The organism is Microcoleus sp. MON1_C5, assembly GCF_036701875.1.
Lineage (GTDB): Bacteria > Cyanobacteriota > Cyanobacteriia > Cyanobacteriales > Microcoleaceae > Microcoleus.
Genome location: NZ_JAUBRN010000026.1, coordinates 1 through 57671, shown reverse-complemented (window position 1 = coordinate 57671; position 57671 = coordinate 1). Strand labels below are relative to the sequence as shown.

46 protein-coding genes (1 of these 46 running past the window's edge) are annotated in these 57671 nt (G+C 46.6%); 26 read left to right on the top strand and 20 right to left on the bottom strand.

What is annotated here, in order from left to right; translation table 11 throughout:
* Both QUA71_RS14735 and QUA71_RS14730 read right to left on the bottom strand, forming a co-directional pair.
* Window positions 1-178, bottom strand: partial view of a RodZ domain-containing protein gene (locus QUA71_RS14735; RefSeq protein ID WP_333285988.1) — the 5' portion only. The gene continues 707 nt to the left of window position 1, outside the view; only the first 178 of its 885 coding nucleotides appear in the window; it begins with the start codon at window positions 176-178; its stop codon lies beyond the left edge, outside the window.
* Complete coding sequence (locus QUA71_RS14730; RefSeq protein ID WP_333286035.1) at window positions 175-969, bottom strand: pseudouridine synthase; 795 nt, start codon at window positions 967-969, stop codon at window positions 175-177. Before QUA71_RS14730 ends, QUA71_RS14735 begins: the two co-directional genes overlap by 4 nt.
* Before the next feature lie 618 nt (window positions 970-1587).
* Between QUA71_RS14730 and QUA71_RS14725 the strand changes: the two genes are divergently transcribed.
* Window positions 1588-2379, top strand: a complete 792-nt coding sequence (locus QUA71_RS14725) for a DUF2993 domain-containing protein (RefSeq protein ID WP_333285986.1) — start codon at window positions 1588-1590, stop codon at window positions 2377-2379.
* A 131-nt stretch (window positions 2380-2510) separates the two neighbouring features.
* Here the strand turns inward: QUA71_RS14725 and QUA71_RS14720 are convergent, their stop codons facing one another.
* The 3 genes from QUA71_RS14720 to QUA71_RS14710 all read right to left on the bottom strand — a co-directional run bounded on the left by QUA71_RS14720 (window position 2511) and on the right by QUA71_RS14710 (window position 6085).
* Window positions 2511-3428: a phosphatidate cytidylyltransferase gene (locus QUA71_RS14720; protein WP_333285984.1), complete on the bottom strand. Its 918-nt coding sequence runs from the start codon at window positions 3426-3428 to the stop codon at window positions 2511-2513.
* A gap of 473 nt (window positions 3429-3901) precedes the next feature.
* Window positions 3902-4495, bottom strand: coding sequence for a precorrin-6Y C5,15-methyltransferase subunit CbiT (cbiT, locus tag QUA71_RS14715; protein ID WP_190659397.1), 594 nt, complete (start codon window positions 4493-4495; stop codon window positions 3902-3904).
* Between the two features lie 102 nt (window positions 4496-4597).
* Complete coding sequence (locus QUA71_RS14710) at window positions 4598-6085, bottom strand: aminotransferase class I/II-fold pyridoxal phosphate-dependent enzyme (protein WP_333285982.1); 1488 nt, start codon at window positions 6083-6085, stop codon at window positions 4598-4600.
* A 358-nt stretch (window positions 6086-6443) separates the two neighbouring features.
* Between QUA71_RS14710 and QUA71_RS14705 the strand changes: the two genes are divergently transcribed.
* Window positions 6444-6692: a hypothetical protein gene (locus QUA71_RS14705; RefSeq protein ID WP_006633102.1), complete on the top strand. Its 249-nt coding sequence runs from the start codon at window positions 6444-6446 to the stop codon at window positions 6690-6692.
* A gap of 132 nt (window positions 6693-6824) precedes the next feature.
* Here QUA71_RS14705 and QUA71_RS14700 read toward each other — a convergent pair whose 3' ends face one another.
* Window positions 6825-7181, bottom strand: coding sequence for a hypothetical protein (locus QUA71_RS14700; RefSeq protein ID WP_333285980.1), 357 nt, complete (start codon window positions 7179-7181; stop codon window positions 6825-6827).
* A 121-nt stretch (window positions 7182-7302) separates the two neighbouring features.
* Between QUA71_RS14700 and ychF the strand changes: the two genes are divergently transcribed.
* Entirely contained in the window at window positions 7303-8394 is a 1092-nt protein-coding gene (gene ychF, locus QUA71_RS14695; RefSeq protein WP_006633106.1) for a redox-regulated ATPase YchF, read from the top strand.
* Window positions 8395-8415: 21 nt separating this feature from the next.
* A complete protein-coding gene (locus tag QUA71_RS14690) occupies window positions 8416-8781 on the top strand; it encodes a phage holin family protein (RefSeq protein WP_006633107.1) in 366 nt (121 codons plus the stop codon).
* Window positions 8782-8932: 151 nt separating this feature from the next.
* On the opposite strand, the gene QUA71_RS14685 is transcribed toward QUA71_RS14690, so the two are convergent.
* The 3 genes from QUA71_RS14685 to QUA71_RS14675 form a co-directional block, all read right to left on the bottom strand.
* Window positions 8933-9364, bottom strand: a complete 432-nt coding sequence (locus QUA71_RS14685) for an NUDIX hydrolase (protein ID WP_333285977.1) — start codon at window positions 9362-9364, stop codon at window positions 8933-8935.
* Window positions 9365-9581: 217 nt separating this feature from the next.
* Entirely contained in the window at window positions 9582-10037 is a 456-nt protein-coding gene (locus QUA71_RS14680) for a DUF3531 family protein (RefSeq protein ID WP_333285975.1), read from the bottom strand.
* A 128-nt stretch (window positions 10038-10165) separates the two neighbouring features.
* The gene (locus QUA71_RS14675; protein WP_333285973.1) at window positions 10166-11182 is read right to left on the bottom strand and encodes a Sll0314/Alr1548 family TPR repeat-containing protein; all 1017 of its coding nucleotides are present in this window, start codon (window positions 11180-11182) and stop codon (window positions 10166-10168) included.
* 376 nt (window positions 11183-11558) lie between these two features.
* Between QUA71_RS14675 and QUA71_RS14670 the strand changes: the two genes are divergently transcribed.
* The 3 genes from QUA71_RS14670 to QUA71_RS14660 all read left to right on the top strand — a co-directional run bounded on the left by QUA71_RS14670 (window position 11559) and on the right by QUA71_RS14660 (window position 13884).
* Complete coding sequence (locus QUA71_RS14670; protein WP_333285971.1) at window positions 11559-12224, top strand: energy-coupling factor ABC transporter ATP-binding protein; 666 nt, start codon at window positions 11559-11561, stop codon at window positions 12222-12224.
* 102 nt (window positions 12225-12326) lie between these two features.
* A complete protein-coding gene (gene rsmG, locus QUA71_RS14665) occupies window positions 12327-13073 on the top strand; it encodes a 16S rRNA (guanine(527)-N(7))-methyltransferase RsmG (RefSeq protein WP_333285969.1) in 747 nt (248 codons plus the stop codon).
* 25 nt (window positions 13074-13098) lie between these two features.
* A complete protein-coding gene (locus QUA71_RS14660; protein WP_333285967.1) occupies window positions 13099-13884 on the top strand; it encodes an SDR family oxidoreductase in 786 nt (261 codons plus the stop codon).
* 178 nt (window positions 13885-14062) lie between these two features.
* Here QUA71_RS14660 and QUA71_RS14655 read toward each other — a convergent pair whose 3' ends face one another.
* Both QUA71_RS14655 and QUA71_RS14650 read right to left on the bottom strand, forming a co-directional pair.
* Window positions 14063-14818, bottom strand: a complete 756-nt coding sequence (locus tag QUA71_RS14655) for a Fe-Mn family superoxide dismutase (protein WP_333285965.1) — start codon at window positions 14816-14818, stop codon at window positions 14063-14065.
* A gap of 214 nt (window positions 14819-15032) precedes the next feature.
* Window positions 15033-16217, bottom strand: a complete 1185-nt coding sequence (locus QUA71_RS14650; RefSeq protein ID WP_445243783.1) for an aldo/keto reductase — start codon at window positions 16215-16217, stop codon at window positions 15033-15035.
* Here QUA71_RS14650 and QUA71_RS14645 point away from each other — a divergent pair.
* A complete protein-coding gene (locus QUA71_RS14645) occupies window positions 16177-16410 on the top strand; it encodes a hypothetical protein (RefSeq protein ID WP_333285963.1) in 234 nt (77 codons plus the stop codon). The two genes, QUA71_RS14650 and QUA71_RS14645, sit on opposite strands and share 41 nt — an antisense overlap.
* 190 nt (window positions 16411-16600) lie before the next feature.
* Here the strand turns inward: QUA71_RS14645 and rpiA are convergent, their stop codons facing one another.
* Entirely contained in the window at window positions 16601-17317 is a 717-nt protein-coding gene (rpiA, locus tag QUA71_RS14640) for a ribose-5-phosphate isomerase RpiA (RefSeq protein WP_333285961.1), read from the bottom strand.
* Window positions 17318-17356: 39 nt separating this feature from the next.
* Between rpiA and QUA71_RS14635 the strand changes: the two genes are divergently transcribed.
* Window positions 17357-21808, top strand: a complete 4452-nt coding sequence (locus QUA71_RS14635) for a tetratricopeptide repeat protein (protein ID WP_333285959.1) — start codon at window positions 17357-17359, stop codon at window positions 21806-21808.
* 429 nt (window positions 21809-22237) lie between these two features.
* Here QUA71_RS14635 and QUA71_RS14630 read toward each other — a convergent pair whose 3' ends face one another.
* Window positions 22238-26191 carry a PAS domain S-box protein gene (locus QUA71_RS14630; RefSeq protein WP_333285957.1) on the bottom strand — a complete coding sequence of 1318 codons (3954 nt, stop codon included), beginning with the start codon at window positions 26189-26191 and terminating at the stop codon, window positions 22238-22240.
* A 296-nt stretch (window positions 26192-26487) separates the two neighbouring features.
* On the opposite strand from QUA71_RS14630, the gene QUA71_RS14625 reads away from it, so the two are divergent.
* The 3 genes from QUA71_RS14625 (at window position 26488) to QUA71_RS14615 (ending at window position 28788) form a co-directional block, all read left to right on the top strand.
* Window positions 26488-26682: a hypothetical protein gene (locus QUA71_RS14625; RefSeq protein WP_333285955.1), complete on the top strand. Its 195-nt coding sequence runs from the start codon at window positions 26488-26490 to the stop codon at window positions 26680-26682.
* A 147-nt stretch (window positions 26683-26829) separates the two neighbouring features.
* Window positions 26830-27417 carry a cytochrome b gene (locus tag QUA71_RS14620; RefSeq protein ID WP_333285953.1) on the top strand — a complete coding sequence of 196 codons (588 nt, stop codon included), beginning with the start codon at window positions 26830-26832 and terminating at the stop codon, window positions 27415-27417.
* Between the two features lie 180 nt (window positions 27418-27597).
* On the top strand, window positions 27598-28788 hold the full coding sequence (locus QUA71_RS14615) for an anion transporter (RefSeq protein ID WP_333285951.1): 1191 nt from the start codon (window positions 27598-27600) through the stop codon (window positions 28786-28788).
* A 189-nt stretch (window positions 28789-28977) separates the two neighbouring features.
* Here the strand turns inward: QUA71_RS14615 and QUA71_RS14610 are convergent, their stop codons facing one another.
* Window positions 28978-32553, bottom strand: a complete 3576-nt coding sequence (locus QUA71_RS14610; RefSeq protein ID WP_333285949.1) for an alpha-mannosidase — start codon at window positions 32551-32553, stop codon at window positions 28978-28980.
* 182 nt (window positions 32554-32735) lie between these two features.
* Between QUA71_RS14610 and QUA71_RS14605 the strand changes: the two genes are divergently transcribed.
* The 4 genes from QUA71_RS14605 to QUA71_RS14590 all read left to right on the top strand — a co-directional run bounded on the left by QUA71_RS14605 (window position 32736) and on the right by QUA71_RS14590 (window position 38594).
* Window positions 32736-34706 carry a hypothetical protein gene (locus QUA71_RS14605; protein ID WP_333285947.1) on the top strand — a complete coding sequence of 657 codons (1971 nt, stop codon included), beginning with the start codon at window positions 32736-32738 and terminating at the stop codon, window positions 34704-34706.
* A gap of 78 nt (window positions 34707-34784) precedes the next feature.
* Window positions 34785-34901 carry a photosystem II reaction center protein I gene (locus QUA71_RS14600; protein ID WP_039887172.1) on the top strand — a complete coding sequence of 39 codons (117 nt, stop codon included), beginning with the start codon at window positions 34785-34787 and terminating at the stop codon, window positions 34899-34901.
* A gap of 294 nt (window positions 34902-35195) precedes the next feature.
* Window positions 35196-37727, top strand: coding sequence for a DUF3769 domain-containing protein (locus tag QUA71_RS14595; RefSeq protein WP_333285946.1), 2532 nt, complete (start codon window positions 35196-35198; stop codon window positions 37725-37727).
* A gap of 195 nt (window positions 37728-37922) precedes the next feature.
* Window positions 37923-38594 carry a hypothetical protein gene (locus tag QUA71_RS14590; RefSeq protein ID WP_333285943.1) on the top strand — a complete coding sequence of 224 codons (672 nt, stop codon included), beginning with the start codon at window positions 37923-37925 and terminating at the stop codon, window positions 38592-38594.
* A 25-nt stretch (window positions 38595-38619) separates the two neighbouring features.
* Here the strand turns inward: QUA71_RS14590 and QUA71_RS14585 are convergent, their stop codons facing one another.
* The gene (locus tag QUA71_RS14585; protein WP_333285941.1) at window positions 38620-39135 is read right to left on the bottom strand and encodes a phycobiliprotein lyase; all 516 of its coding nucleotides are present in this window, start codon (window positions 39133-39135) and stop codon (window positions 38620-38622) included.
* 693 nt (window positions 39136-39828) lie between these two features.
* Here QUA71_RS14585 and QUA71_RS14580 point away from each other — a divergent pair.
* Complete coding sequence (locus QUA71_RS14580; RefSeq protein WP_333286031.1) at window positions 39829-42072, top strand: hypothetical protein; 2244 nt, start codon at window positions 39829-39831, stop codon at window positions 42070-42072.
* A 189-nt stretch (window positions 42073-42261) separates the two neighbouring features.
* Here QUA71_RS14580 and QUA71_RS14575 read toward each other — a convergent pair whose 3' ends face one another.
* Both QUA71_RS14575 and QUA71_RS14570 read right to left on the bottom strand, forming a co-directional pair.
* The gene (locus tag QUA71_RS14575; RefSeq protein ID WP_333285939.1) at window positions 42262-42978 is read right to left on the bottom strand and encodes a Uma2 family endonuclease; all 717 of its coding nucleotides are present in this window, start codon (window positions 42976-42978) and stop codon (window positions 42262-42264) included.
* 216 nt (window positions 42979-43194) lie between these two features.
* Complete coding sequence (locus QUA71_RS14570) at window positions 43195-44604, bottom strand: heterodisulfide reductase-related iron-sulfur binding cluster (RefSeq protein ID WP_333285937.1); 1410 nt, start codon at window positions 44602-44604, stop codon at window positions 43195-43197.
* A gap of 2 nt (window positions 44605-44606) precedes the next feature.
* On the opposite strand from QUA71_RS14570, the gene QUA71_RS14565 reads away from it, so the two are divergent.
* On the top strand, window positions 44607-44768 hold the full coding sequence (locus QUA71_RS14565) for a hypothetical protein (RefSeq protein ID WP_333285935.1): 162 nt from the start codon (window positions 44607-44609) through the stop codon (window positions 44766-44768).
* A 180-nt stretch (window positions 44769-44948) separates the two neighbouring features.
* On the opposite strand, the gene QUA71_RS14560 is transcribed toward QUA71_RS14565, so the two are convergent.
* Window positions 44949-46364 (bottom strand): FAD-binding oxidoreductase, encoded by a 1416-nt coding sequence (locus QUA71_RS14560; protein WP_333285934.1) that lies wholly within the window; start codon window positions 46362-46364, stop codon window positions 44949-44951.
* 97 nt (window positions 46365-46461) lie between these two features.
* Here QUA71_RS14560 and QUA71_RS14555 point away from each other — a divergent pair, with 97 nt between their 5' ends.
* The 3 genes from QUA71_RS14555 (at window position 46462) to QUA71_RS14545 (ending at window position 49857) form a co-directional block, all read left to right on the top strand.
* The gene (locus tag QUA71_RS14555) at window positions 46462-47925 is read left to right on the top strand and encodes an ATPase domain-containing protein (RefSeq protein ID WP_333285932.1); all 1464 of its coding nucleotides are present in this window, start codon (window positions 46462-46464) and stop codon (window positions 47923-47925) included.
* A 403-nt stretch (window positions 47926-48328) separates the two neighbouring features.
* Window positions 48329-48700, top strand: a complete 372-nt coding sequence (locus QUA71_RS14550; RefSeq protein ID WP_333285930.1) for a response regulator — start codon at window positions 48329-48331, stop codon at window positions 48698-48700.
* Window positions 48697-49857, top strand: a complete 1161-nt coding sequence (locus QUA71_RS14545; protein ID WP_333285928.1) for an ATP-binding protein — start codon at window positions 48697-48699, stop codon at window positions 49855-49857. The genes QUA71_RS14550 and QUA71_RS14545 overlap by 4 nt, the downstream gene beginning before the upstream one ends.
* A 77-nt stretch (window positions 49858-49934) precedes the next feature.
* Here QUA71_RS14545 and QUA71_RS14540 read toward each other — a convergent pair whose 3' ends face one another.
* Window positions 49935-51458, bottom strand: coding sequence for an MFS transporter (locus QUA71_RS14540; RefSeq protein WP_333285927.1), 1524 nt, complete (start codon window positions 51456-51458; stop codon window positions 49935-49937).
* 362 nt (window positions 51459-51820) lie between these two features.
* Entirely contained in the window at window positions 51821-52801 is a 981-nt protein-coding gene (locus QUA71_RS14535) for a DALR anticodon-binding domain-containing protein (protein WP_333285925.1), read from the bottom strand.
* 355 nt (window positions 52802-53156) lie between these two features.
* Here QUA71_RS14535 and QUA71_RS14530 point away from each other — a divergent pair, with 355 nt between their 5' ends.
* From QUA71_RS14530 to QUA71_RS14510, 5 genes are all read left to right on the top strand, one after another.
* Entirely contained in the window at window positions 53157-53990 is an 834-nt protein-coding gene (locus tag QUA71_RS14530; RefSeq protein WP_445243782.1) for a Crp/Fnr family transcriptional regulator, read from the top strand.
* The gene (locus QUA71_RS14525) at window positions 53944-54783 is read left to right on the top strand and encodes an HAD-IB family phosphatase (protein WP_333285923.1); all 840 of its coding nucleotides are present in this window, start codon (window positions 53944-53946) and stop codon (window positions 54781-54783) included. Before QUA71_RS14530 ends, QUA71_RS14525 begins: the two co-directional genes overlap by 47 nt.
* Window positions 54784-54973: 190 nt before the next feature.
* Window positions 54974-55594, top strand: coding sequence for a methylthioribulose 1-phosphate dehydratase (gene mtnB, locus QUA71_RS14520; RefSeq protein ID WP_333285921.1), 621 nt, complete (start codon window positions 54974-54976; stop codon window positions 55592-55594).
* Between the two features lie 156 nt (window positions 55595-55750).
* Window positions 55751-56785, top strand: a complete 1035-nt coding sequence (locus tag QUA71_RS14515) for a patatin-like phospholipase family protein (RefSeq protein ID WP_333285919.1) — start codon at window positions 55751-55753, stop codon at window positions 56783-56785.
* Window positions 56786-57009: 224 nt separating this feature from the next.
* Window positions 57010-57333, top strand: a complete 324-nt coding sequence (locus QUA71_RS14510; protein WP_333285917.1) for a hypothetical protein — start codon at window positions 57010-57012, stop codon at window positions 57331-57333.
* Window positions 57334-57671 lie beyond the last annotated feature (338 nt).

Genomic DNA, 57671 nt, shown 5'->3' with positions numbered 1-57671 from the left:
TCCGCCGAATCATTGTTACCACGGCTACTTTGTCCAAACAAATCGACTGCTGTTCGCGGTACTGACGGAGTTGAGTTCCAATTTCCGCTAGCTTCTTCTTCTGAGCTGTTTCTGGCTCTTGGGAGTGCAGTTTCTGCTTAGTTGTTTTGAAGAATAAAAACAATAAATTCTTTGTCATATGCTGTGCTCCTGGGAATTTACTGGCACGCTTATTGATGTTAGGTTGACTAGATTCCATAAATAAATAATTTCCGCATCTTCTAGGGGTCGGCAGCAGCCTGGTGGCAATATTGGCGAACCGGGCCGCTGCAATTGAATCGGGCCAATGGCTGTGCGGTGCAGGCGCACCACGGGATATCCCAACAGCTCGGCTGTGCGCCGAATCTGGCGGTTTCTGCCTTCTGATAGAATGACTTCTAACAGAGTTTCGTCAAGCGCGCGATCGATAACTTTAACTTTCGCGGGCAAAGTTTTTCTGCCGGACAAGATGATGCCCTGACGCCACGTTTGTAGTATGCGTTCCGGGGGATCGCCCCGTACCCACACCTGATAAGTTTTGGCGATCGAGTGACGCGGATGGGTCAAACAAAATGTCAGCTTACCATCATTGGTAAGCAAGAGGGCGCCGGTGGAATCTGCATCTAAGCGTCCTACGGGGTGGATGCCTTGACCGGAGCGCAGTTGGGGTGGCAGCAAGTCGAGAACTTTCGATCGGGCCCTGGGATCGCTGCAAGTAGAAACTACGCCTGCCGGTTTGTTGAGCAACAGATAGACCTTTGCGGGTCGATCCGTTGGTTTCACCGGGACTCCATCGACTTGGATGAGATCGCGATCGGGATTCGCTTTTTCTCCTAAGCGAACAATATTGCCATTAACTCGGACTCGTCCAGCTACAATCATCTGTTCTGCAAGACGGCGAGAGGCAATGCCCCACTGGGCGAGGATTTTTTGCAGCCTTTCATCAGACATGACGGGAGTGTGGAAATCCCCAACGAGCCAACGGTGGGGAGGAAACACGACACGGTTAATTGATTAACCGTACTAGCAATGCTCAATTCCTGCTTGGGAATAAATTATAATGCTGACCAATTATTACAGGACGCCCGCCAAGAGTGCAGATTGTCCTTGTGCCCGGTGCAGATTGTCCTGATGGCATTACCCTGAATGCTGTGCAAAAACTACGAGGAAAAGACTCGCGGCAGGCACAGGTTTGCACCGTTGGTTTGCGGCCGGTTTGAAAGGTTTGGGTCTGACCCGACCATAAACCAACACTACCATAAATCCCGTACTCCTGGTTAAATTTATACGCTCGATCGCGAATTTTTCATGGGGATCGCACAACTCGTGAATTACCCCAATATCCCAAGGGGGAAAAGGTGAGAATTTTTCTGCTTCTGGCGTTGCCGATCCCAGATTTCTGCTTGGTTTTGGAGTTAATCGGACTTGTGTTCATCAACCCGGTTTCTAAGGAAAATCAGAGGTTGACAGCGGTATATCTGTGCAGAAACGGCGTTTTTGAGGCCGGATGTGCCAGTTATAGTTAAATTTCTGTGCTTGAATATTAAGGTTTATATTCTGAAATTGTTTATGACTGTCGATCGAAACTCTCTTCAATTTGACAATAAAGATGGCGCTGCTGGCTCTGGTGGGACTGTTAATCTCGGCGAGGAGCCGGGGAAACCTTCGCCGAGTCAAGGCAGCCGGATCGCGAGCGCGGTTCTGTCTCCGGCGGTGCAGTTGTGGCTGCGATCGCAAGTTCAGCAGGTGGATGAGTTGAAGGTGAAAATTGAGGGGAGCGATCGACAAATCTTCCGCGGTGCGATCCCCAAAGTAACGGCTGCTGCTAGCGGTGCTGTGTATAAAGGACTACACCTAACTGAAGTTGCCATAGAGGGCTGTGGCATTCGCATCAACCTCGGTCAAGCTCTCAAAGGCCAACCCCTGCGCCTCCTGGAATCCGTTCCCGTGACAGGCGTTTTGAGGCTCTGTCAGGCGGATTTGAATGCGTCACTGAAAGCGCCTTTGCTTGCTGATGCTTTGAGCGAATTTTTGCTGCCTATGCTGCCGCTGACAGATAGCGAAAAGTTGCTGAAGTTGAAAAATTCGCAAATTGTAATTGAGGCGGGTGTGTTGACGCTTTCGGCGACAATTTTGCGCGCTGGCGGTAGGCAAATTCCTTTTGTATTGCGGACTGGTTTGCGGATAGCCAGCGGTCGCGAATTGATGTTTGAAGAACCAGAAATCGAAATGGATGGAGAATTAAAGAGCACTGATTTCAATGGTTTTAAAATTGATTTTGGGCCGGAAGTTGAGATTGAAGAGTTGATTTTGAGTCCGGGGGAGATTGTTTGTCGGGGAGGAATTAGAGTTTTGCCTTAGAGGGGAAGAGCAACGGGAAGGGGAAAGAAGTTTTGAGTGCGTGAGAGGGCTTTCGGTGCGGATCGCAACGCTTACGTGACCCGCAACGCGGTCGGCCTTCCATGAGTTAAACACCAATTCGCAATTGGCAATTAGCGGGCGATGAGGTAAGAGTCGATCGCCGGCAACAGTAAAGTGACAAAATAGTAGACTAACGGTGCGGTAAAAACATAACTGTCGGTGCGATCGAGAATGCCACCGTGACCGGGGATCAACTGTCCCGAATCCTTAACACCGGCGTCTCGCTTCATCATCGACTCAGTTAAATCTCCCAACAGGCTAGCAACGCCAATCAACAGACCAAAAGCAGCCCCAGTATACGGCCACCCCGGCCAGTTTAAATACCAAGACCCAGCGACGGCCACGGCGATGCTGCCGCAAACTCCAAATACGGCACCTTCAACAGTCTTTTTGGGGCTGATGTGGGACAGGCTAGTGCGGCCGAAGAATTTGCCCACAAAATAAGCCCCAATGTCAGCGGCCCAGATGCACAGGAAAGCCAGCAGCAGCGAAGTCAATCCTAAAGATATATGGCTAGAAGTTGTCCAAGATGGCGACGCGTAAATGTTAACCGGCAAATTGCTTGCTACTGCTTGCCCCAGTCCAGTTGTAGCAAGATTGGCTGGGTCGAGGCCGACTCGCAGCCGTATCCAATAGCTGGGCAAATAACCGCCGTAGAACAATCCTAAAATTGAGGAGGCAATATCGGCGATCGTCGATAATTTAGGTTGGAATAACAGGTAGAAACAGATTAAGGTTCCCGCTAAGGGGAACATGGCATCTACGAGTTCCGGTGCTAGGGCGGCAGTAATTAATAGCCCTTGACTGACAGCTAAGGTAGTTTTGGCAGCGGGTGCAATGCCTTTAGCCCTGGCTAATTGAAAATATTCCAATTGACCTAGGTAGACGATGACTCCAAAGCCGACGGTGAAGTACCATCCCCCCATAATAATCATTCCCAAAGCAAGGGCGATCGCAACTATTCCACTCAGGATACGAGACCAAGGCATAAAATGAATTTCTCTTGCAGACGGCGGTGGGTAATTCGATTTTAGATTTTAGATTTTAGATTTTAGATTCTAGATTTACTCCACAGATGAATCTGGGAGATTGAACCTTGGTCTAAAATTTTGGGTGGCTCACGACGATTGTCGGCGGCTTGTATCCGTTTTTGGGCGGTGTCATTCGACGCAAGGATGCAAGGATGTAAGGATTATTAGGGTACGTTTTCCTCCCTTGCACAGCCAAGCCCAATACCCAACTGGCGACGATCCAAAATCTCAACTCAGGGGGTCAATCCAGCTAGGGTCGCCCTTATTCTAAGTATGAAGGTTAATTGAACGTAAAAAAGGTTAAGAATTACATTTAGGAATGGGCATAGGGGCTAAAAGCATGGGACATGGGGCATTGGAGGCAGAGCCTGGAAGGGGATTGGTAACAAATAACCAATAACAACTGTCAACTCTCAACTGTCAACTAACTTCTAATCGAGCTTTTCGCCGCTGAGAATAAATATGGGATTGACGGCGGCAAAGGTTTGACTGAGGCCGCGAGTCTCCAAGCGGTTGACGGCGGACTGGACTACTTCGATGTTGCGGACTTGTAACTCGGCGAAGCCTTCGGAAAGGGCGTAAAGATTTTCTAAATTCGAGGCTGTGGCGACCACTCTACCGTGGGGTTGCAAGTACCGCCAGACTTCTTGGAGAATGGCCTTAATGGGGCGACCTCCTTCGATGCAGACTCGGTGGGGGGGTTGGGGCAGGTTTTCCAGGCATTCCGGGGCACTGCCTTCTATGACTTCTACGTTGTCGAGCTCGAATCGATCGCAATTTCTGCGAATCAAGCTTGCTACTTCTTCGTCCCTTTCGACGGCGATAATCCGACCTTTGGGACACAGCAAACCTGTTTCTACGGCGATCGTACCAGTACCTGCACCGATGTCCCACACCACTGAATCTGCTTGCAGCCGCAGGTGGGAGATTAACAGCAGTCGGACTTCTCGCTTACTCATGGGAATTCCCGGTAAACGTTCAAATAAGTCATCCGGGATGCCTGGAGTGACGTAGGGCCAAAGCATAGTTATATTTTTGATTTTTGATTTTTGATTGAAGCAAGACGGCAGTTGGAACTCGTCGAAGAATTAGTAGAAATTCTGCCAATTTCCTCCAAGCCTTAATATTTACTGTCGCACAACCTTGAGAGTTTGGAGGTTTCTATCGCTACAACCTGTGATTTTGCCGCCGGCGGCAAGGACTTGTTGCAGGTAGTCAACGGCTGCTGGGGTAATGATTTCACCGGGCATCAGGACTGGTATTCCTGGGGGATAAGCACAGATGAGTTCGGCGCTGAGTCGATCGACTGCTTTGTCTGCGGGTACTGTTTCCGCTGGGAAAAAGAAGGCCTGGCGCGGGGAGAGGAGAGGGGGAGAGAGAGGGGGAATGGGAGAGGGGGGGAGTGGGGGAGGGGAAAAATCTTCCTTTTTCGTTCTTTCTTCTTCGTTCTTTCTTCTTCCTTCTAAAAAAGTACAAGCTTTAACTAAATTTTCAATATCTGAGTCTGTATTTCCCAAGCTGATAATAAATGTTAGATGTTGCAGCATTGGTAATTCTGCAGTGACGCCGAGTTGAGAGTGCAGAATTTCATCGGCGGCAAATCCTGTGATTCCTAAATCGGATACTTTTACTGTTAGCCTGGTTCGGTCTAATGCTGCAAAACCCGGTGTATCTAATGGTTCTAAAACGGATAAGCCGGGAATTAGACTGATGCGCGATCGCGCTTTTTCTGCTAGCTGTAAAGTTTGGGCCATTAATTCTTTGCCGTGGAGTGCGATTTGTTGGCGGGCTGCGTCTAGGGATGCTAATAATAAGTAGCTGGGACTGGTAGATTGTACTAGCTGCAATGCTCTATTTAATTTTTGGATATCGATGCGATCGCCCTTGACGTGCAGCATCGATGCTTGTGTCATTGCACCGATGGTTTTGTGGATTGATTGTACTGTTAAATCGGCACCTGCTGATAGTGCTGGTTCTGGCAAGTTTGGATGAAAGTTAAAGTGCGCGCCGTGGGCTTCGTCTACTAATAACGGTATGTTGTATTGATGGGTAATTTGGGCGATCGCCCGCAAATTGCCGCAGACGCCGTGATAGGTTGGGTAAACTATCATTACTGCTTTGGCGTCGGGATGTTGTTCTAATGCGGAGGCTGTGGCTTCTGGGGTGATGCTGTTGGCAATATCCCAATCCGGGTTGTACTCTGGACTGACAAAAATTGGAATTGCACCGGATAAAATCAAACCTGAAATCGCCGATGAGTGGATATTTCGAGGCAAGATAATTTTATCGCCGGGGCCGCAAGTTGCTAAGATGGCGGCGATAATTCCGCAAGTCGAACCGTTAGCCAAAAACCGAGTTGAGTGGGCTCCAAATGCTGCGGCGGCTAAGTCTTGAGCTTCGGCAATTGCACCTTCTGGATTAAAGAGATTATCTAATTCCGGCAATTCCGGCAAATCCGATCGAAATACTGTCGCACCGAATAGGTCAATTAGGGGTTGAGAGATTCCTTGTCCGCGTTTATGTCCGGGGGCATAAAATGGGGCGTGTGGGTGATTTGTGCGATCGCGCAAAGCATCTAATAGGGGAGTTTTTGTTTGAGAGTTTGCTGGTGACACGATTAATCTTGATTGCTGTATTTGATATCTAAGTAGAGCGAGCTGAAAAAACCCTAATATCTGGTAGGGGCGGGTTGAGCCTGCATCTTTACTCTCAGGCAGTTTATTGCTTTATTCATGCGCCCTCCCCATGTAATGTTGATTTGTAACCACCTACTTAGTTTAATGCCAAAGGCATAATTTTATGCAGACGTAATAGTTAATTATAGCTATTTAGATAGATGTGTCCGCCGCCATCTTGAGTTTAAAATTATGATATAAAACAATACCACAGCTCAGTTATTTTTGTTTTAAAATATAGCTAGAAGTGGCGACAAAATGTTTTTGGAACATCTCTATTAGCGAGTTAAAAACTAACATGATTTTTCCCAACCCTAGTCCGTTTCCAGGCCCGCAGATTCCCAGTACCGAACCGGGGCTGCCGACTATACCCGCATCGCCACCGGTGCCTGGCCCGGTACCCGAACCGATTCCCGGGATAGTACCGGAACCGGTACCTGCGCCAATTCCGCAGCCAATTCCCGAACCGGTGCCGGAAACAGTACCCTCTCCGATTCCTCAGACAGTGCCGGAGCCTATTCCTCAGACAATCCCTGAACCTGTTTAAATTATGTTTTAGTCGATCGCGAAATTTAAGATTGTTTGTGAGGTCGATCGCAAAAACCGGTTTCTCCCAAGTCCCCAATCATTTTGTTGAATATCAGACTTGAAAAAACTCGGTTTTTGCCTAAATTATCGATTAGTTGAAGTTGAGCGCCGTCTCTTTACAAAGGTCAACAGAAGGCAAATCAGTGGATTTGCCGTCAGAGTATTCGGCCCTGACATCAAAAACACAGCCCGCCTCCGACCCACCGTAGTCAGCTTGATTCCACTCAAAATCTGCCTTTTCCCGATCGGCAATGGGGGCCTCTAGCTCGTTTTCTCCCCAAGTATCCTTATCGGGAGGAGACATATAGACGGCTGTCATCGTCTTGCCACTGTTGTTAACCACCGAAATTTTGACAATCTGAGCGAAAACGCTAGCTGCTGTCAGCGCTAACAGGGGCAGTGACAGCCCCACAGCGATCGTTACTTTGGTTAACAACTTGTTAACCATTTAGCCATCTACCTCAAGTTCGATATTTATTCAAGCTTAGCTTTAGAACTTAGAAGGGACAAGTCAGATATATTGCTATTGCTTATGATATTTTGAAACAGTGATATGTTTCTAAATAGCTATGCTTACTGCCGGAATTGTCGGACTGCCTAATGTTGGCAAATCTACTTTGTTTAATGCTCTGGTTGCTAATGCCAAGGCGACTGCTGCTAATTTTCCTTTCTGTACGATCGAGCCAAATACGGGTATCGTGGCAGTGCCAGACGAACGGTTGAAGGTGCTGAGCAATATTTCCAATTCCGTGCAAACTGTGCCGACGCGGATGGAGTTTGTGGATATTGCGGGTTTGGTGAAGGGGGCGAGTCAGGGTGAAGGACTGGGAAATCAGTTTTTGTCTCACATTCGGGCTGTAGATGCGATCGTCCACGTTGTCCGCTGTTTTGAGAATGACGATATCATTCACGTTGCGGGTTCTGTCGATCCGATCCGAGATATTGACATTATCAATCTCGAATTAATTCTAGCAGATTTAGCTCAAATTGAACGCAGGCTCGATCGCACTCGCAAGCTCGCCCGCAACAATAAAGAAGCTCAGGCAGAAGTGGATGTACTCGAAAAATTAGTCGTTGTTTTGAATGCGGGGAAACCAGCGCGGCAGTACAGTTTCACAGATGAAGAAGCTGAATTAGTTAAAGGTTTGGAATTACTGACCAACAAACCAATTATCTATGCTGCTAACGTATCTGATGACGATTTAGCAACAGGAAATAGCTATGTCGAACAAGTGCGGGAAGTAGCAGCTAAAGAAAATGCTAAGGTTGTCATAGTTTCGGCGCAAGTTGAGTCAGAATTGGTGGAGTTATCCGAGGAAGAACGAACGGATTTCCTAGAATCTCTGGGGGTAAAAGAAGGGGGCTTGAAATCTCTGATTCGAGCTACTTACGAATTATTGGGCTTGCGGACTTATTTTACTAGCGGGCCAAAGGAAACTCGCGCTTGGACAATTATCGCGGGAATGTTAGCACCGCAAGCTGCGGGGGTTATTCACTCGGATTTTGAACGGGGTTTCATCCGGGCCGAAACAGTAGCATATGAAGATTTGGTTGCTACGGGCGCGATGAATGCGGCTAAGGAAAAAGGCTTAGTTCGCAGTGAAGGAAAAGAGTATGTTGTACAAGAGGGGGATGTGCTGTTGTTCCGATTTAATGTTTAACTTTTTTAAGGAGATTGGCACATGGATATCATTTCGCTGGTAATTGCTTGGCTGGTTACTTCTGTGAGCTTTTTTATCATTTCCAAGTTGCCCATCGGGGTAGATATTGACACTTTTGGAAAAGCGATGATTTCGGCGGCGGTTTTTGGATTGCTGAATGCTTTGGTGCGGCCGCTTTTTGTGGTTTTGGGTTTTCCATTTGTGTTGGTAACTTTTGGCTTGTTTATGATTGTGATCAATGCTGCTATCTTTGGATTGGCGGCTTGGCTAGTGGATGGATTCCGCTTGCGGTGGGGAATTTGGAGTGCTTTGCTGGGGGCTATCGCCCTCGGTTTTATTAACTCTCTTCTCTATCAGGTGTTGAGTACGCTGCCTAGTGTAAGGTAGAGAAAGGTAACGCTCTGGGCGGAAGGAAGGGGCGGGTTTATTCATCCTGTTAGTTATCGCAAATATTTCAGGTGAAACCCCCCCCTACGGCAAATATTTTAGGTTTAATTCCCCCATATCAGGTATTTGTTTTTTGGTATTGGTTGAGTTATTAGCCTTCGCAGTAGTCGATAAATTGCTCTGGAACTAGGCGCAATTCGCCTGATCGAAAGCGCTCGATCGGCATCCAAAGTGCGGTAAATACCCACTCTCCGTCTGCAAAGGCTAGACTCTCCAATTGATAAAATTTGGGATCGACAAATTCGCACTGATAGAGTTGTATTAGTTCGTGTCCGGCTTCGCCATTAAAAATAAAAAAATTTTCCAAACAAGCCAAATATTTGATATTTGTTAACTCGGCTTTAATTTCTTCTTGAAACTCTCTTTGCAAAGCGTCGATGCTGTGTTCTCCGAATTCTATGCCACCGCCCAGAGCTCGGTAAAATGTGTCTTTTTTGACCGGATCTTCGCATTCTGACACGAAAATGCGATCGCCCGATCGAATTAATCCTAAAACAATTACGCGAATTGTACCTTTTTGCATAATTAGTTATCAGTCATCAGTCATGACGCATCAACACGAAAAAAAAAGAAACCGGGTTCCGACTTCGCCCAACCAGCAGGTTTTTTGCCGTTGATGCGGGCTGTAACGAAGTATGATGCAAAAAACCCGGTTCATTATTACCCTGCGTAAGTTCTATATTACTCAGCAATCATCACTCATTATCGGTGTATCCGTGTCATCCGTGTGGGGCCAACGTTTAATTATCATCGGTGGCAAAACCCTCTCTCCTGCTTCTATTTTCAAGGGGCCAGTCTGTATTTTCCCCGCCAATAATGAGTTTTTCAATGGTTACGAATTCTTTGCTTAGTTGCTGGAAAACATTAATCAAAACATCGAGGCCAATTGCATCGCTAGTGCCCAAATCAAACCAGCAGCGAGCCCAAGAACCTTGATACTCCATTTCTCCCATATTGTGCATCAAAGCCATCATGCTTTGGTCTGCTAGATTAACATCGTAATTCATATCACTGATGTCTAATCCTTCATCTTGAACTTGCAAATTTTCCGCATTAAATCCTCCGAGTTTTCCCAAGAAAAACCAAGAGTCAAACACTTCTTCAACATACTGTTTTTCACCGTTTGAAGGCACGTTGCTGAACTTCAGCCAAATCCAGAGGTCAAAGGGGTTAAACTCGCGAAACTCTACTTGCATCAATTTTATCAAAGAAAGGGAATGGAATTGCAGGAATGGGATTGCGGGAGAGAGGAAAAGTGGGAGAGAGGGAGAGAGGGAGAATTTTTCTCCTAACTCCTGACTTCTGACTTCCCCTCTGACTCTTTTTAAAGTGGTGGTAAGGCTGCCGGCCCCCAGACTCCATCTGCATCTCTAATTTTATCGCGCATGGGGTCGCAGGCGCGAGATTTGCTGTCGAGACGGTTACGGGTTCTGCACTGCTGAAAGAAGATTTCGGCTACTAAACTGCGGGGCAGTTGATCTGGTTTTGCTAAGGCGGCGTCGAAGTTTTTTCGGGCTTCCTCAAGTAAGGTTTTGTTGCTGTCTTTCCCCTGGGATTGGGAAAACAAGATTTGTCCTTTTAGATAGAGAACTTCGGGATTGTTGGGCGTTTCTGCTAGGGATTTGTTGGCAAATTCTAAAGCGCGATCGTACTTTTTCAAGTCTCGATAGCCGACGGCCACGCCACGATAAGCTAAGTAGCGGGGAGAGGCTTTTTGTTCGAGTCTTTGAATTGCTTCGTCGGGGTTGGAAAAGGGTAGGTTTTTGGCTAGCATTAAGTCCATGTAGCCTTTGATCAGGTTGAGTTCGGGGTCATTGGGAGCTATTTTGTCGGCGGCCTCTAGGTATTGAAATACTACTCGCAATTTACTCACAGCTTGGGGCGCGCCTTTTGCTGTTCCTTCTTTGGCTATAATGTTCGCCCCTTCTAGAAAGTGGCCTGCTGCTGTGTAAATGTTGCCGCGCAATGGATTAGTTTTCGTCAAATTTTCGCCGAGTTCGCGGGTTTTTTGGGCGTAGGAATTCATCGAGTTGAAGTCTTTTTCGATGTATGATAGCGAGGCTGCCATCGCATAGACTAGCGGTTCGTTTGGTTCGGCTGATAGGGCTTGTTGAACTTGAGTTTTTGCTTGTTTGTAGTTTCCTTGCTGAAACATTGTTTTGAAAGCGGTTTCGGTATTGGGCCCGATCGCCTGCGGGTTGCTTGTGCGAAAGGGATCGCCCGCTAATGCGGAGTTAATGCAGATGCTGAGGGCGATCGCGAGTGCGAAAGGGATCGCCCGCACTGTCTGTTTAGAACTTAACATTTGCTGGCCAAGCGATGCTAAAGGGGTTTTCGTCATTGTCAATTCTCTGAGTGGAATATACTGTAAACTAGAAACAAGAGAGTTAAATTCTCAAACTCTCGGGCCGCGACCCAAAAAAGAGTGAAATTTGCTTGATTTTTTGTGGTTGTTGAGGTATATTTTAATAATGGAAGTGTGACTTGTATAATATTTTAAACAACTAATTTCCATTATATTAAAATATACCAGGAAAAAACAGAAAAATCAAACACCAATCCTGAAAAAAAAGGAAATTTTTGTAAAGATTTATGTAAAATAATTGTGTGCGATCGGCCCAAGCTAGAAACAAATCGCTGAGGCTGGATAATTAATCCGTGTATCCTTGTCAAAATTCCTGTAGTGCCTTCCTTCTCCCCAATTACCAATTGCGTTAATGCTTTATCTAAAAAACTTAGTATATCATCCTACCGCCTGTCCGAATCCTATTCTGAAAAATATTAACTTAGAACTGCCCTCGCAGCAAATGGGGCTGATTGTGGGCCGCAGCGGTTCAGGCAAAAGTACGCTATTAGAAATATTAGCAGGCTTAGCAGAAAAAACTAGCGGCGACATCCGCTGGCGCGAACAGGAATTAACACCGGAACACTTGCAACAGTTAGGAGGTTTAGTGTTCCAGTTTCCAGAAAGGCATTTTTGCGGAGGCACAATTTTAGAAGAATTGCGGTTGGGACATCCTGAATTGGGACAAGAACAAATTAACTCAGCAATGGCAGAAGTGGGACTCGGACATTTGCCGCTGCGCGCTTCCCCCCACGCTTTGAGCGGCGGACAACAGCGGAGGGTAGCCCTGGCGGTGCAGCTAATTCGGCAGCCGCATTTGCTACTTTTGGACGAACCGACGGCGGGTTTGGATTGGTCGATGCGACGGCAGTTGGTAAGCTTGTTGAGTAAGTTGAAAAGTCACTGGACTTTGTTGATTGTTACTCACGATGCTAGCGATTTGTTGAGTGTAGCCGATAAATTTTGGACTTTAGACCACGGGGATTTGCAGGAGGTCGCTCGGGCTAAATTAGAAGCTAAGGAAACGAGTTGCGTTTGATTTTTATGGCGTTCCCAATGGTTTCCAGGCGAATAGAATTCGCGTCTATACAAACGAAGTCCGCCTACGCGGACAGAAAGAAAAAAGTGAGAATAGAACTAGATGATAAATGAAATTAAAATATCTGTGTTGCCCCAGATGAACGAGTTGTGGCAAAAAACGCTGAATTGGCAGCCGGATGAGTCGCAGCAGCAACAATTTCAGCGGCTTTATGAGTTAATTGTCGAGGGAAATCGCTCCTTGAATTTAACTCGAATTACTGAGCCGATGGAGTTTTGGGAAAAACATTTGTGGGATTCTCTGCGGGGAATTGCAAGACTGCTGCCAGCTAATCACAATTCGGCGGAAAATCCAGAATTGGCCGCCGAGTCGGTGCAGAAAGTTATTGATATTGGGACGGGTGGGGGTTTTCCGGGTCTGCCGATCGCGATCGCCCTGCCGCATTTATCAGTTACTTTGCTCGATTCTACTCGCAAGAAAATTGATTTCTTGGAAACCGTTTTGCCGTCTTTAGGAATAGAAAATGCTGCGACTTTGTTGGGCAGAGCCGATGAAATTGCCCGAGCGCCACAGCACAAACAAGCTTATGATTTAGCCGTTCTCCGAGCAGTGGGAGCCGCTCCTCTCTGCGCTAAATCCGCGCTGCCTCTGCTGAAAAATGGCGGTTTGGCTGTACTTTACCGTGGGAATTGGACGGTGGAGGAAGAAACGGAGTTGCAAAGGGCGATCGAGCATTTGGGCGGTAAAGTTGAGTCAGTCGAAGCATTCACAACGCCGATGAGTCAGGGGGCGCGGCACTGCGTTTACTTGCGGAAAGTTGTACAGCAGTTCGAGCGTCCCGTGCGCTAGCTATAGCCGTTTTTCAATACTAACTATGCTTGCAAATAAGATTGCACTTGTCACAGGTAGCTCGAAAGGAATTGGTGCTGGCATCGCCCTTGAATTAGCAAAATCGGGTGCAGATATTTGTGTCAACTATTGCGATTCTCCAACATCTGCGCGAGAAATAGTCAACCAGATTCACTCTGTCGGCCGTCGCGCTATCGCGATTCAAGCAGATGTCTCACAGCGCGATCAAGTGGAAAGGATGGTGGATACGTGCGAGCAAGAACTGGGTCAAATCGATATTCTAGTAACAAATGCGATCGCTAGCGTCCGAAACACCTTGCTGGAAACTAAATTTGAGGATTTACAGCGGACACTAGAAATAGGCGTGTATGGTGTGTTTCACATCTGTCAAATAGTGGCCCGCCGTATGGTGGAAAGGAAGGCCCAAGGCTCGATTATTCATATCTCATCCCCGCACGCCCATTTTCCCTATAAGGGTGCGATTGACTACAACACCACCAAAGCAGCCTGTCATCACCTCGTTCTTTCGATGGCGAATGAACTGATGTGGCACAAAATTCGGGTCAACATCCTAGAGCCTGGGTGGACTGATACTCCGGGCGAGCGACGCTGGTACAGCGACGAATTGCTTGAGTCGTTCAGCAACAGAATGCCTCTTGGTCGGATGGGCTTCCCGGAAGATTTAGGCCAAGCAGCAGTTTTCCTGGCATCTGATGCGGCTGGCTACATCGCGGGCAGCGTGTTAAAGGTAGATGGTGGACTGTACATTGAGGGCAGCCCGAGTTTGACAGCAGAATCAGAAAATAAGTAGGTAGGTGGAATTAAACTGAACCATCTAACAGTATGGAAACACGGCTAAGTCAGCCACGCTTAAGGCTCAGGATATTTTACAATCGTTTACTTAATTGCGTTTTACAGCGGCTACCTACTTAAAACCGAGTTTGTTGTTGGGCTGTCAGCGCTCGATCGCAACAACAAACTTTGTGGAACTAGGCGCTCGCCTTTTCGTAGCGCTTGTTAATTTCCGCCCAATTAACAACATTCCACCAAGCTTTTAAGTAGTCGGCGCGAAGGTTTTGATATTTGAGATAATAAGCGTGTTCCCAAACATCGTTACCCATAATTGGATAGTTGCCATCCATCAAAGGAGTGTCTTGATTTGCCGTAGTTGTAATCTCAAGTTTGCCAGCTTTATTGCGGACTAGCCAAACCCAACCGCTGCCAAAACGCCTAGTGCCGGCATCGTTAAATTTTGTTTTAAAATCGTCAACACTGCCGAAAGTTTGCTTAATTGCTGTTGCAATTGCCCCTGTGGGTTCGCCGCCGCCGTTGGGACTCATGATTTCCCAAAACATACTGTGATTTAGGTGTCCGCCGCCATTGTTACGCACGGTTGTGCGAATATCTTCCGGCACTTTGCTCAAATCTCGCAGCATATTTTCAGCACTCATATTTTTGAGTTGCGGGTATTTGCTGACAGCATCGTTGAGGTTTTTAACGTAGGCGGCATGGTGTTTGTCGTGGTGAAATTGCATTGTCCGCGCATCGATGTGCGGTTCTAAAGCATTGTATTCGTAAGGCAAAGGCGGCAGTGTAAAAGGCCCCGGAGTTTGGGCTATTTTTGGACTTTCTGCAACTGGACTTGCTTGAGGTACATTATTTCCTGACGCTTGGCAAGCACCTGCGGTAATAGCTCCGACGGTAGCAGTCACCAAATACAAAAAATCTCGGCGTTTAAGAGTCATAAAAAGTACCTAAGTGAATTATTAACTGTTTTATCTCAGATTAAAGCAAAATGGGAGTGAGTTGAGAAAAAAAGTTGTATCGCCCGAATGGATGAGACGGATGGGCGATGGTTGTGAGAGTTTCTCAAGTATAGGCTAATTGTGTGCGCGTAACTAACTCACGTGCTCCGGTTCACCAACCCGGTTTCTGTCTTGAAACCGGGTTTTTTTTTGATTATTCTTGGGACAAGCGCTGGATGGCTTCGCCTCCAAAAAGCCGATCGGCTGCTTGAAGAATACCGGGAATTTTAGCAGCGTGGGGACTGTGGGCTAGACAGCGGCGCAAGTCTAATTCATCGAGGCGATCGGCTTTTTGGCCGGGGAACCAGTGGCCCGCATTACCTAAAAGGTTGTAGCGCATCTTGCAATAGTCGATGGTCTCGTAAGCCTGCGCCAAATTCCACAGCCACAGAATCACATAAATATTAATACCTCCAGGAGTATTTTCTATAGTTGGTAAACCGACGTGCCAAGTCTTAAACCAATCTTCTCCTAATTTATTAATTGCTGCCTCTTCCAACCTTGCTAATATCGGTGGCAAAATTTCATCCGCTCTATCTAACACTTCTACAGCTTTCAGATGCTCGTTAAAATCTTCAGGTTTGGCTGCGCCTAAACTTAAAGTGTGTACTTGCGGATGCGACAAACAAAACAAATCATTAAACACCATCGGACTCAGCGGATAGCACAAGTCTACCAATTTTTGTGGAGGGCTGTAAAGCTGACCGCCTTTGTCGGAAGGACTGATAATAAAAACGCCCATATCGTGACGTTTAGCAGCTTCAATAGCAGGCCAATTACTTTGATTGATGTAGTACCAGTGCAAGTTAAGATAATCAAATTGATTAGTTTGAATTGTTTTGACAATCACATCCGTCGGGCCGTGAGTTGAGAAACCAATAAACCGAACTTTGCCTTCGGCTTGCAACTTTCTGGCCACATCCATGCAGCCGCCCTGACGGATAGACTCCTCTAGCAATTCCCACGTATTAATGCCATGTAGTGAGAGTAAATCGACGTATTCCAGTTGCAAGTAAGCTAAGGATTTTTCAAAGTCTTCGCGGAACTCTTGGGAGTTCGGTTTGGGACTAACTTTCGTTTGCACTATCAACTTTTCGCGGGGAAAACTCGGGAAAATCCCCCCCAATTGCATCTCGGAAGTGCCGTAACCGCGAGCAGTTTCTATGTGATTGATGCCGCATTCAATCGAGTAGCTAATCGTCGCTTCTAGATTTTGTTGATTGTTGGGTGGAATTTCATTAGCTGGCACGTCTTGCCATTTGTACTGATATCTCATGCCACCGCAGGAAAAGACGGGCATGGATAATTCTGTGCGACCGAATCTGCGATATTGCATCATCATAATCAAAGTCAAAGCTATAGCAGAAGGAAGAAGGAAGTTCGGCAACGGATTCTGTAACGGATGTAACGGATGTCAGGAAGAAGGAAGTTCGGCAACGGATTCTGTAACGGATGTAACGGATGTAAAGGATGTCAGGAAGCAGGAAGATGTAACAACAATCGCAAGGGTTTCACTGATTAAGGACTTCTGAATAGTCTTGGCGGTTGCTATAGGGTAAGAAACCTTGTTTTTGGTATTTTTGCCGGTTGTAAATGCCATATTGCAGCATTCTCCTGAACAGGCAAGATGCCTGTTCCACAAAGAGTTTTTGCAGCATTCTCCTGAACAGGCAAGATGCCTGTTCCACAAAGAGTTTTTGACCACCAGTAGGCCAGTTTTGACTATTTAGAAATCTCCCGTACTACTGGTTTTCCGTCTTGGATTTCGCCGACTAAAACCAAATCGGTACAGTCTACAAACAAACCATTTTCTAACACACCGGGAATGTTATTCAAGATTTTTTCCATTTCTCCGGGGTTGGCAATGTCATCAAATTTGACATCGATTACCATATTACCTTGATCGGTAATTACCGGGCCTGCTTTTTTCACACCCATGCGGAGTTCTGGTTGACCGCCTAATTTTTCAATGGCGCGCATCACGGGTGTTAATGCCATCGGTATAACTTCGATAGGTACGCGAAAAGTCGAACCCAATTTATCAACCATTTTGGAACTGTCAACTACTACAATAAACTGAGTTGCGAGGTAATCGACTACTTTTTCGCGGGTATGGGCTGCGCCACCACCTTTAATTAAGTTGAGGTGGGGATCTACTTCATCAGCGCCATCAATAGCCACATCAATTCTGTCAATTTCATCTAGTGTTGTCAGCGGTACTCCGTACTGTTTGGCTAACACTTCTGATTGAAAAGATGTCGGCACTCCCTTGAGATCTTTGAGTTCACCTGATTTTATGCGATCGCCCAATGCTTGAATAGTATAAGCTGTAGTTGACCCGGTGCCGAGTCCGACAATCATACCAGATTGTACGCGATCGGCAGCAGCAAAGCCGACTTGCTGTTTCATCAATTTTACGGGATCTTGTTCTGTGGTCATTTTCGGTACTCCTCAATAGTTTTAAAATTATACCATTTAATGAAAATCGGATTTCTTGATACTTATACTTGGGATTACAACATTGAAACTCCTTACCGCGAACCTTTGGGCGGCACTCAGTCGGCTATTTGTTACTTAGCTGAGGCGTTGGCTGCACAGGGAAACGAGGTATTTTTGCTCAACAATACTTCTGAGCCGGGGATGTCGCGCGGCGTTGATTGCAGGCGGCGCGTGGGGGACAAATCTAATTTAGAATTGCTGCGATCGCTCGATTTTTTAGTTATAGTCAATATACTCGGAAAAGCGCTGGAAGTTAAGCCGCTTTTGGGGGAACAAACTCAATTAATTTTGTGGATTCATAACGAGCCGGGCTTTGTATTCCTCGAAAATTTTAAAAATGAGCGAGAAATCAATGCTTGCGATGCCTTTGTATTTGTCAGCGACTGGCAGCGCGAGCAATTTCATCGGCGCTTTGGGATTGACTCCAATCGCAGTTGTGTTTTAAGAAATGCGATCGCACCTTGTTTTGCTAACATTTTCGCCGATAATATTTCTCTCCTCTCTCATAAATCTCGACCGCCCATTCTAGCTTACACCAGCACTCCATTTCGCGGACTCGATATTTTGTTAAAAGTCTTTCCCGAAATTCGTCAAGCTGTCCCGGGAACCAGATTAAAAGTATTTTCAAGCATGAAAGTACACCAAATAGACGACAATGATAACAAGCTTTTTTTCGGTCAACTTTACCGCCAGTGTCAGGAAACAGAAGGCGTCGAGTACATCGGTTCCGTACCGCAACCCGAACTCGTCCGGCAACTGCGTTCAGTCGCGGTTTTAGCTTACCCGAATACCTATTTGGAAACCTCATCTATTGCCGTGATGGAGGCAATGGCCAGCGGTTGCCGGATTGTGACGAGTGAATTGGCAGCTTTGCCGGAAACAACTGCTGGATTTGCCCGTCTAGTTTCAATGTCAGGGGTGGAAAATTTTGCATCGATAACTAATTGGAAGCGGGCGGGTAAACCAGATTGGGAGGGATATACAAGAAGGTTTTTAGAGGCCATAGTCGGAGTTTTAAATGAGGGTACGGGTGCGGGCGGCGCAACTGCTGAAAATCATCTGAGGCAGCAGGTAGAATATATAAATCGAGGGTGTACTTGGTCTGTTCGTTCCCGAGAGTGGGTAGAATGGTTGAATATTATTAGTGTAAAACCTGTAAGAGTGGCAGAGCAAATGATAACGGAGTCGTTGGTGGATTCAGAAGCAGCTCAAGCATATTTTGTAAAGGGAAATCGGCTGAAAGATGCAGGTGATCTCGGTGGCGCTATCGAGAATTATCAGAAAGCTTTAGAGTTGAATCCAGGAGATGCGGAAGTTCATAAAAAGTTGGCGGAAGTTTATGTTTTGCAAGGAGAATTTGAAAAGGCGATCGCCTCTTGCAATCTCGCGATTAAATTCAAACCTGATTTTGCGGCAGCTTACTTGACAATGGGCAATGCCCAGCACGCTCAAGGCCAACTGGAAATGGCAATTCAAGCTTACTTGCAAGCTTTAGAAATTCAGCCAAAATTTGCCGAAGCTAGCGCGAATCTCGGCAGTATGTATTACAAGTTAGGGCAATTGGAACAGGCGGCCAATTATTATCAAAAAGCTCTCGCCATTAATCCTCAATTAAGCTCAGTTAATTTGATGCTGGGCAGCGTTTTGCAGCAGCAAGAAAAGTTAGATGCAGCCATTGCTTGCTATCAAAAAGTGCTGCAACAGCAACCGGGAGATGCCAGCGCTGCTGAGAAACTATCGAGTTTGCTCGCACAAAAAGAGCGGGAAACTACCGATAGCAATTTTATCGAATTAGAAACAGAATCAGGGGAATCGCAACCAGTATCTGTCAACAAAGATGAAGGCTACGGCTTGCAGCCTTCGAGCCTCAATTTGCCGCCAGCGCCCACCACTGAAACTTTAAATACACCCTTTACAAACCCCGCCGAGCTTTCCGAACAAGTTACGTCGCTCAATGTTCCAGATAGCGGACAAGTTGCCAATTTTCAAGAAGTAGAACCCTACAAAAAACTCGCCGAAAACTTTTTAGTTGAAGGTAAAATTAAAGACGCGATCGCAGCGTGTCAGCAAGCGATAAAAATTCGACCGGATTTCATCCACGCTTACGTCACTTTAGGCAATGCTTTGCAAGCAGAAGGCAAAAATGAAGCTGCGATTCGATCGTATTCTCAAGCCCTAGAATTGCGGCCAAACTTTGCGGAAGTGCGCGCCAATATCGGCAGTATGTATTTCAAAATGGGGCGTTTGGAAGAAGCGATCGCCCATTACCAGCAAGCGATTGCCCTCAATCCAGATTTAGCGGGCGCTCACTGGAATTTAGGGAAAGTATATCAGAAACACGGCAACATCCAAGCAGCGATCGCCTGTTTTAAAAGAACATCCGAACTCAACCCGCAGCTAGTCGGTGCAGACTTCCACTTTAACTTAGGTAATCGACTTTTCAGCCAAGGAAAGCGCGACGAAGCCATCGAATGCTACGAAAAAGCGATCGCCATTAAACCGGATTGGGCCGAAGCTTACGGTAACATCGGTAGCGTGCGATCGCAACAAGGCAATCTCGACGCCGCCATCGCTTACTATCAGAAAGCTGTAGCTTTAAAGCCGCAATTAGAAGTTTTGCACTTCAATATAGCCAATTCTTTTTTACAGCAAAACAAGTACGACGAAGCAATTACTAATTACCGAAACACCCTGAAAATCAAGCCCGACTGGCCGGAAGTTCACGCTAACCTCGGCAGTTGTTTTTCCATGCAAGGGCGGCTGGAAGAAGCTTTAGCCAGCTATCAGCAAGCCCTGGCATTAAAACCGGATTGGGCAGAGGTTTACTGCCGCATGGGACACATTCAGAAACAAGATAAGCCGTTGGAGGCGATCGCCAATTTTGAAAAAGCGATCCAATGCAACCCCAAATATAGCGAAGCCTACCAACAATTGTGCGACTTGCTAAGCCATTCCACCAACCTCGCCGGAGCCCGCAGCGTAGCCGACAAATACTGCGAAAACTGCGGCGAAAATGCCCTAGTCATGTCAGCTACAGCCTATGTCTTTTCGTACCTGCAATCAGGTGTCAGCAAACAGGCTATTCAGAAACTCGAAGAAATCGAAAACCTCTGCTACGAAAAGATCGAAACTTTTAGCGTAATGGAACTAAAACTTCTCTACGAAATCTTCTTGTTTGCAGTTTCTCACCTGCGAGACAATCGCGAAAAAAATGCCAGTTTCTACAGACTCATTGCCAAAGAATACTACCAAAAAGCCGTTCCACAGCGCCAGCAAGTTAACAGAAGCAACCTAGCCCATTACCAAACAAAAGAACAGCGTCCTTTAAAAATCGGCTTCCTTTCCAAACACTTCCGCCGCCACTCGGTAGGCTGGTGCAGCGAAGCTTTAATTCGCGAATTAAGCCACATCACCCCCCACGTTCACCTTTACGTCACCGGCAAACTCCACCGAGATGAAGTTACGCAGCGGTTTGAAGAAATGGCTGGCAAGTTTTACTGGCCTAAAAAATATCCAAACGGCTTTGCTGATGGCGGTGAAATCTTCGCCGAAGTAGCGCAAGACAACTTGGATGTTTTGATAGACTTAGACTCTATGACAGTGCCAACAAATGTCGAAGTGCTGTATCAATATCCTGCGGGGATTTGCGTGTCTTGGCTGGGATTCGACGCCCCCTACATTTCAGATAATCACTACTTTCTCTGCGACGAACACACTCACCCCCCTGGTGTGGAAAAAAATTACTTAGAACAGTTAGTAAGATTGCCTGTTTGTTCGGTAGCAATTGGCGCACTGCAAAGCATTCCTGTGAATCGAGAGGCGATTAGAAATGCACTCGGAATTGGCTTGGATCAAATGACTTATCTGTGCGTTGCGCCAGGGCGAAAAACCAATCCCGAAATGGTACGAGCTCAAGTTACAATTCTTAAGGAAGTACCAGATAGTGTGTTAATCCGCAAAGGTCAAGGCGACCCCGATGTTATTCACAGCACTTACCGCCAAGAATGCGAAATTCAGGGAGTAGATTTTGGTCGGATTAAGTTTATAGGGCAAACCAGAAGTGAAGAAGAACACCGCGCTATTTATTATGTAGCCGACGTGCTTTTAGATTCCTATCCTTACAACGGCGGGACTCACAATTTAGAGGCTTTGTGGGCGAATTTGCCAGTGGTAACTCGATCCGGCGACCAATATCTTTCGCGCATGGGTTACGCTTTTCTGAAAAGTGCAAATCTTGATGTTGGTGCGGCGTGGACTTGGGAGGAATATACGCAGTGGGGAGTTAAGTTTGGCCGCGATGCTGGTTTCAGAAATGCGGTGAAAGAGCATTTAGTAAAATCTAAACAGCCAGAACATCTCGCACCTTTGTGGAATCCTAAAAAGTTGGCTGAGGATATGTATGAGGTGTTTCAAAAACTGTTAGCTAAATAGGTGGGGCATTGGGCATTGGGCATTGGGCATTGGGCATTGGGCATGGGCATAGCAATCCCTCATCATTTGTGAACTCCTTTCTTACTCTCTTCTCTTCCTCTGTGCCCTCTGCGCCCTCTGCGGTTCAATAAAAAAAGAGATATCAGGTAGAGAAACGTGGTTTCTGGATATTTGTACGCTACTCACGGTAAAATTTTGTAAAAAAATCCGTGGAAATGCGTAAAAATTCCGCGCCGAGTCTGATAGATAAATAGCTGATTCATAGTACGGCGATCGCACTAACTTTATGCCAGTTAGGGCGATCGCTTTTTTTGTGGTGCCAGTTTGAAAAAAGAATGCAACTGTAGACAAGCTCCAAACGACAAGCTTCATCAGTCATTCCCAATTCTCAAATCTAAAATCTAAAATCTAAAATAACCTGACTACTGACTAATCACTAATCGCCACTCGATCGCGCCCGCCAGACTTAGCTCCATAAAGGGCCTTATCAGCAGCTTCAATCAGCATTTTCGGCGAGTTTTGACCTTCAGAAATCGTCGCCACCCCCATGCTGAGAGTCACGCAATCGCTGACAACAGACTTAATGTGGGGAATTGCTAAGGCTTTGACGCGGCTGCGGATTCCCTCAGCAACAGCCTGTGCAGCCACGATATCCGTATTTGGCAAAATTACCGCAAATTCCTCGCCGCCGTACCTAGCAGCCAAATAGAGGCGTTCTGGGGGTGCGCTTGTGCAAGCATCCCCAATCGCCCGCGCCACTTGCTGCAAACAAGCATCCCCGGCTTGATGGCCGTAGTTGTCGTTGTAAAGTTTAAAACAGTCAATGTCGCACATAATCAAAGATAGCGGTTCCAAAGAGCTCGACTGCTCCCATTCGCGGTTGATCACCTCGTCAAAACGGCGGCGGTTAGCTAGTTGAGTCAGACTGTCCAAATTCGCCAACCCGTCCAGTCGCTGGTTGGCTGCCGCTAGCTGCTGGTAAAGTAAAGATTGTTCGATCGCGATCGCCACTTGAGTACCCAACTGACTCAGCAAATCCACGTCAAACTGCTGCCACTGGCGGGGTGCCGAACAGTGGTGGGCAATCAGCAAACCCCACAACTTCGGCACTTGACAAGAACCGTTACCTTCCCTAGGTTCTATTCCCTGCTGGACAATCGGCACCACCAAATTTGCCTTCACCTGACAAGCCTCCAAAAAATTAAGGTGACACTGGCTCAAATTAGAAGTATGAACATCCTCTATGGCGCGAATGCGGCCCTTTAAATACTGTCCGATGTAAGTAGTGGCAAAACAGCAATCGTCAATTCCCATCCCTTTGAGTGGCATCCATCCTTCTGCAACCGACTCCACCACCACATCTCCGTTCCAGTCGGGTCGGAAGCGGAAAACCAGCACGCGATCGGTTGCCAAAAACTCCCGCACTTCCGCTACTGTAGTGTTGAGAATATCTTGGAGATCCAGAGAAGAACGGATGCGCGATTGAATCTGTGCGATCAAGCGTTCCCGTTCTATTTGTTGTCGCAGCGCGACTTGGGCTTGCTTACTTTGAGTAATGTCCCGACCTTCGGGCAGCAACAATACTATTTTGCCCGTTTCATCCGCGACCGGTTTGAGAGAAAAATCCACAGTTGCCGTCCGATTTATACCTTGAACTTCCACTTCATAGCGGACAAATTCACCTTTTGCCGATCGAGAAATCGCCTCTTGCAACTGTTCCTGAACTTCCTCCGAATCTCCCCACCAAGGCAATAGCCAAAACGGTTTATTAGCCACATCCCGTAGCTTAATTCCCGCAAAATCCAGAGAAGTTTGGTTAGCTTCCAGCAGAGTGCCGTCCGGTTTCAACAAGCTCACAAATTGGAAAGAAGAATCAAAAATTGCCCGAAAGCGCCTTTGAGAATCTCCCAACATTGCCGTCACCTTTTCGCGAGAGGTAATATCGCGGAAGCGCCACACCCTGCCAATAATATTTTGTCCGACTCTAATTGGCTGCGTGTAGCGCTCAAAAGTGCGCCCGTCTTTAAATTCTAGAATATCGCAACCTTCCGACTCCGCATCGCTATAAAATTCTTTAACTCTCTGCAAAAAAGCTTTCGGATCTTTAACTTGCTTAGTGAGAAATGCCAGCCGCACCGTTCTATCCATTGAGTTTCTAACTTCTTCATAAATTCCCCACATTTGAACTAACTTTTCGTTATAACTAATCATTTCTCCAGCGGTAGTAACTGCGAGAATGCCGTCGGCTGTTGCTTCTAAGGTAGCGTGCAGCAGAGAGCGCGATCGCTCTAATTCTGCTGCGGTCAATTTGCGTTCCGTGAGGTCTCGGACTGCTTTCACCTGTACTAAACGACCTTCCCACAATACGAATTTGCTGCGAACGTCAGCAGGAAAAGCAGTTCCATCTCGCCTGAGAAAAATAGTTTCACAGACTGTATTGCTGGCTGCAGAAATCATTTGTGGCGCCTGTTTGTATGATTTCGGCGACAGTAGTTCCAGCAAGCTCATTCCCGCCATTTCCGCAGGTTCGTAACCGAAAAGTTCGGCAAAATTATTGCTGACACTCAAAATTGTGTCGCGGTCAGCCACGGCAACTGCTTCAAAATAAGCTTCGCATTCGAGCAACCGCGCTGCTGAGTGGCTGTTGCCATTTTCCCCCGAGGAGGAGCTGTTGTTAATTAACTGTTGCAGTTGCGTATTTGCCGAGTACAAAGCGGTCATGGCTTGCCTGTACATAGCAGTACGTTTCTCGACTTTTTCTGCGAGGCGATCGCGATATTCTCGAAGTTCTTTTTCGACTCTAATTAAATCAGTAATATCTACTGCGAACACGATTACGCCAGCGACTTGACCTGTTTCGTCGCGGTAAGGTATTTTATCTGTCCGCACCCAGCATTTTTGACCGGAGGCTGTGGGTAGCAATTCGACTTGGCCCTGTTTGGGAACACCAGAATGGATTACTTCCAAATCTTCTAAATAATATTGCTCTGCTTCGTCTGGATAGATTTCATAAAAAGATTTACCTTCTAATTGAGCTGCGGGCACACCTCTCGATGCAGCGGCGGCTTGATTAATTCGCAGCAGACGACTTTCGGTATCTTTGAGCCAAATCATCGCCGGTACGGAATCAAAAATAATTTGCTGTTCTTGTTGCTGCAGGCGTAGTTCTGCTTCTGCTTGTTTTCTTTTAATTATTTCTTGTTGCAGTTTTTGGTTAGCTTTTTTGAGTTCAGCCGTGCGTCTTTCTACTCTTTCCTCTAGTTGATCGTAGTATTTTGTCAGCAAATTTTGCTGCTGTTCGTGCCGCAGTGCTTCTAATTTTAACTTTTCGCTAGCTGACAAACTTGAGGATACAAAATCTGCTAATATTTGGGTGAATTCGTGTTCTTCTTCCGTCCAATCACCGTCGGAACCCTGGCGTTCGGCGCTGACTATTCCCGCCATTTGACCTGCTAGCACAATCGGTACGTTTAACAGGGAAGTCGTGCCCTGATCGAGCAAATAAAGACCGACAAGTTCTCGCGTTCTGGGGTCATTTTCTGCTGCCACAGTAGCGATCACACTTGCCGATTTTAAAGCTTGAAAATATGCGGGACAGTCGGATGCTGTGATGATTATTTGTACGGAATGGAGTTTAGTATTTTGTTCGTAAAGGTCGATGCAGTGAAGCTGCGTTTGGTCTTCGCCATACAGCCAAATACTAGCTCGATCGCAGTTGACAATACTGACAGCGGTTTCTGTTACTTCGCGGATGAAGTCTTCTATATTGTTGCGTTCTTTAAGTTGACTTTTGGCTAATTTTGCGATCGCTAAAGTTGGACTGCGCCAATTTGCTCTCGGGTTGAGCGACGTGGGTGACTGCGAAGCAGCCTTAATTTCTTCGCAAACTAACAGTACAGCCGGCCGTTGGAAATTGGCAATTGAGCGACCATTGGTATTTTCCTCTATTTTCCAATCTACCGCCGGCATTGGGCGCGCGGTTGCTTTTACCCTAATAATCCTGCCGTCTTTGCAAGTCAAGCAGCCTTCCCAACAGGCAATTTTGGGAGTTGGTGTACCGTTTTCCGGCTGGGCCAATCCGGCAAATTCTGCCTGCATTTTGCCTTGCTCTTGGCAGTAAAATATGTTAAAAATTGAATGACAAATTAATTCCTGCGATTTGTAGGCAAGGCGAGACGCGCCGAATTGATTGAGCGAAAAAACTCTTCCCAAAGCGTCTAGAACGAAGTAAATGCCCGGGAAATTCTCATAGAGAGTTCCATACCAATCTTGTTCGACTTGGTGGCTGCACGAAAGTTTTGCTGTCGCGAACTCGCCGTCGGTGTCGAGCAAGTGAGAATAGTTGGTTTCGGGGTTGCTTGAATGACTTTTTTTAGCAAACACTTTTAGCTTAACTCGACTGTAATTAATTTTACTTTCTGGAATTTAACTTTTTTGTGAAACTAAATTAAACCTGTTGTTTGAAAAAAGTTACAAGTTGTAACAAAAATACCACTTGTCCAGCCTCCTGCTTTTCGCTTCCCCATCCAACCACTGTGTTTGTTTCTAGTTGGTACACGGTCTGCAGACGCTATTTCCCGCTAGTTGCAATGCCAGCAGGTTTAGCTGCAATTACCCAGTCTGTACTTTTAGCATCCTAGACAATAAAAAAAACCGACAATCAATGGTTTTAAGTATATATGATAACACTCAAATACCTAGTATTGGAACTGACCTACTTCGGATTCGGTTTGGGATATTTGCCGGGGCGGCGGATGAACCGGGTGGCGGCTGCAATTATCGGGTCAGCTTTTGCGGTGGCTTTGGGGATACTCGACCTGAAAACTGCTTGGGAGGCGATCGACCCCAATACGAGCGTTTTGTGTTGGGAATGACGATCGTGAATACAGTTAATTTGACAGCTTAATAAATATTTGCAATAATTAAGTTAAGTAAATCTTATAATGCCCAATCGGTAACGGGCTTTAGTCCTAGAGTTTATACTTAATCTTGTCCAGCAAACGCTAAGGAGGTAAGGAAGAGTGAGTACCCCACCCGCTGCCAAACCCAGACTTAATTCTGCGTTCAAACAACTGATGTCTCTACACTGGGCGATGTCAGCTTGCTATTTAGTGGTGTTTATTACCGGTACCTCTATGGCTCGATTGCCAGGAGAATTGTTTATTCGAGGCCCCCTTTACGATTTTCACAAATCCGTAGGAGTGCTGACAATGGCTTTACTGACTTGGCGGATTTTAACTCTGCTGCGGGTATGGTGGAAAAAATATACGAAACGCCTGCCAAAGTTTACAAAGGAATGGTACAAAAATTTTGCTCTGCACGCAACTTTGTACGTTTTTATGTGGCTAGTTCCGGTTGCTGGTTTCTTGCTTTCTAACTCTTACAAAAGTAACAATGTGAAATTTTTCGGAATTGTTTTGCCGGATATGTTTCGGCAGAATTCCGCAATGGTTGATCTGGGAAGGAGTTTGCATTTTTGGCTGGCGTACACATTTTTAGCGTTCGCGATTTTGCATATTATAGATCAGAAGAAAGTTGTGAGGGCTAATTGGCGCCGGTTGGCAAATTTTGTTCGCACTAAGTTCGCAAAGTCTCAAAAGGTTGGATAAATTTGCCATAAGGTACTATATCTCAATTGGTATTGATAAATTTACTGCAAAACTGGCTATTTTCCACGGCGATATTTAGCGCTAGTTGCAATGCCAGCAGGTTTAGCTGCAATTACCCGGTCTGTACTTTTAGCATCCCAGACAATGGAAAAAAGCGGCAATCAAGGATTTTAAGTATATATGATAACACTCAAATACCTAGTATTGGGACTGACCTACTTGGGATTCGGTTTGGGATATTTGCCGGGGCTGCGGATGAACCGGGCGGCGGTTGCAATTGTCGGGTCAGGTTTTGCGGTGGCTTTGGGAATACTTAACCTCAAAACTGCTTGGGAGGCGATCGACCCAAATACGATCGTTTTTTTGCTGGGAATGATGGTCGTTAATTCGGCTTTGGGAGCATCGGGTTTTTTTCAACTCGCTTTGGAGTTTTTAACTCGCTTTACTCGTTCTCCTTTCGGCATTATGGTGGCAGTTACTTTTGGCAGCGGCATTTTATCGGCATTTTTTCTCAACGACACTACTGCTATTTTGCTGGCCCCTTTAACGCTGAGTCTGACTCGCTCTTTGTCTCTCAATCCTATCCCTTATCTTTTAGCTTTAGCCGGAGGTACTAATTTAGGTTCAGTGGCGACTGTGAGTGGCAACCCGCAAAATATTCTCGTCGGTTCTTTTTCGGGAATTAGTTATGTGGAATTTGCCCGGTCTCTGACACCAGTAGCTTTAATTTGTTTGCTGGTTCAAGTAGCTTGGCTATACTTGCTTTATCCAGAAGTGCGTTCTTGCAAATCTTTGCCGCAGGTTACTCAAGTCAGGTATCGATTGTTCAAGCCTTTACTAGCAAAAAGTTTGTGGGTGACAGCAGCACTTTTAGTAGCTTTTTTAGCGGGTGCACCTTTAGCAGAATCTGCCTGGATAGCTGCCAGTATATTGTTAATTACTAGGCGCGTCAAGTCCGATCGCATTTTGCAAGGCGTGGACTGGAATTTGCTAGTAATGTTTGCGGGATTGTTTGTGGTGACTAAAGCAACTCAACAACTGGGTTTGTTGGACAATTTAACTACTTTGACTAATACGCCACTGAGTTTGTTGGGAGTAACGGTAATTCTTTCTAACTTAATTTCTAACGTACCCGCGGTGTTAGTTCTGCAATCGGTGATTGTCAAAACAGATACACAAGCTTGGCTGTTGTTGGCGGCGGGTTCTACTCTGGCGGGGAATTTAACTTTGTTGGGTTCTGTGGCTAATTTGATTGTAGCTGAAGTTGCTGCACGGAAATCAGGCGATCGGCTGACTTTTAAAGAACATTTGCGGTTCGGGCTGCCGCTGACTTTCGTTACTTTGGCAATAGCTTATTTTTGGCTGTACTAAAAGGCTATAATCATTGCAGTATCACGGTCATACAATTAAATTTTAGCCTCGGGCTTTTACCTGTGCGAACTGGATTTGTTTTTCATGAACCGCAGAGGGCGCAGAGGGCGCAGAGGGGAGATGAGAAGAGAATAAATGAGAGGTAAAAAGGTAGGTTTATAGCCGATCGCCTATTGCGGTATAAAGTCTTTAGGTATCTGTTTTGGACACAATTGTAAAACTCCCGATTTTCCAAGGCTCTATCTTAAATCCTCCTCCTTCCGACAACTTTTCCGACAAATGGCCCGGTCGTTCTAACAAATCTACTGGCCCTACAATTTCTAATCCCCAATCACTATTCAATTCTAGCACAGCCTCTTTACCCTCGGATTCGCAACAGCGCAAAATCCACACATTAGAATCGTCTTCCGACTGTTTAAACGCCATCAAAACTAAATTTTCCGCCGACAAATCCAAGAATTTACAAACTGCGGGTAAACTCTTGTTTCGATTTTCTCCCAACTGTGGCAACACCTTTACTAGCAGCGGCAAATTCAACTCATAGCCGCGCCGAACTGTGCCGGCCTCTTGCCAATTTCCAGCATGGGGATACACTGCACAAGTAAATTCGGAAACTCCTACATCTGCTTGTTCATCCGGCCAAGTCGAACCCCGAAGCAAAGTCAGCCGAATTTGATTCGGTTGAAGGTCGCAACCGTATTTGCAATCATTGAGCAAACTGACTCCAAAACCGTCATTGCTGATATCAGTCCAGCGCAAAATCGGCACTTCCCATTTGGCTTTTTCGGCTGGTGTTTGCGGTTTAGTTGTGCGTGCGATCGCACCACCGGGAATTTCGCAAGTTGCAAAATCTGCTTCTACATTTAAGCCAAAGGCTGCTTTTACTAAAACGTGCTTTTCTTGCCAATCTGCAACTGTCTTGATTTTCAGCAGGGGCGAACCTATTTCTACTATATAATCTTGGCAAAACTCCGATTTGCCAATTTGTCGGACTACGCGCAAACTCTGCCGTATTTCTCCCTGTGCTATCCAGGAAATATCTTTGAGTGTCGGCGCTGGTAGTTGATGTTTTTCATAATTGGGATCGATGTTCCAAGCATCCCAATATTGACCGCTGTCTTGAAATGCTTGCAGTTGATTGCCGCCTGCTGCATTCAGGACTTCTCGGTTATTTACTTTATCCCAAATGCTGGATAAATCCCCGGTTTGTCCGTCTACTGTTGCCCGAATAAATTCATTTTCTAAAACCATTTGTGCGGCTGCAAAAGGCGTTTCTTGACTAACTGTGTTTTTTTGTGCTATACCGTATGTAAGTTTTGATAACTCTATCTTTTTTTCAATTTCTGGACTCGCGGACGCATTATCCACAGTTTGAGCGTCTTCGCGACACAGCCAAAACACCTGGTAGCCAACGGCAGGGAGATTATTTGCCCAGAATAATAGTTTAGATTGCGATTCGAGTCGATCGCCCCTGAGAATCTGTGAAGCCAATCGCCGTCGGGAAAAATCGTAAATTTGCCAAGCTGAATCAGCGGCATCGGGAAGCGGTACGCCGACAACCTCAGAGCGCGACCAATTGAGAGTATTGAAAATCCAAATCGGTTGAGCGTCGGGCTGCGGGGGATTCGGCAGAGAAATTTGAGCCGAGATTGCATCCAAAGATTTTAGCAAGATTTCGCGACAAGCGCGATCGACCTCGGCAAAAGCTAGATTAGCATCCGCGTAGACTTGGGCGATCGCAGAACCGGGCAAAATATCGTGAAACTGGTTAAACAAAATCTGTTTCCAAGCTGATTCTAATTCGGATTTCGGATAAACTGCACCCGTACAAATCGTTGCCAGCGAAGACAACAACTCCGCTTGGTAGAGCAATTCTTCGCAGCGGCGGTTTTGGCGTTTTTGGTCGGCGCGAGTCGTGTAGCAACCGCGGTGGAATTCTAAGTAAAGTTCGTCTTTCCAAACAGGGAGAGTGCGGGGAAGAGTTTTGAGTTGTGAGATGGAATGATTTGCATCCGAAATTGCCGATAAGTTTGAAAATTCTCCCGCCTGTAAATTTTCCTGCTTGTCGGATTCTGGAACATAGCTTTCGGACTTAGTTGCCGCAACTTCAGGCAAAAACTGACTCTCAATCAAAGACAAATAATCAACCGCTTTCGCAAACTCCAACTTCGGGAAAAAAGGCGACATTTTCCAGCGTTTCGCCACCTCCAACATATCACGAGTCGGGCCACCGCCGTGGTCGCCAACCCCAGGCAACCAAAGAGCATCTTGCAAACCAGTCTTAACTTGCCAGTCAAAAGCATAACTTGCCATTTTCACAGATTCTATACTTTCGCCAATTGGAGCAGACATCATGCTAAATATTTTAGTACCGTCCAACCCTTCCCACCAAAACGCACCGTGGGGAAATTCCGTTGTATCGTTCCAACGCAACTTTTGCGTCACAAAATAATCAACTCCACCTTGCCGCAAAATCTGAGGTAATTGCCACCCAAAACCGAAAGTATCCGGTAGCCAAGCTACCCGCATCAATTCCCCAAATTTTTCTTTTGCATAACGCTGTCCGTAAAAAACTTGCCGCACCATTGATTCAGCAGAAATCAAGTTTAAATCCGGTTCTACCCACATCCCGCCGACAACTTCCCAACAACCCGCCGCCACCTGTTTTTTAATCGCAGCAAATAAGTCGGGCCGATTTTCTTCCATCCAAGCATAAAGCGCCGGAGTTGAATGGCAGAAAATCAAATCGGGAAACTCGGATTGTAATTTCAATACCGACTCAAAAGTTCGCTGTGCCGCTTCCCAAGTTTCCGGGACAGGCCACAGCCAAGCTAAGTCTAAATGAGCGTGACCCACCAAATAGATTTTACCTGTATATATAGATGTCAGCCCGCCGCTTTCTCCTATATATATAGATGTAGAATTGCTATTCTCTCTAACCTCAAAAACCTCATCTTTTCTTCCTCCCTCTGCGCCCTCTGCGCCCTCTGCGGTTCCCTCATCTAAATCCCCAGAAAAAGTCCGCAGATATCCCAGTAAATTGTGCCGCAAAACAGACAGCGAGCGATCGAACTTTTCGCGATCGTCCACCGCCGACCAATCAATCAAACCCATCGCCAAATCAATCTCCGATTTCAGCGTTTCCCCCTTGACAAACATGGGGCGATTTGCTAGTGTTTCAGTGGAGAGGTATTGGGAATTGAAATTTTCTAAATTTTGAGTTAGCGAATTTTGCAAAATCTCTAATTCTGCAGCCACAAAACCCGGATCGAAACAAGAAGAGTCAGCAGCTTCGTACCAACAAATCGATCGCACTAAAGCACCGTTATCGTGACCCGGACTTACCAACCGCAAAATAACTAAAAATTCATCTCCGGGATTTGCCGAGGAACTCAACACAACTCGATCGGCAAAATCAAATAAATCTCCCTGTCCGACTAACTCGCCGTTCACAAAAATTTGAGCATCTTCTGCCCACCAAGTCAAGCCCAGCAGCAACCGCAAACCAACCACAGGATAGCCGTGTAAATTGTCAGGAATTAAAAATTGCTGGCCTAAATACAAAACTTGCTTCCCAGACGGCCAAGCAATATGTCCTTTGCTGTTAAGTTCAGCAACAGGGCTGTTACAAATATTTACCGAAGAGACAGCCGAGTCAGAATCGCAGTACCTCCAACCAGACTGAACCTCCACTTGGCTGAGGCGGCGCAACTTTTCGACAGTGGCAGAAATATTGTTGCTAGCAGGTGACACAGAAGCGCTCATATTTCGCTAAAATAGGAATTGTGTATTAATCAAAGATCGGATTGAACCGCGAAGACGCAAAGGACGCGAAGAAATAAAGGTTTCAGAGGGTTTGAAGCTGCGATTAAGATCTCGCTTTGATTTTACAGCAATATTTCGCAATGCCGACGCGACTCAAAAATCTGAATTAAATAATAAAACTTATGTCTAACGGTTACTACGGCCCCTACCAAAGCCGACTATTAAATTTTATATCCAAACAGTCCCGCCAAGTCGCTGACAATTGCGATCGAACTTGGCGTCACATTAAAGAAGCAACTCTCACTGCCACCCAAATTCTGCTTTATCCAGCTTATTTGCTGGTGCAAAGTTCCCGCCTGCTAGGCCGACAGTTGCGGGAATCCAGCCAAAAAGTAGATTTACCTGAACTACAAGAATTTGTTGGGGACGCCAATCCCCATGGGCAACAAAATTGGTATCAGGGGGAAATTTCCGAGGAAAGTTCGATCGCCGAAATTTTGCACCTCGCCGAAAATTTACTAACCTCGTCGCAAACCGCGAAAACTTTAGCCACCTTCCCGCTGTTAATTAATCAGGGAAATACTGCTAACAATTTACATCCGGCAATCAATTTTAGCGGCCAAATCACAAAGCATCAAACCACTTCCGTCTTAGAACTTCCGCTTGCTAAAACTGGATTAAAACCGCAAGCGAAAGTTGAGGGAATTGCCAGTTTTATCCCAGCCCGCACTTTAGTATTAGTGGGAAGAGAAAATCAGATTTTAGATATTTTGACACCCGAACAGCAGGAACTGCTCGAAGGTCGCATAACTTGGGAAGTAGCAAACTGCGGGCCCGAACGGCGGGAAATTACCCAAAAAGAATTAAAATTTAATCTCGGTTTGGAGTCGGCTGCCAAAAAAGCGCACTTGCCGCCGGTGCGTCGTTTTTGGGAATTGATGGCATGGCTTCAGACGAGTCCGGTTGCTCTGAAAAGAAATCAGTTTGGAGAATCAATCCTCGCAGTTAAAAAATCGATCGACCGCAATTCAATCTTAGTTCAAAAAGCCCGCGCCCAGATCGAAGCAAAAACCGCACAGCAGTCAATTGCGGCATCGAATTTGATCGACCACAATACCCCAAAATTAGAAACTAATTTTAACAGCAAGTTCGATCGACCCCCTACTCCTCTCTCCTTTGTTACATTACTCGATCGCGCCGCCGTCAACCTGGAAGAATTTACCCTACCGCCATCGGTAAAAACAATCGCCGCACCCACAGAAAACTCAGGAGTAAAAATTGACACATCCGGCGCCGAAACCAATTTAGATTTTTCCGCCCGCGACATCCTAGAAAAATACGCTCGAAACATCGAACAAGTCATTTGGTCGTCAGTAGACCACCTTTTGGGCAAAGAAACGGCGGCCAGCGATAATACGGAGAAATCAGTCGCAATTCAGTATTATTTGAAACAGCGACAAGAACAAGAAAACAAACAAAATAGCCCAGAGGTCGATCGACCGTGGCTGAACTGGCAAGACTTATTCGGGGAAGCTGCACCGCAGCATTTAATCGACGGAAGTTCCGAACCCCAGGCAGCAGCTCAAAGCAGCGCCAAAGTCAAGGAGAAAATAGCAGAATTAGGAGAATTGGCAGAAGGTCGATCGACCGCAGTCTCAATATCCCCTTACCCCGAAGCACTTCACAGCCTGCTGGGGCAGCTAAAACAGAGCTTGCTGACAAAAAGCTCAAAAAGTCAACCCCAAACAGCATCTGATTTATCTGATTTAGCAGTTACTCAAAAAAATAGCTCTGCACTCGCAGCAGAATCAACCCCAGGGCGCGCGCCGGAAACCCAAGTGCCAAAGAACACAAACCCGAACACCGCACAAAACAACCAATCCCCAGCAGCAATCACCGCGCAAACTAGCAGATACACCGCCGCAACCCCCGCCGCAGCCGAACCAAAAAATGCTAGCGCAGGCGTCTCACCGGAGGGCGAATACTTAGAAACAAAAGCAGAATCGATGGGATACATTAAGCACCCGCTAGAACAAGTGCTCGAATGGCTCGATCGAGTTATGCTGCGGCTAGAAAACATCGCCGAGCAACTCTGGAATTGGGCAAAAATCAACTTGCCAAAAATCCTCAAAAGCAAAGATAAAATTGACTAATCTTTAGCTTATGATAAAAAAGTTGCTGCAACAGCAGCAAATCAGCTCAGTATTATGCCATCTTTGGAGACTCCCACAGTGCTAACCCTCAAAATCGTAGTTAATGTAGTTGTTTTATTTTTTGTTTCCCTGTTCATATTTGGATTTTTGTCCAATGACCCAGCCCGGAACCCCAACCGCAGAGACATGGAATAAACAAGTTATCCCGCCCGGTGGCTGGGGGGTACGCCACCGCAGCCCCCCAGCTAGCCCGCAAACTCGCAAAAATTAGTCGAAAAAAACTTGACCTCGCACCAGCAGCGAGGTTATCTTGTGGCGGAAGCAAGTTCTGAAAGCGGCCATATTCCGGCGCGCCAAAACCACTGCAAATTTTAGATGTCAGATTAATGTCTAAACAGTTGCCTTTTAGATGCAAAAATTTTTAATAATTTGCACCCTATAAAATCTAAAATCTAAAATCTAAAATCGGATGACTTACCTGTTGTAACTATGCCCTATCCGGTACCGCCGCCAGAACCTCCTGGCATCATCTACATCGCAAAGCCAAAAAAAGTCGCCCTCACTGTCGCGGCCGGCGATGGAGACACCCGCAGCAACCCCGCAGAAATACCGGAACCAAGCCCAGATATTGTTGAGCCAGAACCCACACCAGCCCCAGCAGAACCAGCAGCCACACTCCTCGGCACTACCCCAGCCACCGGCCAGCCTCCAGAAATCGCCGACCCCCTAGGTGCAGTGGAAAGCGGCGAGGCAGTGGTGGGATTTCAGCGTCGGCCTCCTGTGGGAGAACCCGAAACTGCGGAAACTCCGAAAGATTCCTCGTTTACGGCTTACCAATTGGGTTCGGTAGAAAATGCCCTTGCCATTCGCAATCGAAAACGAACCGCAGAGGCGCAGAAACAACAGGAGAGGAATGTTGTCGGAAAGCAGGAAAGTTGGTATCAGGCCCAAGGCCGGCAGTTAGAAGATAACTCTCCCGTACCTGCGGAGATTCCCGTTCCAGAACCCGCGCCGGAACCAGCACCCAGCGGGCAACAGCAGTTCGACATTCCCACACCAGGAACTGCCCCCGCACCCAGAACACCCGCGGCGCCGACACCGAAGCCTAAACCAGCCGCCCCGCCGGGAGTCCGCACCGCCCCTTCTCAGCGGACGGTGCCTTTTCCGGTGACTCCGGCCGATACTATTGAAGTTAAGGCTGACAGCCAAGAATTCGACGACAAGCAGCAAATTGTGACGGCGGTTGGTAATGTCGTTGTGCGGTTCCGGCAAACTGTGATTGATGCCGATCGAGCGATCGTCAACTTAGTCACCCGCCAAGTGGTAGCATCCGGCAATGTCGCCTATACCCGCGGCCAACAAGTAGTGCGCGGCCAGCGGATGGAGTTCAATCTCGGCCTCAACAGCGGCGCAGTCGAACAAGCCAGCGGCGAAATATTCCTGCCCGCAGCAGGTAGCGAATTGACCCCCACACTGCCGACAGATATCAGTGCTGGGACGATTCTCGAACAGCCGCTGAGCGATCGAATTACCAGCCAGCAGCCCCTGCGCGGAGTCAAATCCCCCGGCGCTGCTACAGTGACTATCGGTGGCGGCGGACAGCTAGCAGCCCCCCGAGTTACTGGTGCCGTCAACCGCGTCCGCTTTGAAGCAGAACGCATCGAACTGCAGCCAGACGGCGCGAGGGTAGCAACCAACATTCGACTTACTAACGACCCGTTTTCCCCCCCGGAATTTGAATACAGGGCGCGCAGGGCGACGATTAGAAGGATTTCGCCCACGGCAGAGGAATTAGTCACAACTAAACCCCGCTTGGTGTTCGACAACCGGGTGAAAATACCCGTGTATCCCCGCAGGCAAGTGTTTGACAGCCGGCAGCAGAGCGGCCCGTGTTTGACCTTTGGTTACGACGGGGGCGAAAGAGGCGGTTTGTATGCCGAGTGCGGTTTTGAGGTGTTGCAAAACGGGCCGGTGCGGCTGACTCTGACGCCGCAAATTTACCTTCAGCGGATTGTGGCAGAGCACGGTGGCAATCCGTTTTTTACCGACAGCTACGGGCTCAGAGCGAGGTTGGGCGCCTCTCTGGGCCCGCGCACCAGGCTCGACGGATCGGCAATATTTCTGAGTTTTGAAAATTTCCCGAACTTGCCGGAAGACAGCTTTCGGGGCAATTTGCGCCTGCGGCAGTTGATCGGCACTCACTCTCTGGCAGCAGAATACAGTTATCGCGATCGGCTGTTTAACGGTTCTCTGGGCTATCAAACCGTGCAGAGCAGCCTCGGGGCAGTCCTCACTTCCCCAGTCATCGAACTCGGAGGCACTGGCATCAATCTCAGCTACCAAGCTGGATATCAATTTATCAATGCTGACACCGATCGACCAGACTTGCTCGAACCAGTGCGGGAAAACAACCGCGTCGATCTGGGGCGTTCCCAACTTAGCTTCGCCTTGAGCCGCGGCTTCAACTTGTGGGAGGGCGAACCCCTGCCCCGCACTCCCACCCAGGGTTTGAGGTATACGCGAACCCCGGTGGTTCCTTTCTTGCAACTGGCATTGGGACTCCGGGGAGTTGGCACTTATTACAGCAGCGGCGATCGACAAAATTCGCTCGCCGGCAGCGTCGGCATTCAAGGGCAGTTCGGTCATTTCTCCCGGCCTTTCCTCGATTACACTGGGTTTAACGTGACTTATACCCAGGTGGGGCGCGACGGTATCTCGCCGTTTTTATTCGATCGCTTAGTAGATTTGAGAGTCCTGTCTTTTGGGCTTGTCCAGCAAGTTTACGGAGGCTTTCGAGTTGGATTTCAAAGTGGTATTAATTTAGAAAGCGGGGAAACCATCAGTACGAATTACACTTTAGAATACAGTCGCCGCAGCTACGCAATCATTTTGCGTTTTAATCCTGAGCGTCAAGTCGGCAGCCTGACTTTTAGAATTAGCGACTTCAACTGGAATGGGACTCCCCAACCTTTTTCCGGGGACGCGCGAACTGTAGAAGGAGGCGTGCGTTTATCCGATTAATTCAATTGGCTAATTGGGCATTGGTCATTGGGCATGGGGAATTGGTAATGGGGAAGTGATAATAGGTAATAGGTAATGGGGAATTGGTAATTGGGTAATTGGAACCAAAAGACAACAGTCAACCGATAACAGTCAACAGTCAACAGTCAACAGACAACAGTCAACAGACAACAGTCAACAGTCAACAGACAACAAATGACAGAAGTGACGGCAATATCTGCACAAGCAGCGGCTCTGCTGGTTCACTACGGTTTTGACCTAGGTGGCAAAAAAGCCGAGAAATTGGCGGGTGAATGGCTGACCAAGTATCCCGGCTATTGGCTGCGTTTAGCAGTGGTTGAAGCGCTTTATCAAGGGCGCTACAAGGCTGTTTCTGTGGAACAGCTATTGAGTATGTGGCACCGGATAGGTCAACCTCTCTATCATTTCAATCGCGAGTTTGAACGCTTGGTATGCAATAATTTTCCTCAAAATTTAACCGGGGAAAGTGCTGCTCAACTGTCACCGGAAGATATACTTTTATCGAACCAGGAATCGGAACTAACTGCCGCAGATTTAGATTGGCATGGGCCCTCAGAGGCGCAACTTGATGTGGCGCTGCATGAAAAAGTCCCAAACACAGAGGCAGAGGAAACAGGAAAATTACCTGCAGCCGACGATCGCACAAAAGAAAATACAGAATTTGTAGTATATGAAGATGTGGCTGTTACCGCCCTCGCCGATCGAGCCGAAGCTGAGCACAAATTACCGGACAAACCTGTGGCCAAATCATTCCCAGTTGTCAAACACACTGATTTTCATACCAAGTTAAAAGCGATTGCCCGAGAAGGCAGAAGAAAGAAGGGAGAAAGCAGAAATAGGGTGTAAACTTTGAGAACTAGATAGTTATTTGTCACTCTTCACTTTTGGGACTTCCTCCCATCCGAATTTCCGAACAAAAAGAAGCTTGTTCAGTACCGTTAGCTTGCTTAACAACGCTAGTCCGCAACCGCAGGTTGGGCATGAGATACCACAGCCTTTCTTCGGCATGGAGGGTGTCTGATTCTGTAATCAATGTCAGCACGTCGTCGCCCATCACGTAGCGGCCCTTACCCTTGTCTTGCAACACTTTGCCTTCGCTGGGATTGTCGGGATTTGGTACGATCGCTAGTATGGTAGAACCGATTTGTTTAGCTTTGTCGCGATCGGGAATACCGTCCCAACTAATCCGAACGCTGGTTAGCCCAGTTGAGGCCGGGTTAATCGAGTGTTGTTGGCAAAGTTTGACGACTGCTGCATCGCTAGCTGTCAGTATTTCTATTTTGAGGTCGGATTTACCTGCCTGCAATTCCCCAGAATTGAGATTGTGTACGGTACGTTGAGAAAACCATTTGCCTGCACTTAACTCGAAAAACTCGATAACATCCATGAAATTTGTCTCTAAAGTCAATACTGCTTTATTTGCGATCGTGACTTGCGCGCTATGGAGTCAGAAACCCGGTTTCTTCCTACGTACCTAGCGGTCAAACCAATGATTTTGTTTAGAAATCCGGTTTAAGAGTGCAAGTCCTTTTCTATATTTTAGAGGAAGGGGGCGCACCTGCAAAGCTTTCTGAGAGCTTTGGGCGAAACAGATTGCAGATGCCGTTGAGGTACAAAACCCAACCAGGGGGACATCTGCCTCGCTGATGCGGCCGACTTGACACAAAATTAGAGCATCCGCCATCATATTTCGTTATAAAAAATCTTTTTCGCACTTTAAATAGGATTGCGATACCTGAAATTTTTTAGCTTTGACAGTGTTGATCGATCGACCATCATCGCCCAAAACCAGCTATGTTAAGAAAAACGACGATATATGTGAGATCTTGTGGATCGATCGGTAAATTGGGCGTTGCTGAGTTGAATTATATTGGCGGCGATTTATTGTAATCGCACTGCTTGAAAATTCTCAAAGCAGACTCCGACTAAAAAACAAGCAATTCATCGAACCCTCACCAAACCGAGGACAGCAAGCCCATAGCACAGAGCATTTAAATATGTCATGCTAAGTCAAGAGAAAAGATTCTCGATCGGCTTTTCGGTAGGGTGCAGCTAGCGATCGCATACATTTAAAAAACACATCCGTAAATTTATGACCGAGTTTACACAAGGGCTGGATAAAATGCAGCCCGCAGAACAGACGCACTACCTGGGAATCCTGCCAAGTCAGCTAGCAGCGACTTCAGACTACGAAAAATTATACAGCTTACTAACAGATTACAATTTTATTAAAGCCAAGCTGTCAGCCTCGGGAGTACAGGCCCTAATAGAAGATTACGATTTAGCAACAAGTCCCAATATTATTATCTCAGACCCAAAAGCCGACCAACTCAAATTAATCCAAGAAGCAATTCGGCTGTCTGCCCACATTCTAGCCACAGATAAAACCCAACTACCTACCCAACTAATGGCCCGCTTGATGCGCTTTGAAAGTCCAGAAATTCAAGCACTGCTAGCACAGGCAAAACACCAAACAACCCCCTGGCTGCGACCGCTAACGCCCAGCTTTACTCCTCCCGGCGGGAGATTATTGCGTACCCTCACCGGACATACAGACTGGGTACAAGCTGTAGCAATCACCCCCGACGGCAAGCGGGCAATTTCTGCGTCCTCCGACCACACTCTCAAAATTTGGCACTTAGAAACAGGAGAAGAACTTTCCACCCTCAAAGGTCATCTTACCTACGTCAATGCTGTAGCTGTCACCCCCGACGGCACTAAAGTAATTTCCGGTTCTTGGGACAATACGATTAAAATTTGGGATTTAGAAACTGGACAAGAAATATTTACTTTTGCCGGCGATACTTTTGCCGTAGAAGCAGTAGCAGTAACTCCCGACGGCAAGCGAGTAATTTCTGGTTCTTGGGATGGCAGTATTAAAGTTTGGGATTTGACAAGCAGGGAAATAATTTTTAACTTCAAAGGTCACAGCAGTTTTGTGCAGTCCGTAGCAGTAACTCCTGATAGCAAACAGTTGATTTCCGGGTCTGGAGACAATAGCATGAAAGTCTGGAACCTAGAAACCGGAAAAGAACTTTTTACTCTCACGGGTCATGCAGACTGGGTAAAAAGTGTAGCAGTTACTCCCGACGGCGAACTAATAATTTCAGGCAGTTACGACGCAACTGTTCAAGTCTGGAGTTTGTCAGAAAGAAAGCAACTTTTTACGTTAGGAAAACACGGCAGTTTCGTTCAAGCTGTGGCAGTCAGTCCCGACGGGAAACGAGTAATTTCGGCTTCCGGCGACAAAACGCTGAAAGTTTGGAATTTGGAAACAAAAGAAGAACTTTTCACTTTTACCAATCACATCGCCCCAGTGAATGCTGTGGCTGTTACCCCCGACGGCCAGCGGATAGTTTCTGGTTCCTCAGACAAAACTCTCAAAGTTTGGCACTTAGAAATAGGCAAAGAAAATTTATCATTGGCAGGTCACGATGACTGGGTAAATGCTGTAGCAGTGACGGCGGACGGTACGAAAGCGATTTCCGGTTCAGGAGACAACCGGATTAAAGTCTGGAATCTTGAAAACGGACAAGAAATTTGTACTATTCCCGGTCATAAAGATTGGGTAAAAGCGATCGCAATAACACCGGATAGCAAGCGAATAGTTTCGGGTTCCGGCGACAAAACTGTGAAAGTTTGGGATCTAGAAACCGGAAAAGAAATCTTTACTTTCACGGGTCATACAGACTGGGTAAATTCTGTGGCAGTGACTGCGGACGGAACGATGGCGATTTCCGGTTCGGGAGACAAAACCATTAAAGTTTGGAATCTAGAAACAGGAGAGGAACTTTTTACTTTTTCAGGTCATGAGGACGGGATAAAAGCTGTGGCAGTTACTCCCGACAGCAAGCGGATTATTTCGGCTTCCGGCGACAAAACTCTGAAAATTTGGAGTTTGGGAAAAGAAAAGAATATTTTGGCATATTTATGGAATTTAGCCGTCAAAAATCTACTTTTCACTCTCAAAGGTCATGAGAGTTTTGTGAATGCTGTGGCAGTTACGGCGGATGGCAAATGGGCGATTTCGGGGGGGCGGGAACACAATTTGAAAGTTTGGGATTTGTCGAGTAGAAAAGAAGTTTTTACTTTGGCAGGTCATGCTGATGCGGTAACATCTGTGGCGACTATGGGAACAAAGGCAATTTCTGTTTCCGACGATAATACTCTCAAAGTTTGGGATTTGTTAAGTCGAGAAGTAATTGCTAGTTTCAGGGGAGATAGTGCTTTGAAAGCTTGCGCTATTGCACCTGATGGAGTGACAATCGTAGCGGCGGAAGCTTCGGGACAGGTGCATTTTTTGAGGTTAGAAGAGGGGAAATAGTCATTAGTCATTAGTCATTAGTTATTAGGCCGATCGCACTTTTGCTAAAATTTAAAAGTGCGATCGCTCTTTTCCCCCATCTATAGCAGTTCTCAATAAAGTGAGGTATGCCCTATGCCCTATGCCCTATGCCCTATGCCCTATGCCCTAGATCCGAAAGAACCTCATGTTCCTGAGAAAGGCTATAGTTTACAATTGTTCCGGGTCAATTCCCATCGATCGCAGTCTTTCTGCTAGCACAGCAGCCCGCTGTTCGGCTTGTTCTGCACGCAGTCGTTCTTGTTCTGCACGCTGTTCGGCTTGTTCTGCCCGCTGTTGCGCTTGTTCCAAGCTGCGAGAAACCTCCTCATAACTTGCAAACGGTTCGCCGTCAGGGCGATAAATTTGTAACTCTTCACCCGACAAATCAAAGCGAATTCCCAGTCGGGGACTGACCCAATTTTCGATCGCATCAATTACGTCGAAACGCCCCTGTGAACGCATCAAACCGCTGAAATCGTTGCGTTCCGGGTCGTACAGGTAATATTCCTCTACCCCGTGGCGATCGTAAAATACCTGTTTTTTATTCATTTCTGTTAGCCTGTTACCGGGAGAAAGAATTTCAAACACTACTTGCGGCGCGATATTTTCTTCTTCCCACTGCTTGTAAGAACCCCTATCTCCTTTCGGTCTGCCCAAGACTACCATCACATCCGGGCCGACGCGAATCTTGTTATCTCCTTCGACGGGATACCACAGCAAATCCCCCGCGACAAATACATTCGGGTCATCGGCAAATAGCCACGCTAAATTTTGTTGGATGATGAGTATCCAGCGAAATTGTTTAGTATTGTCAGACATTGGTTGGCCGTCGCTGTCGGGGTAAATTACATCAGGTTTTTGAGGAGACTTGAGTTGAGTTACCATAACTGTTGTCCGGGGTTAGGGACTGTTTAATTTAATTTAAGCTGTTTCGGAAAGGTGAAAAGTGCGATCGACCTTTCTCAATACAATAACCTATTCCTCTTTCTCTTTTATCTCTCTTTCTTCTCTTCCTCTGCGCCCTCTGCGCCCTCTGCGGTTCATTAAAAAAAAATCTCACTCAGCATCGAAAATAGGGCGGACACCGCCCGCCCTAGAAAACTACTTCCTCAGCAACTTCACCCCGCGAATCGAATAATCCAAAAGCTCAATTGGGTGCATTAAAGTAACTTCCTTTCCCTGCAACTCCAAATGCTTCTTAATTTGCAAAGAACAACCCGGATTAGAAGAAGCAATCAACTCCGCCCCAGTATTCAGCAAATTCTCAACCTTTTGCACTCCCAATTCATCAGCAATCTCCGGCTGAAGCATATTGTAAACCCCCGCACTCCCGCAGCACAAAGCCGCATCCACAGGCTCTTTTAACTTCACCCCCGGAATTTGTTGCAACAACTGACGCGGCTGCAAACTAATCTTTTGCCCGTGCAACAAATGACACGCATCCTGATAAACAATTGTCAAATCTCCCTCAATCAAAGGATTGAGTTTCGCGGTAATTCCCGCACTTGCCAAAAACTCTTGCACGTCCTTAACATTAGCAGCAAATTTCTCAGCTTTCTCCCGATATTGCGGGTCATCTGCTAAAATATGACCGTATTCTTTCAAAGTATGGCCGCAGCCAGCAGCGTTGATAATCACACAATCAACACCAGTATTTTCAAAGCTATCAATCATTTGTCTCGCCAAAGCTTTCGCCTGTTCCGCTTGGCCTTGGTGTTCCGGCAAAGCAGCACAGCATCCCTGACTTTTAGGAACCACCACCTCGCAACCGTTAGCCGTCAAAACTCGCACCGTAGCTTCATTCACTGGCGAAAATAACAGCCGCTGCACGCAGCCTAAAATCACGCCGACTCGATAGCGTTTCTCCCCTTGTGCTGGAATTACCTCGGGTAAATTATCCCGGAAAGAATCGACAGTAACTTTCGGCAAAATTGATTCCATCGCAGCCAAGCGGGGAAATACTTTTTTCAGCAAACCTGTTTTGCGGACAAGTTTTGGCAGTCCTAATTTTTGATAAATAAACAGCGGTACAAGCAAAGGCCGCAATCTGTGAGGATAAGGGAAGAGATTAAAAATCAGAGTGCGAATTACATTGTCGGAAAAAGTGCGTTCCTGATTTCTGGCAACTTGGTGGCGAGTTGCGGAAATTAATTTGTCGTATTGAACTCCAGAAGGGCAAGTTGTAACGCAGGCCAAACAGCCCAAACAAGTATCGAAATGCTGTGAGGTTGCTTCGTTTAAAGGTGCCTCGCCTTCGTTAATTGCATCCATTAAATAAATGCGGCCTCTAGGCGAATCCATTTCTTTGCCAAGTACGCGATAACTCGGACAAGTTGACAAACAAAAGCCGCAGTGTACGCAGGTATCTATTAATTTGGGATCGGGCGGATTGTTGGCGTCAAAACCTGGGATTTCGAGGGTTTCTAAATGGGGATTTTGTGCTAGAAAATTGCTTTCTTTGGCAGGTCTTAAATCGTCGCTGGGAACGTGAGATTTTTCTGAAGTTTGCATATATGGCAGAAAGAAGAGGGAAGAAGGAAGAAGGAAGAGGGAAGAAGGAAGAGGGAAGAGGGAAGAAGGAAGAAGGAAGAAGAAAAAAGGATTTAGTTATCTATGAGAGAAGTCAGAAGCAATCGACCGCTTATATTTCAGCAATTAAGAAAAAAATTTCCTAACAGTCAGGCGCGGTTGCTATTCATAGCAAGCCTAAATCCGTCAAAAAAACAAAAACTTCTCTTCATTTCTCTTCCTTCGCGGTCTTCGCGCCTTCGCGGTTCGTTAAAAAACAAATGTGGTTCACCAATAATTCAGACTCGGAATTAAAAAAAACAGAACTCCGGACTATAAAGTTTAAACTAAATATCGCTTATAAAACGATGTGGACTCAAAAGATTTTCCGGGTCAAACTGCTGTTTAATCCGGCGCATTAAATCGATCGCACTTCCAGTATAGCCCCAAACATCTAACTCTTGCTTGATGTCGGTCGGCGCTGCTAAAACAGTCAGAAAACCGCCTTTCGCTTCGCACCCCCTGCGTACCTGCAACAGCGTTGTCGCAGTCGCAGCCTCAAACCGCAAAACCCCCAAACCGCTGCCTGCATGAATCAAAGCGTCCTGTACCGGCAATTCGTTAATTGCTGCTACAGCTTCCGACGGTCTAATCCCTATTTTGCAAATAATTGCGGACTTTGTGCCAGAATTCCAGACTGTTTCTGGCAATCTTTGCCATAACTGATGCTCATCATTGTCGCCACAGATATTTGCTTGCAAACCCAACTTTTCGCCAACTTCCAGCAAGCGGGCTGATTGTTCTTTAACGCTCTCTGCGATACTTTGAAATCTTACTATCAATCCTTGGCCCTTTCCTAAACCTAATTGTGCTACTAAATCAGGTGACACCAAATCAACGGCTGTCGGAGTCAAAGCAGAGGATAATAAGATTTGAGCCGTTTGGGACAAAGCATTAATTTCCCCTGTCAGCACTACGGTTCCCGATGATTCAGGCAGGGGATAAACTCGGAAAGTTACTTGAGAAATGACGCCCAAGGTACCGTAAGCACCAGTAAACAGTTTCATCAAGTCGTAGCCGGCGACATTTTTAACAACTCGACCTCCGGCTACCGCAATTTTACCGTCCGATCGCACAAAGGTAATTCCCAACAGCAAATCGCGAACCCCGCGATAGCGATGCCGCAAGGAACCCGCATCAGCAGTAGCGACAATGCCACCCAAAGTTGCCTCTTGCGGATATGCTGGGTCGATCGGCAAAAATTGACCTGCTGCTGCTAAAATTTGCTGCAAATCCGCAAACTTCATCCCCGCTTCTGCAGTCACGGTTAAATCGCCCACAGCGTGCTGTACAAGTCGATTGAGGCGCGAAGTGCTGACAGCCACAAGCCCCGCTGCATCAGGAGATACCCTTAAATTCCCCTTCAAAAGACCCACTTTGACAACATCTTGCTCCCCCCTTGTTAAGGGGGGCTGGGGGGGATCGGAGTCTAATTTTACTAAACCGCCCCAATCAAGTTTGCTGCCGCTACCACAAGGCAAGACTGCACAGCGATTTTGCTGTGCCCAAGCAATGACAGCCGCCAGTTCTTCCTGACTATTCGGGTAAACGGTACAATCTATTTTCGTGTCTGGGGCAACTGCTTTTTCTACCCGTTCTTGCCAAAATGGGTTTGTATCTTGCCAGCGACAGATGCCAGCAGTCCCAACAATACTTTCTAATTCTTGTGTGCTTACGTAATTTTCGGTAGAAAAAGATTTCATGAAGGTTATCAGACGCCCGGTAAAAAAAATTATCAAAACAGTGCCTAAAACCATTAAATATTAATACGGGCCCGATATTCAAAACATGAACAAACAAATGTCTCAAAACCGAATTTCTCTGGGAATTACCGGTCTCAACGAAGTGATTGGCGGCGGCCTAATTTCTCAACGCTCTTATCTGGTGCGCGGCGGCCCGGGTACTGGCAAGACTACACTGGGCTTTCACTTTTTGGCAGCAGGTGTGGCTGTGGGAGAAACGCCCCTGTTTATTACTTTAGGAGAACCCGAAGCGCAATTGCGGGCCAATGCGGCAAGTCTCGGTTTTGATATTGAAGCGATGGCGTTCCTGGATTTGAGTCCATCGTCAGAATTCTTTACAGAAGTTCAGACTTATGACATTTTCTCGCCCTCGGAGGTTGAGCGAGAACCGACTACACAAAAGATTATTGAGCGAGTCCAAGCTGTCAAGCCACAACGGGTGTTTTTGGACGCAATCACTCAATTTCGCTACTTAGCTGCGGATGAGTTTCAGTTTCGCAAGCAAGTTCTGTCTTTTCTGCGGTTTTTGGTGGAAGGGGGGGCGACGGTGGTATTTACCTCCGAAGGCACATCAAGTTCTCCCGACGACGATTTGCAGTTCATCAGCGACGGAGTAATTTATTTAGAACTATTGACAGAAGGACGCGCCCTGTCTGTCACCAAGCTGCGAGGCTCCAACTTCCGCAGCGGCCGCCATTCGCTGCGCCTGACTCAGGCTGGTATGGAGGTATATCCGCGACTGCTGCCGGACAACTATCAACAGGATTTTGTTGCTGAAGCAATTTCTTCTGGGGTTCCAGAAATTGACGAACTACTGCACGGGGGACTGGAACGGGGGACAGTGACGGTGATTAGCGGGCCTAGCGGCGTTGGTAAAACGACGGTGGGCATTCAGTTTATGAAGGAAGCCGCAGGAAGGGGGGAGCGATCGGTAGTTTACATTTTTGAGGAGTCAACTTCTACTCTGCTGCGCCGCTGCGAATCAGTTAACATCCCGGTTGGGGCGATGATGGGGCAAGGAAGTCTGTCGGTGATACCCGTGGAACCTTTGCTGTACTCGCCGGATCAGTTTGCCTGTATGGTACGCCAGGAGGTGGAGCAGGAAAAGACGCGGATTGTGATGCTTGACAGTATTTCTGGCTATCAGCTTTCGATGCAGGGGCAAGATTTGGTGAACAATTTGCACGCTTTGTGCAAGTATCTGAAGAATATGGGAGTGACCGTTATCTTGATTAATGAGGTAGAAGCTATTAGCGGAGATTTTCGGCTGACCGAGATCGGGATTAGCTATTTGGCGGATAATCTTCTGTTTATACGCTATATGGAACGCCAACTGCAGAATAGGACAGAAATCCGCAAGGCGATGGGAGTAATTAAAAAACGAGTCAGCAATTTCGAGAGAACTCTGCGAGAACTAGAGATTACTCGCTACGGCATCAAAGTCAGCAAACCGATAGGGGGGCTGCGCGGCATTTTGAGTTCGGCGCCGGTGTGGATTGAGGGGGGAGCAGATGAAGCTTGAATCGGGATTTGTGCTGCTGTTTTGGGGCAATTGCAGCTAATTTTGGAGTTGTGAATCTACTAATGAGTAGGGGCGCACCGGGCACCTCACCACTAGCCTAAGTCCTGGAAAACTTAAATATATTGGTAAATTTGTGTATTTTTCGACTTTTATAGCCGTTTTCAGTTGTATGAAATACACTAGGGGCACAGGGCACGAGGGCGTGTCCTGTGTCAGATCATCTGTAGTTCACTCAACTGAAAACCAATGTAATCCCTCGCCGAAAAGTAAGCTAATACCAGATAAAAAAAGAATCCAACTTTAGAAAACCTCCCCACCCATATATAACCAGTCACTCCCCATTCTAAAATCTGAAATCTAAAATTTAAAATGGTTATAACCCGTATTCACAGGAAGCTGATAAATGACTGGCACTTCAATAATTTTAGCCGTAGACCGCAATCAGCGCAACTTGGAACTATTAGCACAATTTCTCAACAAAGAAGGATACCAGATGATCGCGGCTTATAACTTTGAAGATGTTGCACAAGCTATCAGTCAGCCTGCTAGGATCGGGATGGCTTTAGTAGATATTTCTGGTTTCGACCGCCGGATTTGGGAGTCCTGCGAACAACTGCGAAATCACCAAATCCCTTTTCTGATACTCTCGCCCAAACAAAGCGCTGCTATTCAGCACGAAAGCCTCTGCCACGGTGCTCGGAATATGTTGGTAAAACCTTTGATCGTTAGAGATTTGCTGGGAATTGTTCACAGCTTGCTAGGAGAACCTGCGTGAGTCAAATTTTATTGCTTGTAGAACAGAAAGAAAATCGTCGCTTGTTATTAGAATGGCTAGCAGTTTATTATGAGGTATTGCTGCCAAACTCAACAGATAATAGTGAGGATTTTTTACCATTTAATCAATCTTTTGACCTGGCGATAATTGACGGTCTTGCCCTGAAACGCCATTGGCAATGGGTGGCCGCCCAAAAACAGGCAGAACACCCGGTATGCTTGCCTTTTCTTTTGATTACATCCCGCTCGGATGTAGGGATGGCAACGCAATTTATTTGGCAAAGTATTGACGATTTGATTATCGCTCCGATCGAGAAGATAGAATTGCAAGCGCGGGTGGAGATTTTGCTGCGATCGCGCCAGTTGTCTTTAACTCTCAAATTGTCTCACGACCAACTCGATCGCACTCTGCAAACAGCCCAAGAACTCAACGAGATGAAAACATCTTTGTTGTACATGATTGCCCACGACGTTCGCAATCCTTTGAATTTCATCATCGGCACTACGCAACTTCTTACCAAGTACAAGTTGACATTAACAGATGAGAAAACACAAGAACTGCTAGACAAAACTCAAGCAGCGGCAAAAGGCATCGATCAGTTATTAGACGATGTTCTGCTGCTGGGCCGTGTTGAGTCAGGACAAGCCGGATTTTGCTTGGTACCGCTAGACTTAGCAAAGTTTTGTAATGAGTTGGTAGAGGAATTTCAGAGCAGCCTGAAGTTGAAACCTCCAAGCGATCCGGTGACGCTGATTTTTGTGAATCACACTCAATCGCCGATGGTGTCTTTGGAGGTAAGCTTGCTCCGGCGCATTCTGGGCAATTTGCTGTCAAATGCTATTAAGTATTCTCCCCCAAATACCGAAGTAATCTTTGAATTAAAAGTTACTGAAACCGAGGCTATTTTTTCAGTACAGGATGCAGGAATTGGCATACCTGTCGCCGACCAAGGACGGCTGTTTGAGTCATTTTACCGGGCTAAAAATGTCGGTCGAATTCCCGGTACAGGACTGGGGCTGAGCATTGTTAAAAAATGCGTGGACTTGCACGGTGGCGAAATTACTTTGATCAGTGAAGAAGGCGTCGGCAGTACATTTACCGTAACGCTGCCGATCGCAAAACCTGGAAAAAAGCAAATCTCGCCTGCAACGCCTTAAACTAGATGCAGGGATTATGCGAAAATTTACAGACTATGCAGTTGTCTGAGCTAAGGCGCGCCTTTTGTGCCGTACAATCAATCAACTGTTGAAGACCGATCGCCTGAGCTTTCAGGCAGACAGTCCAACTGTTCAACTATTAATGGTTGAAACCTGATGTCTCCAGGTTCAATCGCCACTCTTCTCCACCAAGCGGGCAACAAAAGCAGCCAAAACTTACCCAAAGACACAGAACGCTGCTCGCGAACAACAACCAAGGGCAGGAGAGCCGCAAGTCGTAAGACGGCTGAGAGGGCAAACACCCCTGGCAAGCCACCGAGATTGGTCAAAGTGGCGATAAAGCCACCAAGGGTGATTCCCATTGCCCCAGTGACACCAGGAACCGCCGCGGCGATCGCAAAGTAAAGGGACTGATTGCGTAGTGGGGTCACCGACATCATCAGATTACCACTGCACAGGTCGATCGCCGCCCACGTTGCACCGCCGATGATGTGCAACAGCGGGAACCAGACCCATATAAAAATTGGAGCCGTTCCAGCTTCTAGCCAGAGCACAGGGGTCAGAGCCACCAAGATTCCCACTACTATCATGATCGGGCGGTTCCCAACCCGGTCAGCCAGTTTGCCCCAAAAAACCAGCATCAGTAAGTTAGCACCCGCTCCTAAGCTGTTGTAGAGCGTTACCACGCTGACATCTATATTTATGTCATCCAGCAAGTAAAGGTTAAAGAAGGGAGCGCTGACGTTAACAGCAAAGCTCCATAGGCCAGAGTAAAGCAAAAACTTTAAAAAATTGGCTTCCTTGAGAAAGCTAAAAATTGCCCCTATGGATGATTTTTCGCCTATATCTGAATGCGTGACGTGTACAAGCTTTGGGTTCACATCGGTCATAAAGAACTGACAACCTAGACTGATGATGCCAAGCACAATTCCTAAAACCAAGATGGCACTGTAACCTTGGAGCCTTCCACCGGGCCAGTTCGATACCACTAGAGCCAGCAACGGCACACCAATGAGATTCGTCAAGCTGACAGCACTATTGCGAAAGCCAAAATACCGCCCGCGCAACCGCTGAGGTACTAAAACCGCCAACCAGCTCAAGAAGGAAGCACGACCTAAAGATTCTAAGACTTGAGTTACCCAGATGATTGCCAATGTCAACTGCACTACCTGATGTCCAGCGAGCTGAAATGAGCCTCCCAACCACATTGCTGGCACGAGAATCAGCCACAGCACTCGCGACAGTCCGAAAATCCAGAGGGAATACCAGTGGCGGCTCTGCAGTCGGTCTCCTATATAAGCTCCGAACGGTTGGAGCAGATTTACCAGTTGAGGAATGGAGGCGAGCATACCAATTTCGACTGGGCCAGCCCCTAAATCCAGCAAGAAATTACTGAGCAACGCGCCGCCGATGATGCTGTAAAAAAGCGTAGCGAAGACACTCTCCAAAGTTAGTGCTCTGAGGCTTGACCGAGTTTCCGGTTTGGAAAGTTTTAGAGGCGGAGTGGTCAGAAGTACCGTCTCTGGTAAGGCTATATCCTCTTGGATTTCCTGAAGAGGGAGAGGACTCGTTCTGTAATCTTCTTCTTGTGTTTCGAGCATACTGGATAGGCAATAGATGAGCTGCTACGCAGCTTAATTGTATAATATAAGATTAAATATTTTAAGTAAGACAGCCAGAGAGGCAAGCTAAAAATCACCTCTCTAAAAAGCCAAAAGAAAGATTACTTAAATAAATTAGGGAAAATAAGAATGCCCAAATTAGAGAAGAGTTCTTAATTGCATTATTAATAGTTAATCAATAAATAGCTAAGTTTTTATAAATTTTATATGCGACAGTAGCTTACTGGATTTTTCAGGGTGAACCCGATAAAATAGAGAGCTTTTCAGATGGAAGAAGTCAAGGCAACTTTCGGAAACCCACCTATGGGTATGAATAAAGGTTGCTAAAAAGGGGAACAAAATCAAAGTTCTAAAGGAGCAAGAGCGTTCAATAACTCTTGTAGGATAAATCGCAGCAAAGATTGAGTTGCTAATATTAAGCCCAACCGGGATTGGGCGAGTTGGGGCTGTTCTATTTTAACTTTACCCCAAATTCGGCACTGGCTGTAAAAAATCTGAAATGCTTCGCTCAAACTATTGGCTAATTTGAAATAATTGACAGGTTTTTCACGGTTCTTTACATCAAAAGTAGGATATAAATTGTCTAGCACTGTTAACAGTTGCGATATTAAACTGCGTTCTGCTGGATGCACTAACCGCAGTCGATCGCCCTCGTCAATCCAAGGGATAGGATTTGGACTCGCTAGGGACCAAATTTGCGGCGCTGTAGCCACATCGGGCTGGGCGATCGAAATTATCCGATCGCGGTGGGCCATTCGCAGCAGGGAACAGCAGCGCGCGTGGCTGTACTGAATGGGAAACAGTCGATCGGCTGACACAACAGGAGATAATATTCGAGATTCTGGAAGTGGGAGGTTCGTTTGAGCTAAACGCTGCAACCAAACGGCTAAACCTGCATCAGTCAACTCCATCTCGATAATTCCCGCCGGCGCTACCTTAACGGCGAAATCTGGGTAGCACAGCGGTTCGAGTGTTTCGGCCAACTGTGCCGCGATTGTCTGCGGTGTCTGCTGCCAAGTTTTAGCCAATTTCAGGGCGATCGCAGACACGTACAGCACCCGGGCGCTATCTTTACTCCGATTTAACGGAAATATTGCACCATTCTCCATCAGTTTTTTATGGGCGGGCAGGATGCCTACCCCACCATCAAATTCACTTTTTGTGGAACAGGCATCTTGCCTATTGTTGAGAATGGTGCAACCTATGAGATTTAATGGAATTTCCCCTAGTGTCTCTTGCTGGGCGATCGCGCTTTGGAACTTGGAAAGCAAGAAACACTTCACTGTAACTTCCGGGCACTGCGAGATATTTGGTGTATCCATATCGGCTGATCCTACGGTAACAGCGACGATCGACTGTTACCACTTGCACTGTTCTTGTACGTTAAACTGCTGATGTCCGAGATGGTCGATCGGCTCCCCCGGACGGGGCTACATCGAATTAATAAGCTTTCTAGCGATTTTTTTGCTAACTATACAATAATTTACGACAAATTTTTTGCTGAACTATACCATTTTGATGTATTTTTTGCTACATTAAATCTTTCGGTAAAACACAGAAAAGTCAGCATAGTTAAGAAGCGTGCAAGCTCGATCGGGGGTTGGTTGTCTCACTTTGTATCGCACTGCTGGCAGAAGCTGTTTTTCTCACTATTAAATATATCCCAGAGCCTCACTTATGCAATCAACTTCCACACCTCTAGAGACTATCGATCGACCTTTTATCACTTGGCAGCGAATTATCGACTGGGCCCAGGAACACTACCGCTGCCGGACTTTTAGCAAAGACGAGCGGATTCCCGCAAGACCCGGACTGCTGTATTTAGTCCAGAAAGGTTCTGTGCGGCTCGTAGGCAGCGCTCAAGTTAGCGCTGCAGCGGCGAAGTCAAAATCCGCTGACAAAACTACAGAAGAAGCTTTTTTGGGCTTCGTCGGTGCCGGTCAGCCCTTTGAACTGGTTGCTCAGTCTCCGTTTACTCTCCAAGCTTACGCTCATGCCGATCAAACTCACGTAGTGTGGATGTACTGGCACGACTTGGATAATTGGCCTCACTTTCGTAGGGAAATTTTGGATGCGTTTCGCTACCAGCACCAGCGGAAACTTCTCTGGCTGAGCACTTTGGGACAGCGCCGGACGATCGACCGACTGTTGGGATTTCTCACTTTGTTGATCGAGGAGTTTGGCGAACCTTACGTAGGTGAGGGCGAACCGGATGTGGTTCGGGGCTATCGGCTGCCTTGGGCCTTGACTCACGCTCAAATTGGCAGCGCGATCGGCTCAACGCGGGTGACGGTGACGCGACTGATGGGTAAGTTGCGATCGAAAGGTTTGATTAATACTGAGGATGATAATTTAATCTGTTTGCCGGCTAAGTCTAACCCCCAAAAGACAAAAAACCAACAGCAGGACGTAGAAGATTCCTTGGAAGATTCCTTGGAAGATTCCCTGGAAGATTCCCTGGAAGATGAAGATTCCCTGGAAGATGAAGATTCTCTCGAAGAATCTGCATAAAATCCTGCGGGAAATTGCTAACAAACAGCGCGTCACTATTAGTTTTGGGCAGTCGCGCTCGATCGCTCGACAGTGTACGATGAATTGTGTAAACTTTTCCCGTTCTCGAAAGGTGCGACTGATAATGACCGATAACAAGCAAAAATCTACTATCCCGAACCGTCAGCAACGGGTGGTATTCTGCGACTTTGATGGGACGATAACCGTTGAAGAAACTTTTGTGGCAATGCTCAAGCATTTCGCACCGGAATTGTCGTCTCAACTAATGCCTGAAATATACGCTAGAAGGCTGAGTTTGCGATCGGGAGTGCGGCAGTTATTAGAGTCTATTCCCTCGGAATGTTACGGGGAAATTGTGGAATTTTCTAGGGGAAGGCTGATGCGGCCGGGATTGTTGGAATTGCTGGATTTTTTGGATGAGAAAAAGGTAGATTTTGCGATCGTGTCCGGCGGTCTTCGGATTATGGTAGAGACGGTAATGGGCGATTTGGTAAACCGGGCGAGCGTTATTTACGCTGTGGATGTGGACGCTAGCGGCCCTCGGTTGCAAGTCAATTCTGAGTTGGAAGGAGATGAGGAATTGGTATCTAAGGTGCGGGTGATGGCGCAGCACCCGGCCGAAGAACAGGTGGCGATCGGAGATTCGCTGACGGATTTTAATATGGCTTTGCAGGCTTCGTCGGTGTTTGCGCGCGATCGGCTTGCCGAGTATCTAGACGAACAGCAAAAGCCTTATACTAAATGGGATAATTTTTTTGATATCTTGGAAAGTTTGTCCCAGAAATGGAATTGAAACTCTAGTAGGAATTGCGACAAAAAAATCGCACTATGCGGTATGTGTATTTAGTAAAATGCTGATGGCTCACCCTACGTTGAGAGCGATATGTATTGGTAAGCTTTGCACGGATTACCCTACGTTTAGATAGACCAGCGCAATTCCTATTAACGTAAAAAGTAAATAAAAAACTGAGGAATTATAAAAAATGAGTGGCGATTTGAGATCGGATTTAATTGCAGCAGCCAAACATTTTTACGATCGCGGTTGGATGGTTGGGACTGCTGGCAATCTTTCAGCCCGCTTGCCAGATGGCAGTTTTTGGATTACTGCTAGCGGCCGCGCCAAAGGGCAGTTAACTGAACAAGATTTTATCAGAATGAACTCAGACGGCGCAATTGTCGAGCGACCTGTTGCCGACAGCCGCCCTTCGGCCGAAACCAGCATTCATTTAGCCGTTTACAATTGTTTTCCAAACGCTAAAGCTTGCTATCACGTCCACTCGATCGAGGCAAATTTAGTTTCTCGGCTAACAGTAGGAGATGCAGTGCCTTTGCCCGCGATCGAAATGGTCAAAGGTTTGGGGGTCTGGGAGGAAAACCCGCAAGTGTCGATACCCCTCTTTACAAATTATTTAGAAGTCCCTAAGATAGCCAAGGAAATTTGCGAATTCTTTGCCGTTTCAGCGGCGTCTGTACCCGCTTTATTAATTCGCGATCACGGCATCACAGTCTGGGCAGACTCGCCCGCGGCCGCTTACAATTACGTAGAAATTGTAGAATACATTTTTCGCTATACGATCGCCGCCCGCCAATTAAATTTAGATTGAAGATTTGGGATTTGAGATTGAGCGGTGCATGAATTCGGAATTATGTAGGTGCGCCCTAAGCAGCTTACGGCTATTACCGCTATGATTAGCCTCTCAAACCACTTTTTGTATCCCGGACTGTAGGAAACGAGCAAACATTCAGAAGAGGCAACAGTTATGGCTAAATATACCAGAATTTTATCCATAGATGGAGGGGGAATTAGAGGAATTATTCCCGCGCAAGTTTTAGTTAGCGTTGAGTCAAAGCTGCAACAGAAAAGTGGCAACCCAGATGCGAGAATAGCTGACTATTTTGATTTAATCGCGGGCACAAGTGCGGGAGGCATTTTAACTTGCATCTATTTGTCTCCCGATGCCCAAAATCCCAGCCGGCCTCGGTGGTCAGCCCAAGACGCTGTTAATTTTTCGATTCAGAGCGGCCGCGACGTTTTTAAGAGTTCATTTTGGAAAAAACTCAGATCTATAGACGGTTTGATAGATGAAAAATATCCCGGCGATCGCTTAGAACAATTCTTTTTGGAAAACTTTAGAGATTGCAAACTCAGCGAACTGCTGAAACCTTGTTTAATTTCCAGTTACGACATCGAAAGGAGAAAAGCTCACTTTTTCGATCAAATAGATGCTAAACAATATCCAGCAGAAGACTATTTTATTAGAGATATCGCCAGAGCCACATCTGCAGCTCCCTCTTACTTTGAACTTCCCAAAATCCGATCTTTGACCAATGAATCCTACGCTTTAATTGACGGGGGAGTTTTCGCAAACAATCCCGCACTTTGTGCCTATGCAGAAGTTAGAAATAAATTCAGAATTCCCGACGAGCGCCCCGATAAAGGCCCGACAGCAAAAGATATGGTAATTTTATCGCTGGGGACGGGAGAAGCTCAGAATAAATTCCCCTACGAAGAAGCGAAAAATTGGGGTCAAGTTGAGTGGGTTCAGCCTTTGATTAATATCATGATGACGGGAGTTGCTGAAACTGTAAATTATCAACTAATTCAAATTTATGATGCGGTTGAAAGACCGAATCAATATTTGAGAATTACTCCCGATTTGCTCCACGAAGAACCGCTGCCCATTGATGATGCCTCGGAAGAAAAAATATCAGACCTGCTGAGAATTGGCAAGGATCAAGCAGACAAGAATAATGAACAGTTGGATAAGTTTATCGACTTGTTACTTGCGGAGTAGTCCTAGGGTTTTAGATGTGAGATTTTAGATTGGGAAATGAGTGATGATTACCACAGAATCAATCACTGCCAATCTAAAGTCTAAATGGTATAGCGCACCAACCGCAGGGCAAGCCGACTGAAAATATATGTTGACAAATCGTGCAATAATTGCTGTAGGATTGCCGAAAATCAGTAGGTGGCAGTGCTTCGCCCTGTTTGCAATTAATCGCGATCCCTCAGTCATTGGTTAAAAAAGACCAAGAAAAGCCCGATCGGCATTTAGATGAAACCTTAAATAACAGGTGGTTTCAGCGGTTTTTCGTGACGTTGTTCCTGGGCGGTCAAGTGCTGCTACGCATACTTCAAGGCAAAATTGACTGTCGCAAAATCATGGAACATTTAGTAACAGTAGGCCTGGATTCTTTCCGATCCCTGCTGCTAATAGCCTTTTTTGGCGACATGACTTTTACATTTCAATCAGCCAGAGAATTGGTGCACTTTGGGGTGGTTGGGGCGATGGGAGGTGCTTTTGCTGTGGCATTTTGCGACGACGCTGGGCGGAGGTAAAGGAGTAGGCCAAGCTGCCACGGCGGCGCTGGTAACTTCTTGGGTGTTGATTTTTGTGACGGGTTTATGTTTATCGCTGTTGATGTTTCACGAGTTGGGAATTCCTAGAAGTTGATAATCTTGGCGATTATAGCAGGAGTCAGGAGTCAAGATGCTTAAATATTAAGGGTTTGAACAATCATCAACGCCCTACGCCGTCAAGGCGATTGCTATAAAATCAACATGAAGATTTTTTAAACCGCAGATGAAGGCAAATAAATGCTGATACCAATTTTACATGAAGTTGCATAGAATAAAGATAATGTTGAGAGGTGATGAGTTATGGCACGTCAACTGAT

Coding starts and splice junctions, on each gene's coding strand:
- QUA71_RS14555 (WP_333285932.1), top strand. CDS start 46,462: ATGTCTCAAAACCGAATTTCTCTGGGAATTACCGGTCTCAACGAAGTG.
- QUA71_RS14660 (WP_333285967.1), top strand. CDS start 13,099: ATGCTTGCAAATAAGATTGCACTTGTCACAGGTAGCTCGAAAGGAATT.
- QUA71_RS14720 (WP_333285984.1), bottom strand. CDS start 3,428: ATGCCTTGGTCTCGTATCCTGAGTGGAATAGTTGCGATCGCCCTTGCT.
- QUA71_RS14595 (WP_333285946.1), top strand. CDS start 35,196: ATGCCCTATCCGGTACCGCCGCCAGAACCTCCTGGCATCATCTACATC.
- QUA71_RS14705 (WP_006633102.1), top strand. CDS start 6,444: ATGATTTTTCCCAACCCTAGTCCGTTTCCAGGCCCGCAGATTCCCAGT.
- QUA71_RS14525 (WP_333285923.1), top strand. CDS start 53,944: ATGAAGATTCCCTGGAAGATGAAGATTCTCTCGAAGAATCTGCATAAA.
- QUA71_RS14635 (WP_333285959.1), top strand. CDS start 17,357: ATGAAAATCGGATTTCTTGATACTTATACTTGGGATTACAACATTGAA.
- mtnB (WP_333285921.1), top strand. CDS start 54,974: ATGAGTGGCGATTTGAGATCGGATTTAATTGCAGCAGCCAAACATTTT.
- QUA71_RS14590 (WP_333285943.1), top strand. CDS start 37,923: ATGACAGAAGTGACGGCAATATCTGCACAAGCAGCGGCTCTGCTGGTT.
- QUA71_RS14655 (WP_333285965.1), bottom strand. CDS start 14,818: ATGACTCTTAAACGCCGAGATTTTTTGTATTTGGTGACTGCTACCGTC.
- QUA71_RS14690 (WP_006633107.1), top strand. CDS start 8,416: ATGGATATCATTTCGCTGGTAATTGCTTGGCTGGTTACTTCTGTGAGC.
- QUA71_RS14725 (WP_333285986.1), top strand. CDS start 1,588: ATGACTGTCGATCGAAACTCTCTTCAATTTGACAATAAAGATGGCGCT.
- QUA71_RS14540 (WP_333285927.1), bottom strand. CDS start 51,458: ATGCTCGAAACACAAGAAGAAGATTACAGAACGAGTCCTCTCCCTCTT.
- rsmG (WP_333285969.1), top strand. CDS start 12,327: ATGATAAATGAAATTAAAATATCTGTGTTGCCCCAGATGAACGAGTTG.
- QUA71_RS14650 (WP_445243783.1), bottom strand. CDS start 16,217: ATGATGCAATATCGCAGATTCGGTCGCACAGAATTATCCATGCCCGTC.
- QUA71_RS14675 (WP_333285973.1), bottom strand. CDS start 11,182: ATGACGAAAACCCCTTTAGCATCGCTTGGCCAGCAAATGTTAAGTTCT.
- QUA71_RS14550 (WP_333285930.1), top strand. CDS start 48,329: ATGACTGGCACTTCAATAATTTTAGCCGTAGACCGCAATCAGCGCAAC.
- QUA71_RS14730 (WP_333286035.1), bottom strand. CDS start 969: ATGTCTGATGAAAGGCTGCAAAAAATCCTCGCCCAGTGGGGCATTGCC.
- QUA71_RS14535 (WP_333285925.1), bottom strand. CDS start 52,801: ATGGATACACCAAATATCTCGCAGTGCCCGGAAGTTACAGTGAAGTGT.
- QUA71_RS14575 (WP_333285939.1), bottom strand. CDS start 42,978: ATGGTAACTCAACTCAAGTCTCCTCAAAAACCTGATGTAATTTACCCC.
- QUA71_RS14565 (WP_333285935.1), top strand. CDS start 44,607: ATGGCAGAAAGAAGAGGGAAGAAGGAAGAAGGAAGAGGGAAGAAGGAA.
- QUA71_RS14680 (WP_333285975.1), bottom strand. CDS start 10,037: ATGCAAGTAGAGTTTCGCGAGTTTAACCCCTTTGACCTCTGGATTTGG.
- QUA71_RS14685 (WP_333285977.1), bottom strand. CDS start 9,364: ATGCAAAAAGGTACAATTCGCGTAATTGTTTTAGGATTAATTCGATCG.
- ychF (WP_006633106.1), top strand. CDS start 7,303: ATGCTTACTGCCGGAATTGTCGGACTGCCTAATGTTGGCAAATCTACT.
- QUA71_RS14570 (WP_333285937.1), bottom strand. CDS start 44,604: ATGCAAACTTCAGAAAAATCTCACGTTCCCAGCGACGATTTAAGACCT.
- QUA71_RS14615 (WP_333285951.1), top strand. CDS start 27,598: ATGATAACACTCAAATACCTAGTATTGGGACTGACCTACTTGGGATTC.
- QUA71_RS14515 (WP_333285919.1), top strand. CDS start 55,751: ATGGCTAAATATACCAGAATTTTATCCATAGATGGAGGGGGAATTAGA.
- QUA71_RS14645 (WP_333285963.1), top strand. CDS start 16,177: ATGGATAATTCTGTGCGACCGAATCTGCGATATTGCATCATCATAATC.
- QUA71_RS14530 (WP_445243782.1), top strand. CDS start 53,157: ATGCAATCAACTTCCACACCTCTAGAGACTATCGATCGACCTTTTATC.
- QUA71_RS14700 (WP_333285980.1), bottom strand. CDS start 7,181: ATGGTTAACAAGTTGTTAACCAAAGTAACGATCGCTGTGGGGCTGTCA.
- QUA71_RS14625 (WP_333285955.1), top strand. CDS start 26,488: ATGATAACACTCAAATACCTAGTATTGGAACTGACCTACTTCGGATTC.
- QUA71_RS14610 (WP_333285949.1), bottom strand. CDS start 32,553: ATGAGCGCTTCTGTGTCACCTGCTAGCAACAATATTTCTGCCACTGTC.
- QUA71_RS14670 (WP_333285971.1), top strand. CDS start 11,559: ATGCTTTATCTAAAAAACTTAGTATATCATCCTACCGCCTGTCCGAAT.
- rpiA (WP_333285961.1), bottom strand. CDS start 17,317: ATGACCACAGAACAAGATCCCGTAAAATTGATGAAACAGCAAGTCGGC.
- QUA71_RS14605 (WP_333285947.1), top strand. CDS start 32,736: ATGTCTAACGGTTACTACGGCCCCTACCAAAGCCGACTATTAAATTTT.
- cbiT (WP_190659397.1), bottom strand. CDS start 4,495: ATGCTTTGGCCCTACGTCACTCCAGGCATCCCGGATGACTTATTTGAA.
- QUA71_RS14585 (WP_333285941.1), bottom strand. CDS start 39,135: ATGGATGTTATCGAGTTTTTCGAGTTAAGTGCAGGCAAATGGTTTTCT.
- QUA71_RS14560 (WP_333285934.1), bottom strand. CDS start 46,364: ATGAAATCTTTTTCTACCGAAAATTACGTAAGCACACAAGAATTAGAA.